The following is a 55,225-nucleotide window of genomic DNA, read 5'->3' as shown; positions in this document are numbered from 1 at the left end:
ATCGGCGGCGTCGCGGTCTCGTTCCACTGCTTGGCCGCGGCCGCCGACTCCTCCGGCCGGATCTCCGTGGTCGGGTGCGCGACCGCCAGGTAGCTGCCGGAGGGCACGGCCGCCATCAGCCGCCGGACGATGCCGATCGCCTCATCGTCGTCGGAGATGAAGTTCAGGATGCCGAGCAGCATCACGGCGACCGGCTGATCGAAGCTCAGCGTGTCCCGCGAGGTCGCCAGGATCACGTCGGTGTCCCGCGCGTCCGCGTCCAGATAGGCGGTGGCGCCTTCGTCACTGCTGGTGAGCAGGGCGCGGGCGTGCGCGAGCACCATCGGGTCGTTGTCGGTGTAGACGATGCGGCAGTCCGGCGCGATCGCCTGCGCGACCTCATGTGTGTTCTGCGCGGTGGGCAGGCCGGTGCCGACATCGAGGAACTGCCGGATGCCGACCTCCGCCACCAGGTAGTTCACCGCTCGGCGCAGGAAGGCACGGTCGGCTCGGGCCGAGGTCACGATGTCCGGCAGGAACTGCTGGACCTGGTCGCCCACCGCGCGGTCGGCGGCGAAGTGGTCCTTCCCGCCCAGCCAGTAGTTCCAGATGCGCGCGGTGTGCGGCACGTGACTGTTGATGGGCGTGTAGGGCTCCGCGTTACTGTCGGTCACGTCGTTCCCCTCGATCGCGGCGGCGGCATGGACGGTAGTCGAAGCGTGCGCGACCGTCCACAACAACCGGAAAGCAGCCTTCCCATCAACCGCATCGCTCCCGGCCCGGCGCGCTGCTGCAGAGCTATGCGGGCGGACTGCTCTCGGTCGGCGACCGGACGAACGTGGCGCTCTCCTTCACGAGTGTCACCACCGGCCTGATCTGCCTGGGCGTGCGGACCCACTAAATCGACTGAAACCCGCGCACGAGCGGACGGCTGCCGTTATCGCGGTGCCCTGTCCGTTGGCTTCTGCCCCCGAAACAGCTGGACTGGTCCGGCAATTCGTGGGTGAGTCGTGCGGAGGCGCGGGGTCGCTGAGGTGATCTCAACGGGGCCGTCGGCGGGCGATTTGAGGGGGGTGTGCACGCCGATGTCGGCGCCGTCGTAGCCGGGGTCGGCCAGGGTCGGCAGCCCTCGCGCAGCTGCGGCGTACAGCGCGCCGAGGGCGTGCTCGCGAGCGACCGTCAGGTCGTGCGCCGAGCCGGGCTCGACCTCAGACACCCAGATCGGCAACCCGTCCGGGCGCATTACCGCCTGGACGTTGCCGCCGAAGTCGTGGGTCTTGCCGGCGTACCAGGCATGGACGACCTTGCCTTTCTTGCGATCTTCGTCTCGGCGCAGCGGTCGGTGTCAAAGACCTTGCCGTCCAGGATCACGAGCGCCCACCCCGTCGGCATGGACAAGCTGCAGCGCCTCGGTCAGGTCCGGTGCCTGGGCGGCCAGCACACCGACAGCCTCGTCGTGGTAGCGGTACGCGGTGGCCCGGCTGATCCCGGACCCGGCGCCCAGCACGGTGATGTCCTCTCGCTTGCGGAACCATGCGAGGGCGAACAATGCCTGCCGCCAGCAGGTCAACGCCCGGCCGCCCCGACGCGTGCGGCGTGCCTGTCGCTCATCGGAAAGTAACCGCGCCACATCGGCGACAGGTCACGCGGGACGTCGAGCATGGCGTGATAGGCAACCATGTACGACAACCTGACGGAGGTCGTACGCCTGCGTCCGGGGGCGGTGGTGGTGCCGAGCGCGGCGGGCGCGGTGCAGGAGACCTACGAGCTTCTGACACACGCCTTGCGCGAGCCGGTCTCCCCGCGACCCGGATCAGCGTGATCGCGAGTGCGGTCGACCCAAGCCTTCGTCGACGAGTGCCTGCGATCGGTGCGGCGCCAGGCCCGCACCGACGTCCGGTACGGACACACCGCCCCTGCCCAACCGGATCACCCCCCATTCCTCGCTGAGACCACTTCGCTGAGTCAGGGCCGAGGTGAGCCTTTGGCGTTATCGAACAATTCCGCCATCGAGCCGACGACCAATTCGCCGTCTTGATGGTCGAAGTCTCTCGTCGTGACCGTCCCGCCGATCACGGAGGTGTCGGTGAAATCCAGCAGTCCGCTCGTCATCGTGGCACCGTTGAAACTTACGGGTCCGCCTTCGATGGCCGCTTCGGTGAACCACACTCGGGCACCGCCGAAAACGACGTGGCTGAAGTAGAAAGTGCCCTCGACGAAACGAGCTCCGTGGAACGAGACCTTGCCGTCCGTGAAGCATGCGCCGGTGAGGTCGCCGCCGTAGAAGATCGCATCCTCGAAGCTGAAGTTCATGCCCTGCCAGGAGACGCGTCCTCGGCCGGAGCGTTCGAGTGGTGCACACCGGTGACGGTCGGTTTTCTGCGGCGTCTCCGGGTGTTGCGGGGCCGATGGTCATGGCGGTAGCGGCGACGAACGCGACTGGGCGGTGCCGCTGACGATGGGGAGCACCCACCGAGCACCCCACCGCCCAGATCGGCGCCAACTTGCCGGATAACCGCAGGTCAACCCGTGGGCCGCCCGGGACTCGAACCCGGAACCTATGGATTAAAAGTCCACAGCTCTGCCATTGAGCTAGCAGCCCGCGGACAACAGGGTACCTGCGGCCCTCCGGCTCGACCTAAGCCATATCGCGAGATGTCCGTCTGCCCAGCTCAACCCCCGTGTCGGCGGACACGGCCAGCGACCCGAAGCCGGCCACCAGCGCCACGTTCACCGCCACCGCCAGCCACCCGATGTTCGCGATGTGGGCGATCGGCCACGCCACCGCCGACACCGCCAGCAGGCCCACGGTCCAGGCCGGCCGGCTGCGACGCAGCGCCACCGCCGCGAGCAGCAGCGACAGCGGGAAACACAGGCCCAGCGGCTTGATCAGGTTGGCCGCGCCGGGCGCGTCCACCAGCGCCACGGACCCCAGGGACACCTGGATCGTGTCGAACCCGTAGGCCACGTTTCCGGCCACGCCGACGACGCCGATGAACAGCAGGGCGGCGGCGAGGAGGCCGTCGGTCCAGGTGACCACGCGCAGCAGCAGGAACGCGTAGCCGATCGAACCGAGGACCTGCAGCACGCCGGCGGTGGGGTCGTCCCAGCCGCGCAGGGCGTACAGGCCGTCGGCCAGCAGGTAGACGATCGGGCCGATGATGAGGGAAGCGGTCAGCAGGCGGTCGATGGGCGACCCCGGGAGAGTTCTCATGCACGTCAACCTTCCGTGCCGCGAGCGCCGGAGCATCCGGGCCGGCCCGGGAGAACTGCAGGGTCAACCCTGGTCCGGACCGGCGGCCGCGCTGGCACGATGACCGCATGAGGTATGCCGCGGGCCTGGTCACGGCGGTGCTGCTGGCCGGCGGCGCCGCGCTCGGCCTGCACGTGGGCAACCTGCACAACGGGCTGATCGCGGCCTCCTTCACCGCGGTGGGTCTGTTCGTGGTGCACCGCCGGCCGGGCAACCGCGAGGGCCTGCTGTTCGTCGCGACCGGAGTCGCGCACGCGGTGATGTTCGCCGGGCGGCAATACGCCCTGCGCCCGGGTCCGCTGCCGGGCGCCTCGTGGGCCGGCTGGCTCGGCGTCTGGCCGTTGCCGCTCGTGTTGGTCCTGCTCAGCGTCACCGTGCTGAGCTTTCCGTCGGGCCGCCTCCCCTCGCGCCGCTGGCGCTTCGGGCTCGGCGCTCTGGCCGTCGTCGGCCTCCTGCTCGCTGCCGTGTCGGCCTTGTGGCCCGTCGAGTACGCCCGGACAGCGCTGCTCGCCCCGCACCCCCTGAACCTCCCCGGCGCGGCGGCCGCGGATGCCTTCTATCGCATCGCCCGCCCGACCGGCTATCTGCTCTTCCAGCTCGCCGGGGCGGCGGGCCTGGTGCTGCGCCTGTGGAGGGCCCGCGGCGACGAGGCCCGCCAGCTGCGGTGGCTGGTGTTCGCCGCGGTGCTGGCCGCCACCGTGATGGTCGTCGGGCTGACCGTCTGGGATTCGCCGCTGCCGGGAACGTTGACCGTGCCGCTCATCCCGATCGCGGCCGGCGCGGCGATCCTGAAATACCGGCTCTACGACATCGACCCGGTGCTCAACAAGTCACTGGTGTTCGGCGCGATGGCCGCGGTGCTGGCGCTGGCCTACGCGGCGGTGGTGACGTCGGTCGGGCGCCTGTTCGGCGGATACGGCACCCTGGTCGCCACGGCGATCGTGGCGGTCGCGTTCGAGCCGCTGCGCCGGCGGGTGCAGCGCTGGGCGGACCGGGTCGTCTACGGACATCGGGCCACCCCCTACGAAGCACTGTCCCGACTGTCCGCGCAGCTCACCGCCCCGGCGGCCGGCCTGCTCGACGGCATCTGCCGAACCGTGGCGGACGGCGTCGGCGGCCGCGAGGTGGTGCTGTGGACCGGCACCGAGGACCGCCTCCAGGCGATGTCCATCTGGCCACCGACCACGCCCCTGCCGCCCGGCCACCAAACGCTCGCCGGCCTGACGGCAGACCCGGCTGTTCCCGTGATGCACGACGGGCGGTTTCGCGGCGCCATCACCGTACGGAAGGGAAGGGGTGAGGTTTTGTCCGGTCTGGAAAGGCGGCTGGTCGGGGACCTTGCTGCTCAGGCGGGACTCGTGCTCGAACTGCGGGCCACCGCGCAACGCCTGGTGAAGGCCGGCGACGCGGCCCGGCGGCGGCTGGAACGTGATCTGCACGACGGCGCGCAGCAGCGGCTGGTGACCGTCGCGCTGGAGCTCGGCGCGGTGGTGCGGCTGGCCGAGGACAGCGGCGGGACGGAGGTGGCGGCGCGCGCCGACGGGGTGCGCACCCAGCTCCTGGAGGCCACCGCCGAGCTGCGCGAGATGGCCCGTGGCCTGCATCCGGCGGTGCTCACCCAGGACGGTCTCGAAGCGGCGATCGGCTTTCTCGCGGATCGATCCGCGGTGCCGGTGCGGCTGACCGTCACGGTCGACCGGCGGCTGCCGCCCGAGGTGGAGGCGACCGCCTACTTCGTGGTGAGCGAGGGTCTCACCAACGCCGCGAAGCACGGCGGCGCGACGCTCGTCTCGGTGCGCGCCGAGCTCACCGGCGACGGCCTGGTCGTCGAGGTGGCCGACGACGGTGGAGGCGGCGCCGCGGTGCGCCCGGGCAGCGGCCTGGAAGGGCTGGCCGACCGGCTCGCGACGCTCGGCGCGCGGCTGCAGGTCGACAGTGGACCGACCGGCACCCGGCTGGCGACGGTGATTCCGTGCGGGTGATGCTGGCCGATGACGCGGTGCTGTTCCGGGAGGGGATGGCCCGGATCCTGACCGACGTCGGGTTCACGGTGACCGGCCAGGCCGGTGACGGCGGCCGGCTGCTCGACCTGGTCCGCGCCGACCCGCCGGAGGTGGCGGTGATCGACCTGCGGATGCCGCCCGGCTTCGCCGCGGAGGGCATCGAGACGGCCGCGGCGGTCCGCGCGATCGCGCCCGGTGTCGGCCTGATGCTGCTGTCGCAGTACGTCGAGGTGCACCACGCGCTGCGGCTGATGACCGAGTTCGAGGGCGGCGTCGGCTACCTGCTGAAGGACCGCGTCTCGGACCTCGGGGCGTTCGGCGCGGACGTGCGCAAGGTGGCCCGCGGCGAGACGGTGATCGACCCCGAGCTGGTCACCCGGCTGGTCGCCCGGCGGCGCGAGCGGGATCCACTGGAGGCGCTCACCGAGCGGGAGCGCGCCGTCCTCGGCCTGATGGCGCAGGGCCTCTCCAACGCCGCGGTCGCGCACGACCTGCACCTGGCGGTCAAGACCGTGGAGGCGCACGTGACATCGATCTTCACGAAGCTCGGTCTGATCCAGGACGACCGCGAGCACCGCCGGGTGCTCGCGGTGCTCAGATTTCTACGAGCTTGAGACCGGGAGGTGGTGCAGGCCGCGGAGCAGGAGGCCGGGCCGCCAGGTCAGGGTCTCTGCCGGCGCGGCGAGCCGCAGCCCCGGGAAGCGTCGCAGGAGTCCGCCGAACGCCACCTGCGCCTCGAGCCGGGCCAGCGGCGCGCCCAGGCAGTAGTGGATGCCGTGCCCGAAGGCCAGGTGCGGGTTGTGGGCCCGGTCCAGCCGCAGCTCGTCCGGCTCCGGGAAACGGTCGTCGCGGTTGGCCGACAGCAGCAGCACCAGCACCGGTTCGCCGGCCGGGATGATCTGGTCGCCGATCGGCACGTCCTCGGTGGCGATCCGGAAGGTGGCGGTCTCGACCGGGCCCTCGTAACGCAGGAACTCCTCGATCGCGGTCGGCAGCAACGCCGGGTCGGCGCGCAGCCTCGCCCAGCGTGAAGGCTCGCTGAGCAGCAGGAACATGCCGTTGCCGATGAGGTTGACGGTGGTCTCGTGGCCGGCGATGAGCAGCAGGAACACCATCGAGGAGAGTTCCGCCTCGGAGAGCCGGTCCTCCTGGTCGCGCACGTGGATCAGGCCGGACAGCAGGTCGTCGCCGGGGTGCACGCGGCGTTCGGCGATCAGCGCGGCGATGTAGCCGACCAGCGCCTGGATCGCGGCCGGCTGGCTGCCCTGGCCGAACGCGCCGGAGACGATGGTGCCGGACCAGTCGCGGAACCGGTCGCGGTCCTCGGCCGGGATGCCGAGCAGCTCGCAGATCACCTGGATGGGCAGCGGGAAGGCGAGCGCGTCGATCAGGTCGACCCGGTCGCGGCCGGCCATCTCGTCCAGCAGGCCCTCGGTGATCTCCTCGATCCGCGGGCGCAGCTCGGCCACCCGGCGGGCGGTGAAGGCGGCCGAGACGAGCCGGCGCAGGCGGGTGTGGTCCGGCGGGTCGGCGGAGAGCAGGTGCCGCCCGATCGCCTCGCCGATCTCGGACGACGGCCGCACCGCCTTGGACAGGCGTGGGTCGGCCAGGGCGCGCTTGGCGTCCTCGTAACGCGTGATCAGCCAGGCCTGCATGCCGTTGGGCAGACGGACCTGTCGGGCCGGCCCCTGCTCGCGCCATTTCGCATAGACCGGGTGCGGATCGGCCAAGAACCGTGGGTCCGAGAGATCGTCGGTCATCGAAGTCCACGCTACTCCCAGAGTCAGGGAACGCGACCCGCTTACGGCGATACATCGCCTCGTCGGCCGCGCGCAGCAACGCATCCGTGCCGATGCCGGCGGCCACCCCGACGCTCGCCCGCGCCAGCAACAGGGTGCCGTCGACCAGCACCGGCTCGTCCAGGCTGGCCAGGAAGTCGTCGGCGACCAGCTGGGCGGCCGAAGCGCCGGCGTCCGGCACGATCACCGCGAACTCGTCGCCACCCAGGCGCGCGGCGGTCGCGTGATCCGGCACGCAGCGGCCCAGCCGTCGGCCACCGCCTGGAGCACCACGTCACCGGCGTGGTGCCCGTACCCGTCGTTGATGCCTTTGAAGCCGTCGAGGTCGACCAGCAACATCGCGGCCGCGCCGGTGGTCGCGCGCAGCAGCTCGTCGAAGAGCGCGCGGTTGGCCGGCCCGGTGAGCGCGTCGTGGGTGGCCTGGTGCCGCAGCTGGTGCAGCAGTTGCGCGTTTTCCTGGAAGGCGAGCACCTGCCGGGCCACTGCCCAGCGCGGTGGTCGCGAACAGGCCGGTGATCACGACCCAGAAGTCGAAGCCCAGCCCGGAGCGCACGGCCACCGGCAGCAGCCCGAAGCTCACCACCAGAGTGCCGTAGGGCAGCAGGCTGTACTGGCGGCGGGGGCGGTCGCGGCTTCTCGCCGGCAGTTCTGAGCAACTCGTCCTTGCCGTTCTCAGCGGACCGAGGACGTCCACGCCGTGAACCGGCCGTCTTCATACTCGACCCTGACATGCTTCGGGTGGAACGTCTGCCGTTTCGGCCCGCCGTGGTAAGCGACCCTCGGCGCAAGGGCCGAAGCCGCCTCCCGACCGCGATGAGCTGCAGGCGGTGCATGCTCTCGTCGGTTGGGGCATGCCGCTGTGGCAGACGCCCACGAGAGACCGATCAGCTGACAGAACGGATCTTGTCGACTCGCCAGATGAGTAGCCTGCGTCGATCCGGTCAACCTGACGCGTGCTCGAGATTTCATCGGCCGTGACCGGGGACCCGGCCAGAGGCCCGGCGCCGGCGGATGACCAGGCCGGCCCAGGAAACTGCAACCGTGAGCGCGGCGAGGGCTTGTATGAGGACGAGGTAACGCTCGGGATAGATCACACCGGTCAGATACGCGTCGATGAATCCGCCGTCGAGGGCCGAGCCGCCGGCCCGTTCACGGGCCCGGTCCTCCACCCAGGTGAGCGGGCAGTGGAACCGGAACAGAGCGATCCCCAGGCCCCAGCCTGCGGCGACCAAGTGCGCGACGATCGCCTTCGGCCAGCGCCAGGCCAGAAACCCGCCGCTCACCACGAAGACGATAAAGGCGAAGTGCAACACCGTCGCCGCGTCGGCCAGGATGCGCCATCCCATGCTGCCAGTCTGCAATACCTAGACAAACCCTGCCGCCCCAGCGTCCAGGGCCTGCGGCCAGGGCTTTGACTCGAGCCGGCTTGATGACAGGGTCAGCGTGTCGTAACGCAAGTTGGAGACCTCTGCTGCCGACGTCTTGACAAAGAGGTGTCCTTTCGGGTATGACCCCCTCGCGGATGGCCCGGGTAGACCTGAACCGTTGATCTGGCGGCGGCGTGCCAGCATTGACGGTCGTGAAGCCCAGCGTGCGGATGTGGTTTGTTGTCGTGGTGACAGCGGGTGTCGCTGCGGCGGCGGTGTTGTTCCACAAACGGCATCCGGGGGTGGTGACAGAGGAGAGCGTCGCGATCGTCGCCGCAGCGATCGCGTTGATCGCTGCGTATGCGACGTGGCAGGCAGCGGTGGCAGCGCAGACCACCGCGGCGGACGCCCGGAAGGCGTTGATGCTGCCGGTCGGGCCGGCCGCGTCGTGGGCGTTACCGCAATCTGAGGCCTTCGAGAATCAGATCGCCCGCCGCGGCAGTGCCCATCTCGGCCCTGGTGTCGATGTCCGCCAGCAACTCGCTGATCTTCCCGTCGAGTAGATCAAACGCCACCTCGGCCGGAACCCTCACACTGAGCATCTGTACAGCGACGAGGTCGTCCGCGGTGATCAGGTCGCGGGTCGGGGCGCGACGTTGCCTGCGTCGAGGTCGTGGCGGACGGGGGTACTGGACGGTTTGGGCGCATCGCACGTGCCGGCAGGCCTCATCCGGGACGATCTCGAACCCGGTCAGCGGCGCGGCCGGGCAGTGAATGCGCCGGCGGTGAATAGGGCGACGGGTACCGTCCGGTGAGTGCCAGGACCGGCCCCCGCGTCACTGCTGTGACCCCCGGGCCGGTCGCGGATCAGGTGTTGTTGGCGAGGGCGACCAGGCGGGAGCGGTCACCGTTGAAGTGGTTTCGGTCGACGGCGCCGCTGATGCCGGCGATCGTGCCGCTGGCGGTGTATTGCCAGAACGTGTAGTAGGGGGCGCCCGCCGGCAGGGTGCCTGGGGTGCTGGCCCAGCGGGCGATCCACAGCGGATGGTTCGCCCAGGGACCGCTCCAGTTCCCGGTGCAGCTCGTCCACCAGCTGGTGGTGGTGTAAATGACGGCGTACCGGCCGGTGCGGCTGCGGTAGGTGGTGAGGAAGTCGGAGATCCACGTGCGCATGGCGGCCTGGCTCAGGCCGTAGCAGGTCGCGCCGTACGGGTTGAATTCGATGTCCAGTGCGGCGGGCAGAGTGCGGCCGTCCGGCGACCAGGCGCCGCCGTTGCCGGCGAGGTAGTTGGCTTGGACGGCGCCACTGGAGCGGTCCGGCAACGCGAAGTGGTACGCGCCGCGGATCACGCCGGCGTTGTAGGCCCCGACGTAGTTGGTGCCGAAGCTGGGATCCTTGTAGCCGGTGCCCTCGGTGGCCTTGATGTAGGCGAACTCGATGCCGGCGTTGCGCACACTCGTCCAGTTGATCGATCCCTGGTAGCGGGACACGTCGATGCCGGCGGTGGTTGCGGCCTGGGCGGGTGACGCTGTGACCGCCAGTGTGGCGGTCACGGTCGCCGTCAGCGTCACGGCTCCGGCGAGCATCTGGCCTACGGAGCGCCAGGAGAAGCGGGATGTGGTCATCGGACCTCTAGGGGTATGAGAGCGGAACGGTGGCAGTCATTCAAGTCAATGAATACCAGGCGAGGAATGCATGTGTCCGCTACCGGCCAACACGACCGGCAGTGAAGGATGAAGTCGATGGCGGCGATCGCGGGGGTGCCGGGCTGCCCAACATGATGCAGCCTGGCAGGCACCCGGGCCCGGCAACGTTCCGCTTTGCCGAGGGGGTCGAGCTGACAGCACCATGGGGGCTGTGTCATCGACTGCGCCGTCCCGTATCGCGCCGTGGGCCGGGGACGGCCTTCGGTATCACCGGCAGACGCCGTTCCCGGCACTTTCGCTTCGTGGCTTCTCTCTCCTGGTAAGAGTGGGGACACCAGATCTGAACACAGGAGTGGGTTTTCTGAGGTTGGTGTCCCGATGTGGCGGTCCGGCGAATTTCGGACCGTGGAGGCATGACATTTCTCAGATGGACCCTCGTTCCGTTGACCGCCGTCGTCGCTCTGGCCATGTCGTCCGGCACAGCTCAGGCTCAAGCCAAGTTGCCCGCCGAGAGTGGGGTGCTACAGCCGACGCCGGTGAACTGCCAGCGCTATGCACAGCAGAGCCGGTGCTGGTTCCCTTCCTGTCCGGCCTCGCTCCCGATGGGCTTCGTCAGGTTCGCGGGCATGGCCACGCCAACGCCGCAACGCCTGGAGGTGGGCAATTCGGGATGCTGGGTTGGTCCCGGCGGTGAGCCCTGGTGTCCATCCACCTTTGCGACGAGCGCGGCACGAGGCAACGTCGGTCTGGTGGTTGCAGGCTCACCGAGTTGAAGCCCTGTCGTGGTATTGGCCCGGCCGAAACAAAGGTCGGGCCTGCTCGCCTGTCCATGCTCGCGCCGAGCCGTATCGTCCGTGGCGTCAGCTGGTCGTGCCTCGGCTCCATGGTCAATAACCAGGGGGCCAAACGATCCGCGACGCGTCCCTCGATGACCATCTCAGTCGTGGGCAGCGGCGTTCTGTCTCCTCGAAGACTTGGCCCTACTGGCCCTCGTGGCTGAGTCGGTGGGCGAGCTGCGCCAATTCCACTCGGTTGTTGGTACCGGTCTTCCGAAGCATGTTGGAGATGTGCACGCCTACGGTCTTTTGGCTGATAAATAGCGTGCCGGCGATCTCGGCGTAGCTGCGGCCGATCATGACGTGGGCGAGGATTTCGCGTTCGCGGGCGGTGAGGCCGGGGAGCAGGTCCTGCCCGCTCGGTGCCGACTCGCCGGTAAGCGGGACGCGGGCACTGACGCTCAGTGTCGAGAGTTCGGTGAGCAGCGGAACCGCCTGAAGTTCAGAAGCCATGCGGTGTGCCTCGCGAAGCGCCACGAGCCCGGCCGGCCGTGTGGCGCGGTCGGCCAGCGCGCCCTGTGCCTCGCGCCACCGGCAGTACGCCTCGTCCCACACAACGCCGGCCACCGAGCACGATTCGGCCGCCCTGTGCCAGGCCGCAGGCTGGTCGGGCAGGTCAAGGCCGCGGGCGGTCTCGGCCTCGGAAAGGTCTTGCATGGCGGCGACGAGCCGCCGGCGCCAGCGGGTCGGGGTGACCGGCTCGGTGGCCACCGTCGGATGCGCTTTCCGCAGATTGCGGAGCCGGGCCACGACAGCCTCCGGATCGGCGCCGCGGTCCCGGCAGGCCGCCGCAGCGTCGGCCAGTGCCCGGGCGGCAAGAGGCAGCAGCCATTCCGAGTCCATGGGCGTCGACACCTGGGCCAGGCCGGCCAGGGCCGCGGCGACGGCCCCCTCAGTGTCTCCGGCCGCGACCGCCAATTCAGCCCTGACGACGTCGAAGTTGAAGGGCAAGAAGCTGGAGTGCTCCTGGAAAAGCTCCTCGGCGCGGGTCAGATGGGACCGGGCTTCGTCATGACGTCCCTGCCGGGCGGCCAGGCAGGCAGCGGTCAGCCGCCCGCGCGTATCGGCCAGCCGGTTGGGCCGGCCACCGAGCGCCATGCGCAGTTCGGCCACGCACCCGCGCCAATCGCCGGCCATCAGCAGGTGGGCCGCCTCCCATGTGCACATCTCAGCGACCTGGCCGTGCGGTGCGTTGATGTCGGTAAGCGCCTGGTGCGCGCGGTGGAACAGCCCGACATAGTCGCCGAGGTCGGTGGCATCAAGACAGTTGCCGGCGACGTAGGCCGCCTCGATGAGCAGATCGGGATCGCGCGTACGCACCGCGAGGTCCCAGGCCTGCATCGCGTCGGAGGTGCCACCCTCCTCCATCAGGTTGACGCGTGCCAGCGCATGCACGACGAGGGCCCACCCCAGCGCTTCATCGGAGTCACCGGCGCGGGCCAGCCGCAGAGCCTCCCGGGCTGGTTCGATGCCCGTCCGATCATTGTGGAACAACCGGACGTAGGCCAGGGCCGCGGTCGCGATCGTGTGTTCCGGGCTGTCCGGGTGTGGCGCGGACAGCCGCACGGCGTCCTCGATCCCGGCCACACCTGCGAACTCGATGCCGAGATTGAATCGCAGGACCATGCGACGAACCAGCAGCGGGACGACCGCGAGTGGTTCACCGCGCGGATCGAGCAGGGTTAGCAGTCTCTCGGTCGCCGCCAGTTCCTCTGCCTCGAGTCCGGCCCGCCGGGCATACCTGCGAAGCCGCTGCAGGTTTGGCACCGTGGGCCGCAGGTCCGCGGCCCGGAGCAGCAGCCGGTGCGCCTCCACCAGAGCGCCCTCCGCCCCGGCCGCCTCGGCGCCGCGCATTGCCCAGAGATAGGCCTGCTCGACGTCGTTCGCGAGGTGATAGTGGTCGGCGACGCCGATGATCTCGATGGTGTCCAGTGAGTCGAGAGCAGCGGCAGCGGCGGCGAAGCGCGCATGCAGAGACCGCCGCTCGTCCGGTAACAGGTTGTCGATCAGGACCTCGGCCAGCAGCGGGTGCGCGAACCAGTACCGATCTTCGGTGTCGATCCGCAGCACGCCCGCCGCGACGGCCTCGCGCAGCAACGGCACCAGTTGCTCGTCAGTGTCCAGAACCTTCGCGAGCCGGCCGGCGAGCACCGGTCGGCCCGCCACCGCGACGACCTGTGCTAGCTGCCTGGCCGGTGCGGACAGCCCGTGCCAGGTCCGCGCCAGTGCGTCACGAAGCTCGGTCGGCAGCTGCCGTGGCAGTTCCCGCGCGTCCGGCGACACCCCTTTCACCAGGAGACTGCTGAGGTACGGGTTGCCGGCGCTTCGCGCGTGCACCTCGTCCACCAGCGACTCGTGCGGCGGGCGCCCGAACAGGACGGTCAGCTGCTCCCGAGTGCCCAGCCGATCGAGCCGTCCCAGAGCCAACTCGCGGACCCCTGGCATCCGGCGAACATCGGCCAGCCACCGGCGCAACCCGTGCCGTTCGGACTCCTCGCCCTCGCGCAAGGTCATCAGCACGCCCAGGCGGCGGTCCGGGCTTCCGGCAAGGACATACATGAGAACGTCGAGCGAGCTCTGGTCGGCCCACTGCAGATCGTCGATCACCAGCAGAGCCGGACGGCCGTCGGTGGTGCGGTCCAGCCACGAGTCGAACTCGATCACCTTGTCAGCGGCCGTCCAGTCCGGCCCGCCGTCCGCCTGGCGAAACGCACTCCGCAATGGCAGCAGTGGCGTGGCCAGGGACGTCAGCGGCAAGCAGGTCGCCCACATGAGGGTGCAGCGGTCGGCGGCATCCGCGCAGATCCGACGTACGAGCAAGGTCTTCCCGACGCCGGCCTCTCCCGACACCAGCAGCGCCGACGCCGAGCCGGACACAACCGCGTCCACCAGCGCCGTCAGGTCCGCGACCTCCGCATCCCGCCCGGCCACCAGTGTCTTCACGCTCGATGCCGCAAGCGCCACACCACGAGTCTCCCACCACGCCCGCCTTACGTCCGTGCCGCACAGCCTTGATCGCGGAAGCCTGGGAATCTCGTGGGAGACGATGTGGAATCTGGCCAGCCAACGCCGTGGCCGGCAAACGCCCGCCTTGACGTGGACGGCGGGTCGACGGGACGCATCATCGGCCTCGACGCATTGAACATCATAAATGGCATTACAATGTAGCCGCGCCGCCCGGGAGCTGGGCCGGTTGAGCCACTCGCTAACCAGATGACCGGCCCGGACCACCGGCAATGCAGCCGTACTGACCGAATGTCCCCCGGACCGCGCATCGCCTGCCCGGACGAACCTAACTTCACTCGCAATAACCATAGATGCGGACTTTTAATCCGCAGATGCCGGGTTCGAATCCTGGGCGTCCCACCGTTCCTACTCCGGGACCGAGGCCCCGGACGCCCCGCGTTTCGTGGGTTGCGCGGTTCACGCCTTCTTCGCGGCGGAGACGTCGACGCAGACGACTCCCTTGTTGCCGTCCTGGTCGGCGATCACCGTCAAGCCGGGCGCGTTGCTGTCGTCGACGACGGTTCCGCCCGCGGCTACGGCGGCGGCGATTCGTTGCTCGGCCACCTCGGGCGCCACATAAACCTCGACGTGGAACCGCTGGCCCGCGGTCTCGTTCTCCGCGGCGTCCCCGAACCACAGGTTCGGCACCCGTCCGGTGGCGTCCCGGATCTCGTCGCTGGGGGAGCCGTGGCCCTGGGCCTCGGCGTTCCCGGTCAGCAGGGCCGCCCACACCGGGGCGATGGTCGCGGAGTGCGCCGTGTCGAGGCCGAGCTCGATCACGCTGACCGAGGCCGGGTCGGCGTCGGCCTTGTGGTCGGCGGCGATCTCGGTGATCCGGCGGGCGAGGTCGACGTCCTGCTGGGTCACCCATTCGATGACGTACTCGGTGCCGTCGTCGTCGCGGTAGACGGCGTCGTCGGTGATCAGCTTGAGGTCGACGTGACCGTTGCCGATCGACACGCGTGGGTGGTGGCCGATCGCGTCGCCCGCCTCGCCCACCGCGGCGACGAACCGTACGGCGGTGCCGAAGTCGGCGACCCGGTAGCGGGCATGCAGGCCCTGGGCCAGCTTGCGCCACTCGGTCAGGCCGGCCTCGGCGATCTTTTCGCCCATCAGCATGTCCATGGACGGGGACCGTATCCCAGATTCAGCCGCACCGCCTGCGCTCAGAAACTGCCGTTCAGGAGCAACAGGAATGCCGGCGCCGGGTCGTGCACGGTGGTCACGTTCGCGACCAGCACCACCGTCGTGAGCAGCGCGGACAACGCGGAGAAGACGCCGAACCAGCCCAGGACCCGCCGGGTCCGCCGGTCGGCCGACTTCGATCGGGCTCGTGACATCACGACGGTGAGGCAGGCGAGCGCGATGACGACGACGGCCGCGCCCACCGCCTGCACCACGTGGTACCGCGTGAACTCGCCGACCATCACCTCCAGGGCGGGCGGGTTGTAGCCGTCGATCCGGTGCGATCCGGCCAGCTGCGCCCTGGCCTGTTCCAGGGTGCCGGCCAGAGCGGGGTCGGGCGGGCCACCGTCTATCAGCAGCGGCAGGAGTGAGGCGAACGGCGTCACCGAGCTGGTGATGTTCAACATCAGGACGGCCAGGGCGCCCAGTGCGAAAGGTGGAAGGGCGATGCCGGCGACCATGAGGGCGATCCCGCGGGCCTTTCCGCTCCGGTCGTTTCGCAGGAAGGCCCGCCAGACCTGGACCGTGAGCGTGACGAGCACGACCAGCAGCAGCGCGGTGATCGCGACCTTGATCAGGTGCCATCGGAACCAGTAGTCGACGAGCCGTTGCACGGCCGTCGGCCAGACCCGGTCGCCCGATTTCCAGTAGTCGACCAGCGCGGTGCGGAACGCCGCTTCGAGCCGGTCCAATTCACCGAGGTCCGCGTCGCCCGCCAGCTTGGGCGGGCCGACCACGAAGGCGATCACGAGGGCCGGCACGAGGCCGGCCAGCGCAAGCCCGCGTACGCGCGGTGAAGCTTCCAGAATGGACAAGACCGACTCCCTGATCTCCTTGGGTGCGGTCACGTTATTCAACGGCGGCCGTGCCGAACCAGGATGCTGGGGCGAGTCCTGAGGTAGGGCCAGGCATACCCCTGACGCCTTCGGTAGGGTCCGCAGGATGCGGCCACGCATCACTGTCTCGATCTGGGACGGGCCTGCGGCACCGGCGCCGGCGATCCTGATCCATGGCACGTTCAGCTGGGCCACGCTGGCGTTCGAACATCAGCGCCCGCTGGCTCGGCAACGGCGGATACTGCTGCCCGATCGGCGCGGCTTCGGGGCCAGCCCCGACCTCGACGACAGTGACGTGACCAGTGACTACGCGGTCGACGCCGAAGACATCGGCGAGTTGATGGCCGGCGGTGCCCACCTGGTCGGCCACTCCTATGGCGGCACGGTCGCGATGCTCGCCGCCGCGGCCCACCCCGAACTGGTCCGCTCGCTGGCGCTCATCGAGCCGTGCGCCCACACCGTCGCGTCCGACGATCCCGTCGTCGCTCGCGCCATCGAGGACGGCCGCCGCTTCATGGCCGGCGCCCGCCGCGGCACGGCCGAGGAATACATCGACCTCGCCTACGGCGACCGGCCACGCCCCGGGCCGGCGGACTGGCTGCACCGCGCGGCCGCGACGGCTCTGCACGAGCGGCCATGCTGGCTGGCCGATCTGGCAATCGAGCCACTGAGCAGCGCAGAGTTTCCCAAGCTGGTGATCGTCGGCGGGTGGGAAACCACTCCGCCCGGCTTTCGGCCCGGCATGGCAACTCTGATGCAGAGGATCTGCGCGCGTGCCGCCGAACGCATCGACGCAAGGCTCGTCCGGGTGCCCGGCGCCGCACACGAGCCCCAACGCGAACAGCCCCGGACGGTCAACGCGCTGCTCACCGAACTATGGTCCACCGCTTAGGCGAACCCGTGGCTGCGAGTCTGATGGGCGGTGAGCTCCGTCGCGAAGGCGGCCCAATCGCCCTGGGTGGCGGTGTCGAGCAGGGCTCGGTGCTCGTTCATGAGCTGCTGCGGGTCGCTGGAGATGCGGCCGGCGCTGCGCAGGGTGGACAGGTATTGCCGGTCCTGCAGCCGGTCGTAGAACGACAGCATGATGCTGTTGCCGGCGAGTTCGACGAACGCGCGGTGGAAACGCATGGCCAGGACCGCGAACTCGTGGATGTCCCCACTCCGCAGTGCTTTCTCCTGCTGTTCCAGGCTTGCGGCCATTCGCGACGCCAGCTGCGCCCGCTGTGACGCCTCGGCGCGCAGCACGCCGGCGGTCTCCAGGGCGTGTCTGGCCTCGGCCGACTCGCGGACCTCGTCGGCGCTCAGCTCCCGGACCAGAGCGCCGCGCTGGGCATAGATGGTCACCCAGCCTTCGTCCTGCAACCGGGTGAGGGCGGCCCGGATCGGCGTGCGACTCATGGCGAGCGCCGCGGCCAGCTCGTTCTCGCTGAGCATGGTGCCCGGCCTGAACTCGCCCTTCATGATCGCGTCCCGGATGTGCGTGTGCGCACGCTCCCCGGCGGAGGCTCCTCGTGGCACAACGCTCATGCAGACCCCTGACGGACTGTCGAAAAGTGGCAGCCCAAATCATACTGACACGCAACTGGGATACAAGTAGGGTACGAGTATGACCGACGTCTTGACGACCGCCGAGGCACGCCAGGCGCTCTATCGCCGCTCGCTGGCGGTGGTCGTCGTCTCGCAGGTCTTCGGTGGCGCGGGCCTCGCGGCGGGCGTGACGGTCGGGGCGCTGCTGGCCCAGGACATGCTCGGCGACGACGGCATCGCGGGCCTTCCGGCCGCGCTGTTCACCCTCGGCTCCGCGCTCGCCGCCTTCCTGGTGGGCCGGTTGTCCCAGCGGGCCGGTCGTCGTCGCGGATTGGCCGCCGGCTTCTTCGCCGGGGCGATCGGCGCGGCCGGGATCGTGGTCGCCGCCGTCGCCGGCAGCGTGCCTCTGCTGTTCCTCGCACTTTTCGTGTACGGGTCGGGCACTGCCACCAATCTGCAGGCCAGATATGCGGGCACCGACCTCGCTCCGGCGGGCGCCCGAGCCACCGCCGTATCGATCGCCATGGTCTCCACGACGGTCGGCGCGGTCGCCGGACCGCTGTCGGTGAATCTGCTGGGCGATGTGGCCTCCTCGCTCGGGCTGCCGGTTCTGACCGGTCCGTTTCTGCTGGCGGCCGTCGCCTACGCGCTCGCCGGGACGGTGCTGTTCCTGATGCTGCGGCCCGATCCCTATCTGGTCGCCCTGCGCCTGGCCCGGCACGAGGAAACGCCCGTCCGCACGCCGTCAACCGGCAGGTCGATGAACCCGGGTGTCACCGTCGGCGCCACCGTCATGGTGCTCACCCAGGTCGCGATGGTCGCCATCATGACCATGACGCCGGTGCACATGCGCCACCATCACCACAGCCTCGGCCAGGTCGGGTTCGTCATCAGCATGCACATCGCCGCGATGTTCCTGCCCTCGCTGCTGACCGGGCGCCTGGTCGATCGTCTGGGCACGCTGCCGATGGCCGCCGCGGCGGCGGTGACGTTGCTGGCCGCCGGGGTGGTCGCCGCGCTGGCGCCCGGCGACTCGATGCCCTGGCTCACCGTCGCCCTCGTGCTGCTCGGACTCGGCTGGAACTTCGGCCTGATCAGCGGCACCACGCTGATCGTCGACTCCACCGCGCCGGAGACCCGCGCCAGGACTCAGGGCTCGATCGACGTGCTGATCGCCATCGCCGGAGCCGGCGGCGGTGCGGCTTCCGGCCTCATCGCTGACACCACCAGCTACGCGACGCTGTCGCTGGGCGGCGGGCTGCTCGCCCTGCTGCTGATCCCCGCTCTGGCCTGGCAGCGCACCAGACAGCCGGCTGCCGAGGGCGGGCGTCAGGGCTTGCGGCCCACCGCGCAGTAGACGTCGAGGGGTTCGGTGTCCGCCCCCGGCTGCGGCCGCCACTGTGACGTGGACACCACGCCGGGCTCGAGCAGCTCCAGGCCCTCGAAGAAGCCGGCGATCTCCTCGACCGTACGCAGGTTGTAAGGGTGTCCGCTCTCCTTGGCGACCCGCTGGCTCTCCACGCTCTCCGCGCTGGTGAGCGTCCCGTCGCTCACTGCCAGATAGCTGCCGGACGGCACAGCGGCGAGCAGCCGCTGCACGATCGAGCGCGCCTCGGCGTAGTCGGCGACGTTCCCCAGAATGCCGATCATGGTCAGCGCCACCGGCTCGCTGAAGTCGAGCGTCCGGCCGGCCTCGCTGAGGATCCGCTCCGGGTCTTCCACGTTGGAGTCGATGTATGCGGTCTCGCCCTCGGACGAACTCGTCAGCAGCGCGCGGGCGTGCACCAGCACGAGCGGATCGTTGTCGACATAGACGACGCGCGAGTCGGGCGCCACCCGCTGCGCGACCTCGTGGGTGTTGTCGGCGGTCGGGAGGCCGGTGCCGATGTCCAGGAACTGCCGGATGCCCGCCTCACCGGCGAAGAGCGTGACCGCCTGGATGAGGAACCTCCGCTGGGCCCGGGCGACGCTCGCGATCGCCGGGTTGGCCGCACGGAGCGCCTCGCCCAACTCCCGATCGACGGCGAAGTTGTCCTTGCCGTCCAGGAGGTAGTTCCACACCCGGGCACTGCTGGGCCGGCTTACGTCGATGATGGGATCGGTCATCGGGAACCCCTTCGATGCAGCGGCCGTCAGGACCACGATCATAGGCAATGCCGCCGGTCGCCCTCCCGCCGGTCGCCGCTGCCCCTGCCGCGGAGGATGGTCATCGAGGCGGATTGGTATTTCGATGGGTTGGGTAACTAGGGGGCGGCGGGAGATGCCTGCCGTTGAAACGGAGCAAAAGTCATGCTGATTCTGGGACTCATCCTCCTGTTGCTGGGCATTTTCCTGAATGTGTCGATCCTCTACACGATCGGCATCATTCTCCTGGTCATCGGTGCGGTGCTCTGGATCCTCGGTGCTGTCGGCCGCCCGGTCGGTGGCCGAAAAGTATGGTTCTAGCCTTCCGCCGGCAAAGCTGAAAAAGGGCGTCCCGCTTTCGAGCGGGCGCCCTTTCGTACGCCCGGAGCGGCGGGTGGCAGGGTTTGACCATGGAGCTGGACGACTATCAGCGTGGTGCCCTGCGCACCGCCGCGCCGCGGGACAAGCGGAACGAGCTGCTGCACCTGGTGCTCGGGCTGGTCGGCGAGTCGGGGGAGATCGCCGAGAAGTTCAAGAAGTGGGTGCGCGATCTGGACAGCGACGAGACCCGGATCGACCGGGCCGACATCGCCAAGGAGCTCGGTGACGTGCTCTGGTACCTGGCGGTGCTCGCCGACTACCTCGACCTGTCGCTGGACGACATCGCGGCGGCCAACCTGGCCAAGCTGGCCGACCGGCAGCGCCGCGGCGTGCTGGGCGGCCGCGGCGACAACCGCTGAAAGGCGCCCGCCGGTCCGAAGTGATCTGGGCGTAGCCTCGCCGGGCGGCCGGTTCACCCCGGCCAGGCCGGGTTTCGGGCCAGAGCCAGGTCCGGCGTGGTGTCGACGCCGCGTTGCTGCGGCGCGGGCCGGCCGTTGCCGATCAGTCGCTGCCGCAGTGCGGAATAGACGTCGGTCAGGCGGAGCAGGCTGCCGAAACCGGCGTCGCCGTTCGCCAGGAGGGCCACCAGTTCGCCGGTGAACGCCGAGTGCCGGGCGCCCTCGTCGGCGTGGGCCGGTCTCGTCCCGGACGTGGACGTGATGACATAGGTGCCCTGCACGTCGATGACTCCGCTGTGGAAGTCGTCCGCGGACAACGTGCCGATCGCCTTGCCGGCATAACAGCAGTCCAGCACCAGGATCTTGTTCTGTGCGGGACTGTTCCTGATCGCCTTACGAAGCTCCTGATAGGGCAGCGCGGTGAAGACGGATCGCCTGCTCACGGTGCCCGGCAGCCCCAGATACAGCTCACCGTCGGAGCCGATCATGCCGTGGCCGGCGAAGTAGACGAAGAGGGTGTCCTCGATGGTCTCGGCGGTCTCGGCGATCCATCCGCCGACGTCCCGGCCGGGGTTCTCGGCCACGTGCAGCCGGGCGAGGTCGAAGCCGCCGTGCCACCGGTGTGCCAGCAGCGAGCCGAGGTCCCGCAGGTTGTTCGTGACGGCCGGGATGTCGGGCAGATCGGGATCGGCGTACCGGGAGGTCCCGATCAGGATCGCCGCCGACCTGGCCCGATCCGGCAGCCGGCCGCCGCGGTCCGGCCGGGTCGGCGGGACGGCGTCCGATCGCAGCCGGCGCAGCAGTTCCGTGGCGACCGCGGACTCCTGCTGCCGGAGCGAGGTGACCCGCGCCACGTCATGCAGCTGCAGCGCGACGTCGATCTGCCGCTTGAACACGGCCAGCCGCGCTTCGAGTTGTTCTACGGTCGAGCCGTCGTATTCGTGGATCGGCGTCTCCGGCACATACGCGATGACGGGCAGGACCGGCGTGACATCGACGTCCGGGCGCCTCCGCGCGAAGGGCCGGCGCGGACGGTGCTGGGTGACCGGCGTGCGGCCGATCGCCCGGAGGAGATCGGCGCGCATCGCACCCGCGCTCTGATAACGGTCCGCCGGAGCCTTCGACAGGGCCTTCAGCACGATCGCGTCGACGTCCCGCCCGACCTCGCGGTTGATCGAGCTGGGCACCGGCGGACGACTGCGCACGTGCTGGTACGCGACCATCACCGGCGTGTCGCCGAGGAACGGCGGCCGTCCGATGAGCAGCTCGAACAGCACGCAGCCGGTGGCGTACAGGTCGGACCGGGCATCGACCGGCTCGGCGCGCGCCTGCTCGGGCGCCAGGTACTGCACGGTGCCGATGACCGCGTTGTGGTCCGTCAGCTCGAGGTCCTGGCCGCTCAGGTCGTAGGAGATGCCGAAGTCCATCACCTTGACCTTGCCGTCCGGGGTGAGCATCACGTTGCCGGGCTTCACATCGCGGTGGATGACGCCGTGCTGGTGACTCACCTCCAGCGCCACGCAGACGTCCGCGATCAGTTCCAGCGCCCGACGCTGGGGGAGGCGATTCTCGGCGGCCAGCACATCCTTGAGGGTCGGGCCGTTGACCAGTTCCATGACGATGTACGACACCCGTTCACCGGTCGGCGTGAACTCGTCGCCGGTGTCGTAGACGGCGACGATGGTCGAGTGGACCAGGTTCGCCGCGTGCTGCGCCTCGCGCCGGAACCGCTCCTGGAAGGCGTCGTCGCCGGTCAGGTCACGGCGCAGAATCTTGATCGCGACGGGCCGGCCGAGCCGGAGATCGCGTCCGCGGTGCACCTCGGCCATGCCGCCGTAGCCGAGCAGATCGCCGACCTCGTACCTGCCGCCGAGCAGCTTGGGCGTCCGTGTCATCACTCAACCAACTGGCCCGGCCGCGATGGGTTTCGGCCTCAGGCGGCCCGGCCGGATGCTGTCGCCGGGCCGTTGGCGGCGCTCGCGCGCCGCACCATCGACAGATGCGTGCAGCGACGCTGGTGCCGGCCTTCGTCGGAGGGCCGCTGCTCGCGGTGGGTGGCGTTTTCGTCTTCCTGGTCGGCGTCACCGAGCAGAGTCACGCCGATGCGGCCTACGAGATCGCCTTCACCCACGCCGGCGCGGAATGCGGAACGACCGGGCTCAGCCTGGACACCGGCACCGGCCGCCGGCTCGTCTGTAAGCAAGACGAACAGGACGAGCAGAGCGCGGATCCGGTCGGTCTGACCGAGACACAGATCGGCGATCTGCTCGCGCTGGCGTCGATGTTCGGCTCCGACGGCCTCGACGACGCCGAACAACTCTTCCTGCAAGCACGCCTCGACCAGTTCGTGGCCACCGTGCCGGAGCGGGAGCGCAAGTTCGCCGGCGAAACGCTCTTCGGCTGGCGGGTCGCCCTGCTCGGCGCCGTCCTGGTGCTGATCGCGGCCGTTCTGATCATCGCCGGTTGGCGTTCTTGAGATGGCGAACTTCTCATTTCACGCGTCGTGCTGACGATGAACGAGGTGACGGAGGGTGGCGCGAGGTGGAGCAGCACGCGGTCGACGCGGATCGGCTCTCCGCTGCCCTGCTGGAGATCGAGGACGGCCTGCTCTGGGACGCCTTCGAGGCCCGCGACAAGGCCGCGGACCTCGAACGGCAGGCGCTGGCCCTCGGCGACGAGCTGCTGGTGCAGCGCGCCCGGCTGTGCGGCGTCACCATGCAGATGCGTACGGGTGAGCCGGCCGCCGCCGCCCGCGAGCTGTGGCCGATCAACCGCTGGGCCGAACAGCACCACGACCAGATGCTGCGGGCCCGGCTGCACATGATCTGGGCCAGCATCCACCAGCTGCTGGGCGACGCCGCGCAATGCCTCGAGCACGCGCTGAGCTCGGTGGAGCTGCTCGACGACACCTCGACGCCCTACATGCACATCTGGCACCGGCTCAAGCTCGCCGACGCTCTGGCCTCGATGGCCTCGATGGAGGACGCTCGCGTCCGGTACGCCCAGACCGAGGAGTTCTGCCGCCGGTTCGACCGCCCCGACCTGCTGCTCTGGGTGCTCAACAACAACGCGTACACCGAGTTCCTGTCCGGTGACGTGGCCCGCGCCGAGGAGGTCATCCGGCGGATGCATCGGGAGGCGGCGGCGCAGGGCGTCGAGCTGCAGCCGACGATGCTGGACACGATCGGATCCATCCAGATCGAGAACGGACTCTTCGCGGAGGCCGAGAAGTCGCTGCTCAAGTGCATCGAGGTCTACGACGACGGCCGGCTGGAGGACGCCGATTCGCTGGCCGAATACCTGCTCACGCTCGCTCAGGCGCAGCGCGGGATGGGCGCCACCGACCGGGCCCAGGCCAGCCTGGACGAGTGCCGGGCGATCTGTGCCGAACGTGAGCTGGCTCCGGTGCTGCTGCGCGTACACCAGGAACAGGCCGAGTTGCACGCGGCCCGCGGCGATTTCGCCGCCGCCTTCGCCACCCACAAGGTCTTCTTCGCGGCGCACACCAGCCTTTACTCGGCTGATCAGGAGGCCCGGGCGCGCACCCGGCAGGCGATGTTCGAGACCGCGGAGGCCCGCGAGGAGGCGGAGCGGTTCCGCGAGCAGGCGCGGCGCGACCCCCTGACCGGCCTGCGCAATCGACGGTACGTGGACGAGCAGCTGCCCGGCCTGATCCAGCGCGACCCACTGCTCACCCTGGCCATCGTCGACCTGGATCACTTCAAGCAGATCAACGACCGCCTCTCCCACGAGGTCGGCGACCAGGTGCTGGTGCGGGTGGCCAAGCTGATGGAGACCGAGCTCGCCGCGATGTGCCCGGACGGCTTCGCCGCGCGGCTGGGCGGCGAGGAGTTCCTGCTGGCGCTGCCCGGCACCGAGCTCGACGCGGCGGTCCGGCTGCTGGACGAGATCCGGGCGACGGTCGGCGCCTATCCGTGGCGCCGGATCACCGCGGGTCTGCCGGTCACGGTCAGCATCGGGGCGGCGACCATCGCCGAGGCTTCGACGCCGACTCAGGCGAGCCTGCTGTCCACAGCGGATCGCAATCTCTATGCGGCCAAGCACGCCGGCCGCGACCGCGTGGTCTCCGCTCTCCACTCTCCGGACTCGCTGGTCACCGCGTCCTGAGCCGTCGCCGGGTCGTTGGACGAGGATGCGACGACGAACCCTGGTGACCGGTGGCGCGGTGGTGGCGGCCGCGGCATTGTCCGGTGCCGTGCTGGGCCGCAAGGGCACGCCGCCGCCGGAACCACCGCCGGTGCCGGCCGGCGACGAGCGGCTGGAGCAGCGATTCTCCGCCGCGAGCGGCCGGCCGGTGGACTTCTACACGGCCGTGCCGGACGGCCACGGCGACGGGCGCGGCCTGCCGGCTCGCCGCGTGGGGCTGGTCGATGGGCGGATCCGGCTCGCTGCTGCTGGCCGAGACGTTCCCCGGCTTCGTGCGCTCGGTGGCCGCGTTCTCCCCGGCGGTCACCCCCGGTGACGCGGTGTTCGCGGGCGTCTCGCGGCTGGCCGGCACCGCGATCGGGCTGTGGTGCGGCCGAGACGACAACCTCTACGACAACGTGCGATCGCTGGCCAAGGCGCTGCCGGCCCTGCCGGCGGCCGGCGACTACGGGCCCGGCAACCACAACTTCGGCTACTGGGCGACCGCGATCCCGGCCGCGTTCGCGTTCGTCGCCGCCGGCCTGGACGCCGCACCTCGCCCGGTCGTCTCGTCCGGCTAGGACGAACGGCGGCGGACTCCGACCGCAGGCACCATTTCGCGCGCTTCGACGACACCGTTGAGGATGTGTGTCATACGACCCGAGCCCGCCGCCACCCGTCGTGGCCGGCCTGCCGACCCAGCCGTACAGCCCGATGCCCGGCGGACACCATCCGCCGCAGCAACCGCCGAAGAAGCGAAAGAAGTGGCCGTGGATCGTCGGTGGGCTGCTGTCGCTGGTGATCCTCGGCTGCGTCGGAGCGATCGCCGTCGTCGGGGCGGGCACCAAGGCGGTGTCCGACGGGCTGCAGGAGATCGACGCCAACGGACAGGGCAAGAACGCCGTCGCCGGAAAGATGGACCGGCCGATCCGGGACGGCAAGTTCGAGTTCACCGTCACCGGGCTGAAGTGCGGCGCGAAGTCGGTGGGGCCGGACGGCTTCGGCCAGAAGGCGCAGGGCGAGTACTGCTTCGTCGAAACCACGATCAAGAACGTCGGCAAGGACGCCGAGATCTTCGTGGACTCGTCGCAGAAGGCCTATGACGCCGCGGGCACCGAATTCTCGGTGGACTCCGGCGCGGCCGTCTTTGCGAACGAGAAGTCGTCGACCTTCCTGGAGCAGATCAACCCGGGCAACAAGGTGACCGGCAAGCTGGTGTTCGACGTGCCGCCGGGCACGAAACTGGCGTCGGTGGTGCTGCACGAGTCGATGTTCTCGACCGGGGTGAAGATCCCGCTGAAGTGACGGTGGGCTGACCGGTTCCACACAGTTGTTCGCGATGCTCGGCCGATGAGAAGACGACTGGGAATCCTTGTGCTGGCCGGGGTGCTGGTGAGCGCCACGGCCTGCTCGGGTGGTGGGGAATCGGATAGCGGCATGCCGCGGGTGGCCACGTTCACCAGCCCGGGTGGCAGCGCGAAACCGTCGGCCGCCGCGCCCGAGCGGCCCCGGGAACGGCTCGACACCACGCCCGAGGAGTACGAGGCGATGCTGCGGCCGTACGAGAAGTGCATGAAGGAGAACGGCGCCAAGCCCAAGAGCGAGTGGGGCGACAAGCGGCCGACCGCGGCCGATCTGGCGAAGATCGACGAGGCGAACCGGGTCTGCGAGCCGCTCTACCTGCCGTTGCCGCCGTGGGAGCGCGATCCGGCGAACCCGAAGTCCCGCGACTTCGCGCTCGCGGTGGTCAACTGCCTGAAGAAGAAGGGCGTCCGGTACGTCGAGGTGGACCCGGACGGCGTCAGCATCGCGCTCGGCGGTGACCAGAACGACCGCCCGTCCATCACCGAGGGCATGGACCTGATGCCCGAGTGCGAACGGGAGTCCGCGGCAGCGGGGAGCTAACCGGTGAGGGCCTCTGTCGGCGTCAGCCGGGAGGCCTGCACCGCCGGATAGAGACCGGCCACCACGCCGACCAGCACCGCGCCACCGGCGCCGGCCGCCGCGGCCGCGCCCGGGATGACGATCGGCAGCTCGTGCCAGGCGGCATAGCCCGCCGTCGCCGCCGCGCCGAGCCCGGTGCCGAGCAGCCCGCCGAGCCCGGCGAGCATCGTGGACTCGGTCAGGAACTGGGCCCGGATCTGGCCTCGATTCGCGCCCAGCGCCCGGCGCAACCCGATCTCCGGGCGCCGTTCCAGCACCGACACCACCATCGTGTTGGCCACCCCGATCCCGCCCACCAGCAGCGCGACCGCCGCCAGCCCGAGGAAGAGGGTGGCGAACGTGTTCTCGGTGGCCCGCTTGGCGGCCAGCGCATCGGACGGGCGGGTCACCACGACCTGGCCCGGCCGTTCCGGGTGGACGGTGGCGGGCAGCACGTCCCGCACCGCCTCGACCTGCGCCTCGTGCATGCGTACGTAAAGGACCGTGGGGTGGCCGTTGAAGTGCAGCTCGCGGCGGGCAGCCGGCCAGCCCACCAGCACCGATCGGTCGATGTCGGGGGAGAGCGGCGTGGCGGCCAGGATGCCGATCACGGTGAACCAGCGGTCGCCGATGACGACCTGCGGCGGCCGGCCGGGGATCAGGTGCGGGAAGCCGAGCCGCTCGGCGGCGATCGAGCCGAGCACGACGGTCGGAAACCCTTCCGTGGCCGGGCTCAGCCACTGTCCATCCCGGACGGACGCGTTCAGCACGTCGAGCAGATCCAGCCGCCCGGCCAGCACGGTGAGTCCGGCGCCGTCCGCGGGATCGGTGCGGTCGTTGCGGCGCACCAGGGTGTGCGTGTTGGCCACCGCGCTCGCCGCGGTGACCGGGCCGACCCGGCGGACCATGCCGACCGACGCCTCCGGCAGCAGCACCGGCGGATCCTCGCCCGGGGCCGGCATCACCTGCAGCAGGTTGGCGCCCAGCGCGGAGAGCTCGCGCGAGAGCCCGGCCTGACTCGACGCCGGGATGCCGGTCACCACGATCATCGTGGCGATGCCGATCGAGATGCCCAGCGCGGAGAGAGCCGCCCGCAGCTTGCGGGTGCGCAGCCCGACAAGGCCGAGGCCGAGCACGTCGACGGGACTGAGGCGGCTCATAGCGAGTCGGGCCGAGTGTCGGAGACGAGGCGGCCGTCGCGGATCTCGAGGCGGCGCGGCAGGGAAGCGGCGATGTCGCGATCGTGCGTGATCAGGGCGATGGTCGTGCCCTCCTCGTGCAGGCGGTGCAACAGATCCAGCACGGCCCGGCCGGTGGCGGTGTCCAGGGCGCCGGTCGGCTCGTCGGCGAGCACCAGTTCCGGCTCGCTGACCAGCGCGCGGGCGATGGCGACACGCTGGCGTTCGCCGCCGGAGAGCTCGCCCGGCCGGTGCCCGGTGCGATGCGCCAGGCCGACCCGGGCCAGCGCCTCCTCGGCCCGCGGCCGGCGGTGGCGCCGGGGTACGCCCGCGTAGAGCAGGCCGGTGGCGACGTTCTCGGTGGCGGTGAGCGCTTCGTTGAGGTGGAACTGCTGGAAGACGAAGCCGAGGCGGCGGGCGCGCAGGGCGGAGAGGCGGCGGTCGCTCAGCCGGGCCACGTCCTGCCCGGCCAGGCGTACGGTGCCCGCGGTCGGCCTGTCCAGGGTGCCCATGATGTGCAGCAGCGTGGACTTGCCGGAACCCGATGGTCCGACGATGCCGAGCAGTTCGCCGCGCTCGATGTCCAGCGAGACGCCGGTCAGCGCGGTGACCCCGCCCGGATAGACCATCGCCGCGTCGCGGACCTCGAGCACCGGGGTCATGACGCGGTGAGCACGCGGGTGTCCTCGTCCAGCCCGTCGCCCCGCACCTCGACCATGCCCTTGGCGAACAGGCCCGTTCGGACCGCGACCAGGCCGCCGTTCTCGATCTGCAGCGCGTACCCGCCCTCGCTGAGCGCGACCAGCGCGGTGACCGGCGCGACCAGCACGTCCTTGCGCACCTCGCCGGCGAAGGCGACCTCGACATCCGCGGCGTCGATCCGGGCGAGTTTCTTCTGGTCCTTGACGGTCACCGTGACCGCGAGCAGCGGCGGCGCGTCACCGGTGCCGCCCTCCTGGGTCTTCAGCCGGGTGCCGACCGCGGTCACCTCGGCGGCGAGCGAGCCGGCGCCGGGTACGTCCACGGTGACCCGATCGCCGCGTTCGACGCCGGCCGCCTGACCGGGCTCGGCCGGCACGGTGATCACCTTGGCGGTCGGGGTGACCGACAGCAGCGGACCCTCCGCGGCCACGCCGGATTCCGCGGTCACCGAGTCGACCCGCACCGCGCCGCGCTGCACCACCACGTCGGCGGGGGTGACGGCGCCGGTCTCGGGCAGCCCGGTGTCCCGTTGCCAGCGCTTGACCGCGGCGATCAGCGAGGCGGTGAGCACGCCGTCGCCGGGCCGGGTGGTCTTCGGGCGGGCGCCGATCGCATATCCGAGGGCCCGCAGGTTGTCGGCCAGCACCCGCACGTCGCGGCCGACCGTGTCGGGGGTCCGCAGCGGGCGGTACATCGGGAGTTTGCCGTAGAAGAGCGGGACCGGGCGGTCGTCCACTCGATAGACCTGCTGTCCCCGCTTCACCACCCGACCGGGCTGCGGCATCCAGGTGACGATGCCCGCGCCGCCGCCGGTGATCGGCCGCGCGGTGCCGTAACCGAGCGTGCCGGGCAGCGACGTCGTGGTGGTCATGTCCTGCCGGGTCAGCTCGGCGGCCGGCGTGCTCGGCGCGACCGGCGCAGCGGACGGAGCCTTGTCCCGATCGGGCAGGAAAGGAAGCGCACCCAGGAGAAGCAGCACCGGCAGTGCGAGGAGAGCTCTGCGCATCCGGTCAGCGTGCCGGGCGATCGTCAGGAACCTGTCAGGGTTGCCGCCGGACCTCCCGGCCGGTGGCTCAGCGTGCCTATAGTCGCCGCGTGTGTGCCCATGTGCTCGTCGCCGAGGATGACGAACGGCAGGCCGAGGTGCTCCGCCGCTATCTGGTGGCGGAGGGCCACACCGCCACGCTGACCCGCGACGGTGTCACCGCCCTCGCCGAGGTCCGCCGGCTGAACCCGGATCTGTTGATCCTGGACGTGATGATGCCCGGCATGGACGGCCGGGAGGCCTGCCGCATCCTGCGCCGCGATTCCGACCTGCTGGTGCTGATGCTGACCGCGCGCTCGACCGAGGAGGATCTGCTCGACGGGCTGGAGCTGGGCGCGGACGACTTCATGACCAAGCCGTACAGCCCGCGGGAGCTGATGGCGCGGATCCGCACGCTGCTGCGCCGGGCCCGGCCGGCGCCCACCCCGGACGGCGTGCTCACCGCCGGCCGGTTGACCGTCGATCCGGCCCGCCACCTGTCCTGGTTGGACGGTGAGCCGATCGACTGCACTCCGGGCGAGTTCGCGATCCTGACCGCGCTGGCCCGGTGGCCCGGCCGGGTCTTCACCCGCGCCCAGCTGCTCGGCTGCACCCGGGGGATCGACCGCAGCTCGACCGAGCGCACGATCGACGTGCACGTGATGAACCTGCGCCGCAAGATCGAGGCCGATTCGCGCCGGCCGGAGCTGCTGATCACCGTCTACGGCGTCGGTTACAAGCTGACCGGCGGTCCGCGGTGAGAACCGGGGTCCCGCTGCACCGCAGCCTGGTGGTCCGGCTGCTGGCCACCTCGCTGACCGTCGCGGTGGTGGCGATCGTGGCCACCGCCTGGCTGGCCACCCAGAGCACCACCCGGGCGATCCGCCAGGAGCAGGGCCGCTCGCTGGCCGAGGACAAGAGCATCTACGACGTGCTGGTGGCCTATGCCGCGACGCACCCGAGCTGGGCCGGCGTCGACGCCGTGGTGGCGAAACAGGCCGCCGCCCTCAAACGCCGGATCACCCTCACCACCGAGGATCGCGAGGTGATCGCGGACTCGGCGCCCGGGCCGTCGCCACTGCAGGCCCGGCCCTCCGCCACGGTCGATCCGCTGCGCCTCGACCTGCGGCTCACCGGCGGCACCGACCGCATCGACCCGCGCGCGGCCGGCCCGTTCAAGCTGCCCGCCGGGGAGCGCCGGCAGCTGCAGTCGATGCTGGGCACGCAGGTGAAGTGCATGCGGGCCGGCGACGTCGAGGGCCGCATCGTGGACGCCCCGAACGGCCGTCCGGTCGTGCAGGCGGTCACCCTCGATCCCAAGAACCTGACCACCTATTGCCGCGATCAGGTCGGCGACGCGCTGATGACCACCGAGAAGGTCGCGCTGGACGAGCTCGCCAAGCTGGTCGGCCGCTGCCTGCGTCTGCGCGACCAGGAGGGCGTCTCGGTCGGCCGCGACTTCGCGGTGCTGCTCAGCTCGGACAGCATCGCCAACCCCTATGGCACGGCCACCGCGGCCAAGGCACGCGATTGCATGCAACAGGCCCGGCAAACCCAATTGCAGGGGTACGTGGCCAAGCCCGCCCTGTTGTTCGTCACCGAGCCCGGCGCCGCCGTGGACGAGCCCACGTTCACCCTGTCCGGCGACAACACGGTGCGGATCGTCTGGGTGACCGCGGCCGTGCTGCTCGCCGCGATCCTGGTCACCACGCTGGCCGGCCGGCGCCTGGTGCGGCCGCTGCGCGCGCTGACCGAGGCGGCGGCACAGCCGATCGGGCAGCGGGAGCGGATGCCGGTGGGCGGCCGGGACGAGATCGGTTACCTGGCCCGGGCCCTGGACGACCTGGCCGAGCGGCGGGAGCGGGCGGAGGAGCAGCGGCGGGCGATGGTCAGCGACGTGGCGCACGAGTTGCGTACGCCGCTGACGAACATCCGCAGCTGGCTGGAGGCGGCCCAGGACGGCCTGACCCCGGCCGGCCCGCAGCTGCTCGATCTGCTGCACGAGGAGGCCCTGCTGCTGCAACACGTCATCGACGACCTGGGTGACCTGGCCGCCGCCGACGCGGGCAACCTGCGCGTGCACCGCGAGCCGGTCTACGTGCGCGACCTGCTCGCCCAGGTGGCGTCGGCGCATCTGGGCGCGGCCCAGGCGGCGGGCGTCGACCTGCGGGTGCGGGTGGATGCCGAGCCGGTCGCCGAGGCGGACCCGGTGCGGTTCCGGCAGATGGTCGGCAACCTGGTCTCCAACGCGATCCGGCACACCCCGCCGGGCGGCGCGGTGACCGTGGCGGCGGCGGCCGCGGACGGCGGGCTGACCGTCACGGTCGCGGACACCGGGGCCGGCATCGCGCCGGACGACCTGCCGCGGATCTTCGACCGCTTCTGGCGCGCGGACGGCTCACGCACCCGCGCCACCGGCGGCAGCGGCCTGGGCCTGCCGATCGCCCGCCAGCTGGCCGAGGCGCACGGCGGCACGATCACGGCGGAGAGCCGTACGGGCGCGGGCACCACCATGACGATCCGGTTCGAGGGTCTGTCTCGTGGATCAGCCAGGGCTGCGGCGGGGCCCAGAGCGTGCCTGCCAGCGGCCGCGAAACACCCGAATACAACACCGGTATTCGGGCGCCCCGCGCCCGATGCCAGCCACACTCTGGACCGCGCCTCGCACATGGCTGATCCACGAGACAGACCCTAACGGGCGCGCATCCGGTTGTTGCGCTTGTCGTGGGTCAGCTCGGCCAGGCCCAGCTCCTCGAGCAGCGGGGGCAGGTACATGCCGAACCGGCCGCGGTAACCCTTGCGGAGGCCGTACCAGCCGCCGGCCGGGTTGTCCGGCGAGCGACCCCAGGCCTCGACCGTGCCGTCGGACGCCGGCTTGTTCTCGTCCGCGGCGCCGAGCGGCACCCAGTCGCCCTGCGCGACCAGCCAGGCGTGCAGATCCTCGATCGCGCCGAGCCGATAGGTGAGCCTGGTCGACCCGACCTGGCAGACGAGCGTGTCCTCGTCGCGGTACATGGTGTATTCCGAGGATCCGGGCGGCGTGCGCAGCACCCAGGGCTCGTCCTTGGTTCCGGCCATGTCCCGACAGTAGCGGGCGGCGAGCCGTGTTATCGCAGGTGAGACCCGTTAGGGAAGGCGCGCCGAGCGAACCGGCTCGTGCTCGGGGCGGCCGACCCGGAAGACCGCCAGGGGAGTGGCTCCGACGCGGGCGGCCAGGCGGGCCGCGGTCGCCGGGCAGTCGATGAGCTGGCTCAGCGGGTGCACCGCGAGGCCGTGCCGGGCCAGCGTCAGCCAGGTGCGGAACAGCCGCCGGCCCTCGTCGTGCAGGTCGTCGCCGCGGGCGGTGAGGACCAGCACGCTGCCGTCGTAGCGCAGCAGGCCGTTTCCGCTCGCGGCGAGCAGCCGGGGGAGGCCGATCCGGCGGGTGACCGGGTAGCCGCGCAGGGCGGCGCCCAGCATCCGAGCTTCGAGGCGGCTCAGGCCGAGAGCGCGATCGGTCAGCCCGTCCCGGCGATAGCGCGGGTCGCGCGGGTCCAGCCGCAGCCAGGCACGCAGCTCGCGGGCCACCTTCGGGGCGCCGAACATCCATCGGTCGGCGATCGTCAGGTCGCGCGCGAGCTCGCGGCTCGGCACGTGCGCGATGCCGGGCTCGAGTTCGTCCAGCACCGGCCCGACGACGCCGGGCACATAGCGGCCGCGGGCGACGCGCCGGGCCTCGATGTCCGCGGCGGTGAACGGGGTGCGGTAGCGGGTCGTCGCCGGGACCAGCCGCATTCCGTCGCGGGCCACGGCCAGGCCGGCGCCGGCCGCGACGATCAGGCAGGTCTCGATGAACGCGCCCAGGCCGAGTGCCAGGTCGCGGCCGGTCGGGTCCGAGTCGGGCAGGGCCCGCGCCGGGTCGACCCCGATGACGATGTCGTCGGCGCGGTAGTCGAGCGTCCACGGCTGGGTGTTGTGTGCGCTGGGCGCCCGCCGGTAGACCGCTTCGTGCGCCCGCAAGTCGTCGACCCACGTCATGCGGCGGCCCGCTCGTAGAACGTATAGCCGTGCAGCGGTCGCCCGCCGGCCCGGCGATAGGACGCGGCCGAAGCCTTGTTGTCGCGTTCCACGAAGGTGCTGCGCAGCGCCCGATAACCGCCGGCCTCCAGGTTGCGGTGCACCTCACGGGTCAGCAGGGTGATGTAGCCGTGCCCCTGCTCGGCGGGCACGCATCCCTTGATCACCAGCACCGCGTCGCGCCGGTACCGCGACCGGGTGGCCAGCAGGCGCATCTGCTCGATCGGGCCCAGCCGCCCGCCGGTCGCCATCAGGAACTCCGAGATGTCCGGCACGGCCACCACGAACGCGACCGGGCGGCCGGCCTTCTCCAGCCACACCAGCAGGCCCTCGTCCAGCAGGAACGCCAGCCCGTCGGTCTGCTCGGCCAGCTGGGCGGCGGAGATCTCGGTGTAGTAGCCGAGCCCGGCGAAGCTCGCGTTCAGCATCTCCCGCAGGATCGGCAGCTGGGCGCCCAGCCGGCGGCGGCTGCCGTGCCGGATCTCCAGGCGCTCGGCGGCGATCCGGGAGTCGTCGAAGGCGAACGTCGCCGCCGAGCCGGGCACGTCCACGATCCAGGTGTCCGCCTCGAAGCGCCGGGTGAAGCCGTGCCGCTCGTACATCTCGGGGTAGTAGGCGGGGTTCCAGGCCGAGTCGACGAAACCACGCTCGGCGAAGCCGTCGGTGATCACGCCGCCGGTCTGGTTGGGCAGCAACGCGACCGGGCCGAACAACGCCCGCCCGCCGGCCGCGGCGGTGGCGGCGCCGATCAGCGCGCGGAACACCGCCTCGTCGTCGACGAACTCGGTGTGCCCGAACAACTGACGCGGTCCGGTCTTCGCGTCGAAGGAGGCGTCGCGGTGCACGCTGGTCCGGCCGACGACCCGGCCACGGTGGTCGCGGACCAGGAACATCTCGGTCACCCGGCGATGAGCCGCGAGCACCGGCGCGGGCAGCGGCACGTACCGGTCTCGGGGGTGCAGCCGCACCGGGAACTCGCGGAAGTCGCGGAAATCGGCCCGGGTGACCACCTTGGTCGCGATCACGAGCGGTGCACCGCGGGGCCGGCGTCCTCGGTGGACAGCGGGGTGAAGTGCGGCGTGTGCGCCATCTCGCCGCCCTCGGCCCGCCAGACGCCGTTGCTGTAGCCGTGCGGCTCGGCCGAGTAGAGCCGGATGAAACCGCCGGTGGCGTTGCGGGTGCCGTGGTCGGTGACCCAGCACATCAGGTCGCGGTGGTGCTTGCTGCGGGCGAACTTCAGCATCGCGTCGCGGTCGGCGAAGAACGCGATGGTGCCGAGGGTGAACGGGAACTTGTAGTAGACGGTGTGCCAGCGATAGCCGGACATCCGCTTCATCTGCCGGATCATCGGTCCCCAGGTGCGGATCGTGTGCAGCATCGAGCGCGGCCCGGAATAGCGGGTGGCGCCGACGAACATGGCGGTCGCCTGGCCGGCCGGCGGCGCGGCGGAGAAGTCGGTGGTCCTCATGCGGCGGCGTCCTTCACCAGGTAGGTGTTCTTGATCTTCGAGGCGGCGCCGGCGAACGGCCCGGCGCCGAAGTCGTGCACCCGCACCCGCAGGTCGGCGGCGGACGGGTCCTCCTCGATGGAGGCGGCGAAGTCCCGGCTCACCGCGGCGAGGTGCCGCAGGATGCCGTCCCGGCAGGTGTCCGCGAGCGCCGTCCGCTCGGCCGGGCCGAGTGCCGCGTCCGCCCGCAGTTGCAGGTTGACCACCGGGCGGGATTCGAGGTCGGCCTGTTCCTGCACCTCGAGGCAGAAACTTTCCAGCAGGTGGGCGTACGGGTTGCCGGCGTAGAGGCCGTACTCGACGTCCTGTGGGTAGAGGTGCGCGCCCATGTACGAGATCGTGCTGTCCTTGCGCCCGAACAGGAACAGCAGCGGCAGCCGCATCCCGTCGGCCCGGTGCGCGGCCTCCGCCTCGGCGCGCGCATCCGGATCGGTGATCGCGGCGAGCACCTCGGGAAAGGTGGCCAGCCGGCCCTCGTCGCCGATGTTGTAGCGCACCTTCGGGTTGCGCACGGCCATCGAGTTGATCGTGCAGAGCAGCTCCGACCCGGCCGTCGTCTCCAGATAGGTCTCCAGCGGGTTGTACTGGAACACCATCGGCAGCCGGTGCTCGCCGGTCCCGAGCAGGGCGGTGCGGAAAGCGGCGTCGGTGCGCATCCGGCGGCGCACCCAGACACTGAAGTCGGTCTCGCCGGCCATGCCGATGGTCAGGTCGCTGGCGCCGTAGCCGGACCGGACCTTGTGGAACCGCTCCTCCAGATAGTCGCGCAGCGCCTCGGTCATGCCCTCGCCGCCGACCAGGCCGGAGATGCGATAGTCCGCCCACGGGAAACCCTCGGCGTCGAGCTCGTCGCGCAGGTGCTTCAGGAACGGGGGGTACGCGGTGACGATGTACTCGAACCCGGGCCCGAAGTGCCGCAGCGTGTCGATGATCTTCGGCAGGTCCGGCCCGGTGTTCTTCACCATGGCGATCCGGGACATCGCGATGCCGGTGTTGGTGCCGGTCGCCCAGGCGCCCATCGAATAGGCGTTGATCACGAACCGCCGCTTGGACGGGAACATCATGGTCGTGTAGCCGGCCAGGTTCCGGTGCACCGACCGCAGTTCACCCCGGCTGCGCACCCAGTTGTAGGGCCGCCCGGACGACCCGGACGACTCGTCCACGACGCTGCCCACGATGTCGATCTCGCCACCGCGGCTGCGCAGGTGTTCCGGGTACGCCGCGACGTAACCCTGCTTGTCGGTCGGCGGGTAGCTGGTCAGATCGAACCACCGGAACTCGAACCCGTGCGCGGCCAAATGCTGGACATACGCGGGTACCGCGAGCGCAGCGGCCTGGCAGGTCATCCACGCGTGCAGGCGGGCGAAGCGGCCCATGAACGGGCGGTAGTTGCGGGCCATCAGCCGCCACACCGCCGGGTGGGCGCGATAGAGCGAATAGAGCCCGCTGAGTGCGAGGGTGGCGATCCGCAGTGCCGAGCGGCGCAGGAAGGTCATCACCCACTGAAGGTATGAATCGGCGGGGTGCCCGCGCGTCCGAGCCGCTACTCAACCCTGGTGAGTACGCGACCTCAGCGGTGAGCAGCAGGTCGGCCGCCCGGGTCAGCACGCCGGCACGGGTGCGGGCACACGCACTCCGCGAATGAGCAGGTAACCGATCATCCAGAACTCGCCGGCCGAGGCCGGCACCACCAGCACGTCGGCGAGCAGGGCGGCATCGGGCACGGCGAACACGAGGAAGGTGCTCGCCACGTAACCGGCGCCGCCCCCGATCAGGGTCCAGCCGAGCGCACGTGGCATCGAGCCGGCCCGCAGCACGCACCAGCCCATCGGGACCAGCCACAACCCGAAGAACAGGCCGCCGACCTCCCAGAGGTTGCCGCTGATCAGGAACATCAGCTGCACGTCATCGGCGGTCAGCAGGACGGTCTGCAGCGCGGTGCCGAGCAGTGCCGCGCTGACCAGCACGGCGATCGCATTGATCAGGCCGAAGGCCGCGATGCCGGCGGCGGCCGTCGGGTCCACCGGCCGGAAGAGGCGGTAGAACCAGGCCGCCGCCAGCGTATGGGTCAGCACCACCAGCAGCTCGAACACCACCAGCAGCCGGGCCGCCGGCGGGTTCTCGAGCAGGTTGGCGACGGTGGCCGCGGCGTCACCCGCGACGAAGAGGCGGGGGCGGAGGAAGAGAAAGCCGGCCGCGCCGGCCAGTGCCAGACCGAGATAGAAGAGCCCGGCGGTGCGTGCGGTCTTACGTTGTAAGGCAGCCATACGTTGTAAGGTAGCGGCATCGCACAAGGAAGAGAACCCCTGAGCCGCGAGCGGGCGCTGGCCGCGGCGGTCGCCCTGGTCGACGCGGACGGCATCCGGGCTCTGACGATGCGCCGCCTCGCCGCCGACCTGGGCGTCGAGGCGATGTCGCTCTATCACCACGTGCCCGGCAAGGAAGGTTTGCTGGACGGGCTGGCCGACACCGTCATCGCGGAGATCACGGCGGCGGTGGCGCGTACCCGGAAAGAGGGTGACTGGCGCAGCAGCCTGAAGCACCGATGTCTCGCGGCACGCGAGGTCATGCTCCGGCATCCGTGGGCGCCCGCGCTGCTCTCCACGCGACCGGCGATCCCGGCCGGCGTCTTCGCCCACTACGACGAGATTTTGGCCACGCTGGTCGGCGGCGGCTTCTCCTATCGCATCGCGCACCGGGCGATCCACTCCTTCGGCACCCTGGCGCTGGGCTTCGCGACCGAGGTCTTCAATCCGGCCGCGGCCGGCGGGAGCAATGACGTCGAGGCGGACCTCGCCGCGATGGCCGAGACGCTGCCGCACATCGTCGCGATGGTGGCCGCCGAGACGCACAGTGCCGACGACCCCACGCTCGGCTGGTGTGACAGTCAGGTCGAGTTCGAGTTCACCCTCGACCTGCTGCTGGACGGTCTCGAGAAGCACCTCTGAAACACCGGCCAGCTGTTTCCGGAGCGTGACGGTGTCGTGGATGAGACGCACGCTGGACATTCATCGTCGTGCACCCGGATGCTCAGCGATCGAAACGCCTCAAGAACGATGTCGGAAGGCCGCGCCATGTGTTCCCACACGAGATCGACCACGCCGGGGTGAGCGAAGGCTGGTGGTTCGCCGTCCTCGGCCCCGTCCGGGCCGGGCATGGCGAGACAGAACTCAATCTCGGGGCGCCGCAGCAGAAGTCGGTTCTCGCCGCCCTGCTCCTGCACGCCGGCCAGCACGTCTCGGTGCACGAGATGGTCGACTGGCTGTGGGGTGAGGACCCGCCGCGCTCGGCCGAGCAGGTGGTCCGCACCTATGTGTACCGGCTGCGCCGGGTGCTCGACGGCTCCCGGATCCGCTCGGTCGGCACCGGCTACGTCCTCGATCTGGAACCGGGCGAGTTCGACCTGGCCACCTTCCGCCGGCTCACCGCCGACGCGGAGAAGGCGCGGGCCTGCGCCGACCTGGTCACCGCGCGCACGACGGTCGCCGAGGCGCTCGACCTGTGCACCGGCGAACCGCTCGCCGACCTGCCCGGCGAGCCCGCCGCCCGGGCCCGGTCCGGCCTCACCAAGCTGCGGCTCAATGCGCTGGAGACGGCGCTCGAACTGGACATCGAACTGGGCCGGCACAACGAGGCGGCACACGAGCTGGCCGGGCTGGTCGCCGCGCACCCGCTGGACGAGCGGTTCCGCCGCCTGCTGATGCTCGCCCTGCACCGCTCCGGGCAGCGGGCCGAGGCGCTGGCCGTCTATTCGCAGACCCGCGCGCTGCTCGCCGACGAGCTGGGCATCGGCCCCGGCCCGGCGCTGCAGTCCTTGCACCTGGAGATTCTGCGAGCCGAGACCGTGCCCGCGGCGCCCGCGCCGGCGCCCGACCCGGCCCCGGCGACACCCGCCCAGCTGCCCGCCGACCTGCACGGGTTCACCGGCCGGGCGCGCGAGCTGAACCGGCTCGACGAGCTGGTCCCGGACGACCTGACCAGCATGCGGGTGGTCTGCGTGCACGGCATGGCCGGCACCGGCAAGACCTCGCTCGCGGTGCACTGGGCGCACTCGGCGGCGAGCCGCTTCCCGGACGGCCAGGTCTTCCTCAACCTGCGCGGCTTCGAACCGTCCGGCGACGTGATGCAGCCGGACGAGGCGCTGCACGCCCTGCTGGAATCGTTCGGCGTGCCGGTCGGCCAGATCCCGCAGGGCCGCACCGCCCGCACCGCGCTGCTGCGCACCGCGCTGCGCGACCGGCGGGTGCTGTTCGTGCTGGACAACGTGCGGTCCCCGGAGCAGGTGCGACCGCTTCTTCCGGGTACGCCGGGCTGTGCCGTGCTGATCACCAGCCGCGACCAGCTGCCCGGCATGGTGGCCATCGAACACGCCCAGCCGGTGCGCCTCGACGTGCTGTCCGATGCGGAGGCTCGAGCCTTCCTGTCGCACCGGATCGGCGCCGACCGGGCCCGCGGCGAGCAGGCCGAGATCGCCGCGATCGCGAACTTCTGCGGCGGCCTGCCGCTCGCGCTGACCATCGTCGCGGCCCGGGCCGTGCTGCGCAGCGACGTCCCGCTGGCCACCTTCCTGGAGGAGTTGCGCTTGCACCACGGCACGCTCGGCGCGTTCCGGGACAGCGACACCGCGATCGACGCGCGGGCCGTCTTCTCCTGGTCCTACCGCGCTCTGACGCCGGCCGCGGCACGGCTGTTCCGGCTGCTCGCGGTGCATCCGGGCGACGATCTGAGCCTCTCCGCGGCGGCCAGCATCGGCGGGCTCGAAGTGGCCGCGGCGCGCGGACCGCTCGGCGAGCTCACCCGGGCCAACCTGCTGCGCGAGCACGTGCCGGGGCGCTATCTGCGGCACGATCTGCTGCGGGCGTACGGTCGGGAGCTGCTCGCCGAGACCGAGCCGGAAGCCGAACGCCGGGGCGCGTTGCACCGGATGTTCGACTACTACCTGCACACCGCGCGACCGACCGTGCGCCTGCTGCGGCAGCACTGGAAGCTGCCCGAGGTGGCCGGCCCGCTGCCCGAGGTGACTCCCGAGCCGATCGCCGACGAGCAGGCCGCGGACGCCTGGCTGGCCATCGAGTTCCACGCCCTGGTGGCGTGTGTGCGGCTGGCCGGCGAGGAGCGCTTCGACGAGTACGCGTGGCACGTGCCGATCGCGGTGGCCTATCTCTTCCAGCGTCGCGGGCACTGGCCGGAACAGGCCGCCATCCTGCTGATCGCGCTGGAGGCGGCGCTGCGGATGGGTGACCTGCGGGCCGAGGGCATGGCCCGGCGCAGCATCGGCGCGGCCTATGCCCGGCTCAACCGGGTGGCGGACGCCGAGGCGCATCTGCGGCAGGCCCTGGCGCTCTTCGAGCAGACCGGCGACCTCTACAACAAGGCCCGCGCGCACAGCGTGCTGTCGTTCGTGCACAACCAGGTGGGCGATCACGCGCAGGCGCTGGCGGACAGCCAGGCGGCATACGAGATCCTCCGGGCGGACGGCGACGAGTACGGCATCGCGACCTCCCTGAACGACGTCGGCTGGGCCTATGCGCTGCTCGGCCGGTACGGCGCCGCGGTCGCGCACTGCCGGGAGTCGATCGCGCTGTTCGAGTCGATGGGCATGAGCGACGGGCAGGCGTCGGCGCTGGACAGCCTGGCCTATGCGTATGCCGGGCTGGGCCTGCACGACGAGGCGATCGAGCACTACACCGAGGCGATCGACCTGTTCGAGAAGCTCGGCGACCCGCTGATGAAGGCCGAGGTGCAGATCCACGTCGGCGACAGCCGGCACGCGCTGGGCGAGATCGCCCCGGCCCGCGAACTGTGGGAACAGGCCGCCGCGGCGCTGGACGACCTGCGCCACCCGCTGGCCGGAAAGGCCCGCGAACGGCTGGCGCGCCTCGACTGACTATCCACCCTCGATCGAACGTATACGTCCGTGCACTGGGATCCGGGGATGTCCTCCCGGTTCGACTTCCTCGTCGTCGGCGCCGGCACCGCGGGTGCGGTGCTGGCGGCCCGGCTCTCCGCGGATCCGGACGTCCGCGTGCTGCTGATCGAGGCGGGCGCCGGGCGGGACTTCGAGACGGTGCCACAGCGCCGGCTCCGGGGCGGGGTGCTGCGCTGGTCGCGCGCCGGCAACGGGCTGACGCACATCCGCGCCGACCGGGCGAGCTACGACGACTGGGCGCTGGTGGGCTGGGGTTACACCGATCTGCTGCCGTTCCTCAAGCGGAGCGAGACCGCCGCGCACGGCGATCCGGTCTTCCGGGGTACGCACGGACCGATGCACGTGTCGGTGCCGGACGGGACCGAGCCGCTGTGGGAATCGTGCTTCGAGGCGGCCGTGGACGCGGGGCATGCGGCCAACCCCGACGGCAACGGCGCCGAAGCCGATGGCACGTCCTGGAACGAGCTGACCGTGGTCCGCGGGCGGCGGCAGAGCGCGGCGGACGCGTACCTGATGCCGGTCCTCGACCGCCCCAACCTGACCGTTCGCACCGGCCTGCGGATCGACCGCCTGATCTTCGACGGCGACGCGTGCCGTGGCGTGGCCGTCGCGGACGACCTGATCCACGCGGACCGCGAGGTCGTGCTGGCCGTGGGCCCGATCGGCAGCCCGCACCTGCTGCAGCTCTCCGGCGTCGGCCCGGCCCGCCACCTGCGCGCGCTCGGCATCGGCGTGGTCACGGATCTGCCCGGCGTCGGCGCCAACCTGCACGACCACCCGAGGGCCGAGATCGCCTATCGGACCCCGATGCCGGTGCGGGCCCGGCGTCTCGCCCGCGAGCCGCACGTCCTGCTCCGCAGCGGCTTCTGGACCCGGCCCGACCTGCAGCTGACCTTCCTGGACGAGGTGCTGCACCCGCGCGCGGCGCCCGGCCCGGAGGACGGCTTCTCGGTGCGGTTCAGCCTGATGACCCCGGGCAGCCGCGGCACCGTGCGGCTGGCCGGCCCGGACCCGCGGGCGCAGCCGCTGATCGACCCCAACTACCTCTCCGACGAGAGCGACGTGCGGCGGATGGTGACCGGCTTCCGGATGGCCCGCGAGGTCGGCATGGGCAAGGCACTGGCGCACCTCGGCGGCGTCGAGACGAACCCCGGCCCGGATACGTTCACCGACGACGAACTGATCGCCCACCTGCGGCGGAGCATGTCGACCCACGATCACCCGGGCGGCACCTGCCGGATCGGCATCGACCCGCTCGCGGTGGTCGATCCGAGCCTGCGGGTGCGCGGCGTGACCGGCCTGCGGGTGGCCGACGCGTCGGTGATGCCGAGCCCGATCGCCGGCCACGCCAACGCGACGGTGCTGGGCATCGCCGAGCGGGCGGCCAGTCTGCTGACCGGTGAAACAACCTGATCCCGCTCTGGTGCACACAGTGGACGCGGGGGGAGGATGTCCGCGTGCGGGAGAAGCCGTCAGCCGAGGATGTGCATGCCGGGCAGGCCGTCTATTCGCGGCCCGTGCTGTCGGCCTACGACCTGTTCGTGCTGGGGTTCTCCTGCCGGTTCATCTGGCGCTGCCCCAAAAAGCTGATGCTGGACAACTACAACCGGTCGATCGGTGAGCGGCACGCCGAGTTCGGCGTCGGCACGGGTTATCTGCTCGATCACTGCAAGATGGCGGTCACCGACCCGCAGATCACCCTGGTCGACCTCAACCAGAACTCGCTGGACGCCGCGGCCGCCCGGATCAAGCGCTACCAGCCCAGAACAGTCCGGGCGAATGTACTCGAACCGATCCCGGGGCTGGCCGAAAGGTCGTTCGACTCGATCGGGATGAACTTCCTGCTGCACTGCGTGCCCGGCACCTGGGAGCAGAAGGGCGCGATCCTCGCCAACGCCGCCCGGCTGCTCAAGCCCGGCGGCAAGATCTTCGGCTCCACGATTCTGTCCAGCGGACTCGAGACCAGCTGGCCCGCGCCCGCGCTGATGGGCCTCTACAACAGAAAAGGGATCTTCCATAACGAGCAGGACGACAAGTGGGGGTTCATGGACGAGCTCGTGCGGCACTTCGACGAGGCCGAGGTCACCGAGCGTGGCTGCGTGATGCTGTTCGAGGCAGGCGCACCCAAGGGGTGATTCCGGGACCGGCGGGCCGTTCGGCTGGATGTGAAAGCCGTTCGGATGAGGTGGACGCCGGTGGGACGGCGGCGTATCGACGTCTCCCTCTATGCTTCCCTCTCCCGCTTGATCCTGAAAGGACACCACGATGGCGCAAACCCCGGTTCGGCGCGCGTTCGCCGGGCTCGCGGTCACGGTCGCCGCGCTGGCCACGAGCGCCACGCCGGCGTTCGCCGCCCCGGCCACCGCCGACATCACGATGTTCGTGCCGGACGTGACCGTGCCGATCGGCACCGACGGCGCCGTGGTGTCCCCGGTCTGGTGGAGCGACGTGGAGATCTCCGTCGCCGAGCCCAAGCTGGTCTTCCGGCTCGACGAGGCGCTGCCCGGGGTCTCCCTGTCGGCGGCCGAGGGCTCGGCCGACTGCAAGAGCGTGTCGGCGCGCGAGCTGGTCTGCACCGACTCGTTCGAGCTGGGCATCGGCCCGGATGGCATCACCGGCGCGTTCCGGCTGCTGGTCACCGCGGCCGACGGCGCCACGGTGCCGGGCGAGCCGACCCAGCTCACCTCCACCTTCTCCGGCAAGGGTGTCGAAGAGGTCGTCGCCTATTCCAGGGTGATGCCGGCCACCGCCGTCGACCTCACCGCGGGCGCACCGGTCGAGGCGAGCGCGGCGCCCGGTGGCAAGTTCACCGCCGCGATGACCGTGCGAAACTCCGGCGACGTCCCGGTCGTCGAGTCGGCCCTGGTGTTCTACAACGACTATGCGATCAAGCCGGGTGAGACCTTCAGCAACTGCCTCTACACCGACGGCCTGCTGCGCTCGTGCTCCTTCGACGACCGCATCGAGATCGGCGGCACATACGCGGCCGAGCTGCCCTATCAGCTGCGGGCCGACACGCTGGCCCCGGGCAACGAGTACGGCGAGGTCCGCTGGATGACCGCGGCGGAGCTCGAGGACTACCAGAACTTCCTGGAGCTGCACGGCATCGAGCGCGGCAAGCCGGGCACCGGCGACGTGCTGCACCTCGAGGACCGCTCGGCCGCCAAGCGCGGTCTGCTGGGGCCGTACGCGGACGCCAACCCCGACGACAACTCGAGCTACCTCGAGGTCAAGGTCACCGGCAAGAACGGCGCCGACCTGGCCGCGTTCGGCAGCGAGGCGACCGGCAAGCTCGGCGCCGACGTGACCGTGAAGGCCGGCGTGCGCAACGTGGGCAAGGCCGCCATCGACTACGGCCGCCTCGGCTCGTCGCCCGCGGTCACCGCGGTCTACGCCCCGACCGGCACCAGCTTCAAGGCGATCCCCGAGGTCTGCGAGCAGGTCGAGGGCCGGGACGACAAGGTCGAGTGCTACTTCTCCGACTACCTGATCGTGCCGGGCGACGAGGAGACGTACGAGTTCACGCTGCACATCGACAAGGTCGTCAAGAACGCCAAGGGCAACGTGGTGGTCAACGAGCCCTGCGATTGCGAGCGCTTCCTGCAGGACATCAACCTGGCCAACAACAAGGCCGTCGTCCTGCTCAACAAGCCGGCTCCGCCCGCCGGCTCCGGCGGTGGCACGGGCAGTGGCTCCGGCAACCGCCCGAGCCTGCCGGTGACCGGCCCGGCCGGCTCGGTGGCGGCGATGATCGGCCTCGGCATGATGCTGCTCGGCGCGGCCATGTTGGTGCTGACCCGGCGCCGGCCGACCACCACCCTCGAGAACTGACTCTCCCCTCGAAGCATCACCCCTGAAAGGACAACAGAAACAATGCTGTACACCCCTGCCCGGCGCGCGTTCGCCGGGCTCGCGGTCGCGGCTGCCGTGCTCGGCACGAGCGCCGCTCCGGCGCTGGCCGCCCCGGCCGGCACCGACATCTCGATCTACCTGCCGGACGTCACGACGCCCGTGGGCGGGGGCGGCGCGGTGGCGTCCCCGACCATGTGGAACGACGACGAGATCGCCGTCACCGAGCCCAAGATGGTCTTCAAGCTCGAAGGCGACGTGACCGGCCTCTCGCTGTCCAACATCGAGGACTCGACCTCGTGCGAGTCGGTCTCGGCCATCGAGCTGGTCTGCTCGGACTGGTTCGAGGTCTACATCGGCCCGTGGGGCGCGAACCCGTTCGAGGCGGTCGTCAAGGCGGACAAGTCCGCGCAGGCGGGTGACGTGGCCAACCTCGTCACCACCTTCTCCGGCCAGGGCGTCGACGAGATCGTCGCCACCTCCAAGGTGCGCGTCGCCGAGTCGGTCGACCTGACCGCCGGCGGCCCGGTGGAGGTCAGTGCCGCGCCGGGCGGGAAGTTCACCGCTCCGATGTCGGTGCACAACTCCGGCGACAAGGCGGTCACCGAGACCGCCGTGATCTTCTACAACGACTACGCGATCCAGTCGCCGGAGCAGTTCAGCAACTGCCGATACAGCGAGGGCTGGCTGCGCTCCTGCGTCTTCGACGAGACCGTCGAGGTGGGCGGCACGTACACGGCGAACCTGCCGTACCGGCTGGGTGCCGACACGCTGGCGCCGGGCGGGGAGTTCGGCGAGGTCTCCTGGCTGACCGGGGCCGAGCTGGAGGACTGGAACGGCTTCCTGGAGGCCAACGGCATCGAGCTCGGCACGCCGGGCGACGGTGACGAGCTCTCGCTGCAGGAGGTCTCGCAGCGCAAGGCGAAGGCCGCGCCGCCGCAGGCCGACGCCAACCCGGGCGACAACTGGAGCCACCTCGAGGTCAAGGTCACCGGCAAGAACGGCGCCGACCTGGCCGCGTTCGGCAGCGAGGCGACCGGCGAGGCCGGCGACGACGTGACCGTGACCGCGGGTGTCCGCAACGTGGGCAAGGCCGCGATCGACCTGAGCCGGGTGGGCTCCTCGCCGGCGGTCACCGCGGTGTACGCCCCCGAGGGCACCAGCTTCAAGCTGATCCCGGAGACCTGCTCGCCGGCCGAGGGCCGGGACGACAAGGTCGAGTGCTGGTTCGACGACTACCTGATGGTCCCGGGCGACGAGGAGACGTACGAGTTCAAGCTGCACCTCGACGAGGCTGTCGCGAACGCCAAGGGCGACGTGGTGGTCAACGAGCCGTGTGAGTGCGAGCGCTTCCTGCAGGACGTCAACCTGGCCAACAACAAGGCCGTCATCCTGCTCAACAAGGGCGACACGGGCGGCGCCGGTGGCGGCGGCAGCCTGCCGGTGACCGGTCCGGCCGGGATGGCCGCCGGGATCGGCGGCCTGGCGCTGCTGGTGCTCGGCACCGTGGGCTTCGTGCTGGCGCGCCGGCGCCGGCTGACCTTCACGAGCTGATCCAGGCCGGGCTCCCCGGAAGGCGGATCGAGAACTTCGCTCCGCCTTCCGGGGACTCGCCCACGTCGACCCGGCCGCCGTGCGTGGCGGTCACGTCGGCGACGATCGCCAGACCCAGGCCGCTGCCGGACATCGCCCGGGCCGTCGGCGACCGCCAAAATCTCTGAAACACCTGCGGGCGCTCGAAATCCGGGATGCCCGGCCCCTGGTCGGACACCGTCACCACGCCGTCCCGCAGGGTCACCGTCACGGTCGACCCGCCCGGCGCGAACTTGATCGCGTTGTCCAGCAGGTTGAGCACCGCCCGTTCGAGGGCGCTCGCCTCGCCCACCAGCACCCACGGCTGCAGGTCCACCACGATGGTGTGCCGCCCGCGCCGGGACGCCCGCCCCACCGCCCGCTGGACCACCTCGTCCAGCCGCAGCGGCGCCGGGGCCGCGGCCGGCTCCTCGTGGGCCAGCAGACTCAGCTCGCCGGCCAGCCGGCTCAGCTCCGACAGCTGCGCGGAGAGACTGTGCAGCAGGTCCCGGCGGTCCACCGGGGACAGTGCCCGGCCCGATTCCTCGCTGCGCACCAGCAGCTCGACGTTGGTGCGCAGGCTGGTCAGCGGCGTACGCAGCTCGTGCCCGGCGTCCGCGATCACCTGCTGATGACGCTGCCGGGCGGCCTCCAGCGCCGTGGTCATCTTGTTGAACGCGCCACCCAGCCGCGCCACCTCGTCGGTGCCGGACACCGCGATCGGCACGTTCAGATCCTGCGTCGCCGCCACGTGCTCGGCGGCCATCGTCAGGCCGTCCAGCGGCCGCAGCCCGGTCCGCGCGACCGCCCAGCCGGCGATCAGCGCCCCGAGCGCACCCAGCCCACCGGCCAGCAGCAGCGCGAAGGCCAGCGTGCGCAACGTGTTGTCCATCTCGGTGAGATCGCGCCACACCGTCAGCGCGTAGCCCGGCCCGACCGGCATGGTGGAGGCACGCACGTGCATGCCGTCGCTGGTGGTGGCATCGCGCGGCGCGGTCGCGGTGGCCCCGTTGGCGACCGCGATGTCGGCCGCGGTGACGGGCAGCCGGGGCGACTGGTCGAAGGTGCAGGACGTGCCGTCCGCGCGGACCACCTGGATCGAGCCCAGCCCTTCCGCCAGCACCGGCGGCAGTGCCCCGGCCCGGCAGATCCACTCGGGCTCGATGAACCTCTCCAGGCGTGTGCTGAGCGGGCTGCCCCGCAGCGTGTTGTCGACCTGCGCCTGCATCACCTGCGACGTCGTCCACCAGGCGAGTGCCGCGACCGCGGCGATGGCCACCGCGACCGCCGCGGCACTCATCAGGGCGAGGCGGGCACGCAGCCCGGGGCGCCGGCTCATTGCGGCGTACGCAGGGTGTAGCCGACGCCGCGCACGTTGTGCACCAGGCGCACCGGATTGTGCTCCTCGGTCTTGCGCCGGAGATATCCGATGTAGACGTCCAGCGTGTTGGAGCCCGGATCGAAGTCGTAGCGCCACACCTCGGCCAGGATCTGCCGCCGGGTGAGCACCTGCCGTGGATGACGCATGAGCAGCTCCAACAGGTCGTACTCGGTGCGGGTGAGCACGATCGGCCGACCGGCCCGGACCGCCTCGCGGGTGCTGGTGTCCAGCTCGAGGTCGTCGAAGCGCAGCACCCGCGGCGTCTCGGTGGTGGCCGACCGGCGCAACAGCGCGCGCAGACGGGCGAAGAGCTCCTCCAGCGCGAACGGCTTCGGCAGATAGTCGTCGGCGCCCGCGTCCAGCCCGGTGACCCGGTCGCGGGTGCCGTCCCGGGCGGTCAGCATCAGCACCGGCACGTCGTCGCCCTGGGTGCGCAGGCGCCGGCATGTCTCCAGCCCGTCGAGGCCGGGCATCTGCAGGTCCAGCACGACCACGTCGGGGCGTTCGGCGCCGATCGACGCCAGCGCTCGCCGGCCGTCCGGCGCGGTGGTCACCTGGTACCCCTCGAAGGTGAGGCTGCGGCGCAGGCTGTCCCGCACGTCGGCGTCGTCGTCCACCACGAGAACACGCATCGTCACATGATGGCTCGCATTGCTTCTCCGGCGAGCGGGCCGCAGCCGAATCTCATCCAGTTCTCAGACTCGGCTCACCCGGCCCTTAATGCCGGGCCCGAGCGTCTTCCACATGACCACACCACATCGCCTTCTGGCCCTGCCATTGCTGGCGCTCGCCGCGGTGCTGAACGTCGGCGCCTGCAGCGGCGGCAACGACGACTCGGGCGGCGTCGCCACCCTCGACCAGGGCCCGGCTCCCTCCGCGTCCGCCTCCGGCGACCTGGAGAAGCAGCTCAACGACTATGTGACCTGTCTGCGGGACAACGGCGCGAACGTGCCCGACCCGACCGTGGACGACGAGGGCCGGGTCTCCTTCGGCGGCGGCGCCGGGAGCTGGCAGTCCATCGATCGCGACAAGTTGCGGGCCGCGCAGGAGAAATGCGGAGAGCCTCCGGAGGGTCTGACCGCCGGATTCCGGGCGGACGATCCCGCCCTGCAGGACGCGGCGCTGAAGTTCGCCGAGTGCATGCGAAAGGAGGGCGTCGACCTGCCCGATCCGGACTTCTCCAAGGCCGGCCAGGGCGATGGATCCGGACCGTTCGGGAAGATCGACACCGATGACCCGAAGGTGGCGGCCGCGTTCGAGGTCTGCCAGAAGGTGTTCGCCGACGCCGGCATCCTCCCGCGCGGCGGAGGCAATTGATGCGGGCACGGACCTTCGCGATCCTCTCGGCCGTGGTCGTGCTCGCCGCGGCCGGGGTGATCGTCCGGCAGCTGGGCGTCGGCGCCGAGACCACCGGCGGTCCGGCCACCGCGACCGGCACCGCCAAGGTGGTGCGCCGCGACCTGGCGGTGACCGAGAACGTCGACGGCGAGCTCGGGTTCGCCGGCGAACGTGACCTCGGCGCACACCGTTCCGGCGTGATGACCTCGCTGGCCGCCGCTGGCCGCACCGTCAAGCAGGGCGGAGCACTCTTCGCCGTGAACGTCGAGCCGACCGTCCTGCTCACCGGCAAGGTGCCGGCCTATCGCGAGCTGAACACCGGCTCGTCCGACGGCGACGACATCGAACAGCTCGAAAAGGCCCTCAAAGCCCTCGGGTACGGCGATGACCTGACCGTGGACGAGAACTTCACCCGGGCCACCGCGGACGCCGTCGAGGACTGGGAGGACGACCTCGGCCGGGCGGACCCGGACGGCACGGTCGAGCTCGGCGACGTGGTGTTCGCGCCCGGTGACCTGCGGGTGGTCAGCCAGCCGGTCTCGGTCGGCGCCGGGGTGCAGGCCGGCACGCCGGTGCTGACCGTCAGCTCGACCGGCAAGGTGGTCAACGTCGACCTCGAACTGGACAAGGCCGATCTGGTCGCACCCGGCGACGTGGTGACCGTGAGCCTGCCGGACGGCCGGGACACCCCGGCCAAGGTCACCGACGTCGGCGCCGACCCGCAGGCCAACGCGGCCGATCCGAACGCCGACCCCACCGTCGAGATGGTGGTGACCCTGACCAGGGCGGCCGACGCCGCGGACTTCGACAGCGGCTCGGTCACCGTGACCATCGAGCAGTCCCGGGACGAGGACGTGCTCGCCCTGCCGGTCACCGCGCTGCTCGCGCTGGCCGAGGGCGGCTATGCGATCCAGGTGGTCGACCCGGCCCAGCCCGGCGGATATCGGCTGGTCGGCGTGGAGACCGGCACGATCACCGACTCGTTCGCCGGGATCACCGGGACCGGTGTGCGCGAGGGCCTGGAAGTGGTGGTGCCGGGATGACCCCCGACGTGGTCCTGGAACTGCGGGACGTGATCAAGGAATATCCGACCGACCCGCCGACCCGGGTGCTGCACGGCGTCGACCTGACCGTCTGCCGCGGCGAGCTGCTCGCCATCGTGGGCCCGTCCGGCTCCGGCAAGACGACCCTGATGAACATCATCGGCACCCTCGACCGCCCGACGTCCGGTCTGGTGCGGGTGGCCGGGCACGACGCGGCGACGCTGTCCGACCGCGACCTGTCGGCGTTGCGTGGCAAGGCGATCGGCTTCGTCTTCCAGCAGTTCTTCCTGCTCTCCGGGATGACCTCGCTGGACAACGTGGCGGACGGCCTGCTCTATCACGGCGTCTCCCGCGGCGAGCGGCGCAGGCGGGCCACCGAGGCGCTGCACCGGGTCGGGCTCGGCCACCGGCTCGACCACAACCCGGAGAAGCTCTCCGGCGGCGAACGGCAGCGGGTGGCGATCGCCCGCGCGCTGATCGGCCGGCCCGCGGTGGTGCTCGCCGACGAGCCCACCGGCAACCTCGACTCGGTGTCCAGCGCGTCCATCCTGGAGCTGCTGCACGAACTGCACGCCACCGGCTCGACCATCGTGGTGATCACGCACGATCGGGAGATCGCGGCGCATCTGCCGCGCCGGGTCGCGATGCGCGACGGACGGATCGAGCACGACTCGGGCCACCCGCTGGTGGGGAGTGCGGCATGACCGTCGTTCTGGAGCGCAGCTCGCTGCACGCCGGCGACCTGCTCCGGGTCGGCTCGATCGGGCTGCGCACCCGGCGGATGCGGGCCGCGCTGTCCGCGCTGGGCATCGCCATCGGCATCGCCGCGATGGTGGCGGTGCTGGGCATCTCCGACTCGTCGAAGGCCGACCTGCTCGCCTCGCTCGACCGGCTCGGCACCAATCTGCTGACCGTGCAGGCCGGCGGCGGCATCGGGGCGGGCGCCGACCCGGTGCTGCCGACCACCGCCGAGCGGATGCTGACCCGGATCGGGCCGGTCGAGCAGGTCAGCTCGGTCACCCCGGTGGACGGCACGGTGTTGCGGACCGACCTGATCCCGCGGACGCGCACCGGCGGAATCACCATCAAGGCCGCCGACCCGGAACTGCTCGGCACGCTGGGGGCGACCATGCGGGACGGCGTCTGGCTGGACTCCAGCCGCGGCTCGCTGCCGGTGGTGGTGCTCGGCTCGGTGGCCGCGGACCGTCTCGGCATCACCTCGGTCGGCGACGGCGCCCGCATCTATGTGGACGGGCAGTGGTTCAGCGTGATCGGCATCCTGAACTCGATCGAGCTGGCCCAGGACCTCGATCGGACCGTGCTGATCGGCCGCCAGATCGCGATCGACCGGCTCGACGCCGACGAGGCGCCCGGCACGGTCTATGTCCGCAGCGATCCGGACGCGATCGACGACGTGCGCCAGGTGGTCGCCGCGACCGCCAACCCAGCCGATCCCGACCAGGTGTCGGTGTCCCGCCCGTCCGACGCGATCGCCGCCAAGGCCGACGCGAGCAGCGCCTTCACCGACCTGTTCCTGGCCCTCGGCGCGGTGGCGCTGCTGGTCGGCGGCGTCGGCATCGCCAACGTCATGGTGATCTCGGTGCTCGAGCGGCGTTCCGAGATCGGCCTGCGGCGTGCGCTGGGCGCGACCCGGCGGCACGTCAGCCTGCAGTTCGTGGCCGAGGCGCTGGTGCTCTCCGCGATCGGCGGGGTGGGCGGCGCGCTGCTCGGCGCGATCGTCACCGGCGCCTATGACGTGATCCGCGGCTGGGGGCTGCTCATCCCGTGGACCGGCATGGTCGGCGGGGTCATCGCGGCCGTGGTGATCGGCGCGGTGGCGGGTCTCTATCCGGCGATGCGGGCGGCGCGGTTGTCACCCACCGAAGCCCTCCGGACGGTGTGATCAGCGCGGGTGGGGGCCCAGAGGGCCCGAGTGTTTCGGTCTCTTGACAAGAGTGTGTCGGTCGAGGCTTACTAACGTACTAGTTCGTACATCGATTGTGGTGATCGCGGGTGCGATGTCGGTATGGCTTGATCGGCTCGGGGATCGGGTCCTCGCTGTCCCCGGCGCTGCACGAGGCCGAGGGTCGCGCACACGGGCTCGACCTCGATTACACCCTGTTCGACACCGGCCTGCCCGAGACCGGCGCCGACCTGGCCACGCTGCTGGCCGGCGCGGAGGCCGAGGGCTTCGCCGGGGTGAACGTCACGCATCCGTTCAAGCAGCGGGCCGTCGGCCTGCTCGACGAGCTGTCCCCGCTGGCCCGGGACATCGGCGCGGTCAACACCGTGGTGTTCCGCCACGGCCGGCGGATCGGCTACAACACGGACGCCTTCGGTTTCGCCGAGGCGTTCCGGCGCGGGCTGCCAGGTGCATTGGTGGACCGCGTAGTCCAGCTGGGCGCGGGTGGCGCGGGCGCCGCGTGTGCCTTCGCCCAGTTGGGCGCCGGGGTCCGCCATCTCACCGTGGTGGACCCGGACGCCGACCGGCGGGGGCTGCTCGCCGAGGCGCTCAGCACCCGTTTCGAAGTGGACCGGATCGCGGTCGCCGCGCCGGCCGAGATGCCGGCCGCCCTCGAGGCCGCGGACGGCCTGGTGAACGCCAGCCCGGTCGGAATGCGGACCAACCCGGGGCCACCGCTCCCGGTCGGCCTGCTGGACCCGCGGATGTGGGTCGTCGACATCGTCTACATGCCGGTCGAGACCGAGCTCCTGCGCAGCGCGCGGGCACTGGGTCTGCGCGCACTCGGCGGCACGGCGATGTGCGTCTTTCAAGCCGCCGCGGCGTTCGAGCTGTTCACCGGTCGCCGCCCGGACACCGCGCGCATGCTCTCCCACCTCAACCTGCTGCTCCAGGGAGAAACCGATGAGCCGTCCCCTATCGCAAGCAATCGACAGCGAAACCCGTGACCTGCCCGAACCGATGTCCCTGCGCCGCATGGTCGGCCCGGGAGTGGTCGCGGTCGGCATCGGCCTCGCGGCCGGCGAGATCATCCTGTGGCCCTACCTGACCACGATCGGCGGCCTCGGCCTGCTCTGGCTGGCGATCACCACACTGCTCGTCCAGTTCGTCATCAACATGGAGATCGAGCGCTACACGCTGGCCACCGGCCAGACCGCGGTGGCCGGGTTCTCCCGCTGGTGGAAGGGCTGGGGCATCATCATCTGCCTGGCCGGCGCCTTCCAGTACGTGTGGCCGGGCTGGGCGACCAGCGGCTCGACGGTGTTCACCTATCTGGTCGGCGGCGGCGATCCGGTCTGGATCACGGTGGTCGCCCTGGTCGTGATCGGCGTGCTGCTCTCCGCCTCGAAGGTCATCTACAAAACCGTCGAGCGGGTCGAGATCGTCAAGGTCGGGCTCACGCTGTTCTTCCTGGCCGTGGTCGTGATCTTCGTGATCTCGGCGGCCACCTGGGGCGAGGGCGCCAAGGAGTCGGTGGTCGGCTTCGGCCAGATCCCGGAGGGCATCACGTTCACCCTGATCCTCAGCGCGATCGGTGCGGCCGGCGCCGGCGGTGTGCACAACCTGGTGCTGAGCAACTGGATCCGGGACAAGCGCTACGGCATGGGCGCGCACGTGCCGCGGCTGATCTCGCCGATCACCGGGCAGGAGGAGGCGGCCGGCGCGGGGCGCTACACGTTCCCGCAGGACGAAGTGAACCTGGCCCGGTGGCAGGTGTGGTGGAAGCGGGCCAACACCGAGCACGCCTTCGCGTTCCTGCTGGTCTGCTTCCTGACCATCACGATCATGAGCCTGCTCGCGTACGAGACGCTCTTCGGCCGGGACGACGTCAAGAACGACCCGTCGTTCCTGCGGATCGAGGGCGAGGTGCTGGCCGCGGAGGTCGGCACCTGGCTGAAGCTGCTGTTCTTCGCGATCGCCGCGGTGTCGCTGTGGGCCGCCGCGATGGGCCTGCTCGACGTGATCGGCCGGGTGGCGAGCGACTTCGTGCGGCGCAACTACCTCGCCGATTCCGTGCGCTGGACCGAATCCCGGCTCTATCTCACCGTGGTGTGGGCGGAGATCGTGCTCGGATCGGCCATCCTGCTGGCCGGCTTCACCCAGCCGCTCGGCCTGCTGATCGTGTCGACCTGCGCGGCCTCGGTGGTCACGCTGCTCTACTCGTGTCTGCTGGTCCGCCTGAACACCCGGGATCTGCCGGAAGCGATCCGGTTGCGCGGCTGGCGGCTCGGCGGGCTGGTGCTGTCGATCGGCTTCTACGGCTTCTTCGCGATCGCCATGGTGGTCACTCAGCTGCAGAAGCTCTAGCCAGCCGCAGGTGCCGGTGCGCGGCCATGCGCACCGGCGCGTTGGCCTCCCCGAAGCCGTCGTATCCGGCCCGCCGCTGCACGATCTCGAAGAACACCCGCCCGCCGTAGACCGGCGTGTAGAGGTGCAGCAGCTCGCCGCCGTCGCTGCCGCCGTCGTAGAGAATCCCGTGCCGCCGCAGCGAATCTACTGTGGACGCGGAGAGTGCGAACCGCGCCTGCAGGTCGGCGTAGTAATTGTCCGGCACCGGAAGTGTTGCCCCGCCGAGCTTCTCGATCGCGGCGGCGGTCGCGAAGATGTCGGCGGTGGTGAAGGCGACGTGCTGCGGGTCGGCCACGGCCGGGGCCCATTCGCCCCGGCGCAACAACGCGACGGTCAAGGCGAGACGGACGGTCCGGCTCTCGTTCGCGTACGCCCGGGAGCGCATCAACCCGAACGGCGCCGCATACTCCTCAGTGGACAGCCGATCGAGCCCGAGCACCGCCTCGTAGAAGAGACCGGCCTCGTCGAAGTTGTCGAACGGCTGCGCGAGTCCAAGATGGTCGGTCGCGAGCAGGCCGGCAGAAGAACGAGCGGACTCGCCGGTGTCGAGGAAATCGGCCAGCGAGAGGCTGAAGAACAGCGAGGTGCCGTCGGGTGCGCCGATCGCCACCAGGTCCGCCTCGCGTGGCCCGCGCGCCCGCGGCAGGGGTGGGGCGAGCAGGGCTTCCGCGCGTACCCGGGAATGGTCTGGATTGTCACTCGTCAAGGCGAACGCGCTGAGCGCGGCGGTGCCCGGCGACTGCGGACGGGTGACGGCGCTGTTCAGGATCACTCGGCAGGCGCCCTGCTCCCACAACTCGACGGGCTTGGATCGGTGCTGTCCGGTGTGCGTGAAACCGAGACCTCGCAACGCGTTCTGCAGTGCCGGCCCGGACTCGCCGTCGACCGCGAACTCGCTGAACCCGTGTTCGATCAGGGTCGGCG

54 protein-coding genes, 1 tRNA gene and 1 pseudogene (2 of these 56 cut by a window edge) are annotated in these 55,225 nt (G+C 70.8%); 27 read left to right on the top strand and 29 right to left on the bottom strand.

What is annotated here, in order from left to right; translation table 11 throughout:
• The 3 genes from ACZ6TI_RS18600 to ACZ6TI_RS18590 form a co-directional block, all read right to left on the bottom strand.
• Nucleotides 1–653 carry the 5' portion of an SAM-dependent methyltransferase gene (locus ACZ6TI_RS18600; RefSeq protein ID WP_465346292.1) on the bottom strand. 157 nt of this gene lie to the left of the window's left edge, so 653 of the gene's 810 nt are visible here — the first part of the coding sequence; its start codon is at nt 651–653; its stop codon lies beyond the left edge, outside the window.
• Nucleotides 654–916: 263 nt separating this feature from the next.
• Nucleotides 917–1,222 carry a transposase family protein gene (locus ACZ6TI_RS18595; protein WP_465346291.1) on the bottom strand — a complete coding sequence of 102 codons (306 nt, stop codon included), beginning with the start codon at nt 1,220–1,222 and terminating at the stop codon, nt 917–919.
• A 102-nt stretch (nt 1,223–1,324) separates the two neighbouring features.
• Nucleotides 1,325–1,549: a hypothetical protein gene (locus tag ACZ6TI_RS18590; protein ID WP_465346290.1), complete on the bottom strand. Its 225-nt coding sequence runs from the start codon at nt 1,547–1,549 to the stop codon at nt 1,325–1,327.
• Nucleotides 1,550–1,657: 108 nt separating this feature from the next.
• On the opposite strand from ACZ6TI_RS18590, the gene ACZ6TI_RS18585 reads away from it, so the two are divergent.
• A complete protein-coding gene (locus tag ACZ6TI_RS18585) occupies nt 1,658–1,801 on the top strand; it encodes a hypothetical protein (protein WP_465346289.1) in 144 nt (47 codons plus the stop codon).
• A gap of 143 nt (nt 1,802–1,944) precedes the next feature.
• Here ACZ6TI_RS18585 and ACZ6TI_RS18580 read toward each other — a convergent pair whose 3' ends face one another.
• From ACZ6TI_RS18580 to ACZ6TI_RS18570, 3 genes are all read right to left on the bottom strand, one after another.
• Nucleotides 1,945–2,292, bottom strand: coding sequence for a pentapeptide repeat-containing protein (locus tag ACZ6TI_RS18580; RefSeq protein ID WP_465346288.1), 348 nt, complete (start codon nt 2,290–2,292; stop codon nt 1,945–1,947).
• 217 nt (nt 2,293–2,509) lie between these two features.
• A tRNA-Lys gene (locus ACZ6TI_RS18575) sits at nt 2,510–2,581 on the bottom strand.
• 36 nt (nt 2,582–2,617) lie between these two features.
• The gene (locus ACZ6TI_RS18570; protein ID WP_465346287.1) at nt 2,618–3,193 is read right to left on the bottom strand and encodes a hypothetical protein; all 576 of its coding nucleotides are present in this window, start codon (nt 3,191–3,193) and stop codon (nt 2,618–2,620) included.
• A gap of 107 nt (nt 3,194–3,300) precedes the next feature.
• Between ACZ6TI_RS18570 and ACZ6TI_RS18565 the strand changes: the two genes are divergently transcribed.
• Nucleotides 3,301–5,214: a sensor histidine kinase gene (locus ACZ6TI_RS18565; protein WP_465346286.1), complete on the top strand. Its 1,914-nt coding sequence runs from the start codon at nt 3,301–3,303 to the stop codon at nt 5,212–5,214.
• On the top strand, nt 5,205–5,849 hold the full coding sequence (locus ACZ6TI_RS18560) for a response regulator transcription factor (RefSeq protein WP_465346285.1): 645 nt from the start codon (nt 5,205–5,207) through the stop codon (nt 5,847–5,849). Before ACZ6TI_RS18565 ends, ACZ6TI_RS18560 begins: the two co-directional genes overlap by 10 nt.
• On the opposite strand, the gene ACZ6TI_RS18555 is transcribed toward ACZ6TI_RS18560, so the two are convergent.
• The 8 genes and pseudogenes from ACZ6TI_RS18555 to ACZ6TI_RS18520 form a co-directional block, all read right to left on the bottom strand.
• Nucleotides 5,838–6,995, bottom strand: a complete 1,158-nt coding sequence (locus ACZ6TI_RS18555; protein ID WP_465346284.1) for a cytochrome P450 family protein — start codon at nt 6,993–6,995, stop codon at nt 5,838–5,840. The two genes, ACZ6TI_RS18560 and ACZ6TI_RS18555, sit on opposite strands and share 12 nt — an antisense overlap.
• A 97-nt stretch (nt 6,996–7,092) precedes the next feature.
• Nucleotides 7,093–7,505 (bottom strand): annotated as a pseudogene (locus tag ACZ6TI_RS18550) (diguanylate cyclase domain-containing protein); the annotation flags it as partial.
• A gap of 494 nt (nt 7,506–7,999) precedes the next feature.
• Nucleotides 8,000–8,380 (bottom strand): DUF2784 domain-containing protein, encoded by a 381-nt coding sequence (locus ACZ6TI_RS18545; RefSeq protein ID WP_465346283.1) that lies wholly within the window; start codon nt 8,378–8,380, stop codon nt 8,000–8,002.
• 476 nt (nt 8,381–8,856) lie between these two features.
• On the bottom strand, nt 8,857–9,003 hold the full coding sequence (locus ACZ6TI_RS18540; RefSeq protein WP_465346282.1) for a hypothetical protein: 147 nt from the start codon (nt 9,001–9,003) through the stop codon (nt 8,857–8,859).
• Between the two features lie 265 nt (nt 9,004–9,268).
• Nucleotides 9,269–10,027, bottom strand: a complete 759-nt coding sequence (locus tag ACZ6TI_RS18535) for a GH25 family lysozyme (protein WP_465346281.1) — start codon at nt 10,025–10,027, stop codon at nt 9,269–9,271.
• A 1,001-nt stretch (nt 10,028–11,028) separates the two neighbouring features.
• A complete protein-coding gene (locus ACZ6TI_RS18530) occupies nt 11,029–13,827 on the bottom strand; it encodes a helix-turn-helix transcriptional regulator (protein WP_465346280.1) in 2,799 nt (932 codons plus the stop codon).
• 480 nt (nt 13,828–14,307) lie between these two features.
• Entirely contained in the window at nt 14,308–15,015 is a 708-nt protein-coding gene (locus ACZ6TI_RS18525) for a 4a-hydroxytetrahydrobiopterin dehydratase (protein WP_465346279.1), read from the bottom strand.
• A 41-nt stretch (nt 15,016–15,056) separates the two neighbouring features.
• On the bottom strand, nt 15,057–15,890 hold the full coding sequence (locus ACZ6TI_RS18520; RefSeq protein ID WP_465346278.1) for a hypothetical protein: 834 nt from the start codon (nt 15,888–15,890) through the stop codon (nt 15,057–15,059).
• Nucleotides 15,891–16,017: 127 nt separating this feature from the next.
• Between ACZ6TI_RS18520 and ACZ6TI_RS18515 the strand changes: the two genes are divergently transcribed.
• On the top strand, nt 16,018–16,803 hold the full coding sequence (locus ACZ6TI_RS18515; protein ID WP_465346277.1) for an alpha/beta fold hydrolase: 786 nt from the start codon (nt 16,018–16,020) through the stop codon (nt 16,801–16,803).
• Here ACZ6TI_RS18515 and ACZ6TI_RS18510 read toward each other — a convergent pair.
• Nucleotides 16,800–17,438, bottom strand: a complete 639-nt coding sequence (locus tag ACZ6TI_RS18510; protein ID WP_465346276.1) for a GntR family transcriptional regulator — start codon at nt 17,436–17,438, stop codon at nt 16,800–16,802. The genes ACZ6TI_RS18515 and ACZ6TI_RS18510 overlap by 4 nt on opposite strands.
• 79 nt (nt 17,439–17,517) lie before the next feature.
• Between ACZ6TI_RS18510 and ACZ6TI_RS18505 the strand changes: the two genes are divergently transcribed.
• Nucleotides 17,518–18,795, top strand: a complete 1,278-nt coding sequence (locus tag ACZ6TI_RS18505; RefSeq protein WP_465346275.1) for an MFS transporter — start codon at nt 17,518–17,520, stop codon at nt 18,793–18,795.
• Here the strand turns inward: ACZ6TI_RS18505 and ACZ6TI_RS18500 are convergent.
• Nucleotides 18,768–19,544, bottom strand: a complete 777-nt coding sequence (locus ACZ6TI_RS18500; RefSeq protein WP_465346274.1) for an SAM-dependent methyltransferase — start codon at nt 19,542–19,544, stop codon at nt 18,768–18,770. The two genes, ACZ6TI_RS18505 and ACZ6TI_RS18500, sit on opposite strands and share 28 nt — an antisense overlap.
• Before the next feature lie 183 nt (nt 19,545–19,727).
• On the opposite strand from ACZ6TI_RS18500, the gene ACZ6TI_RS18495 reads away from it, so the two are divergent.
• Together ACZ6TI_RS18495 and ACZ6TI_RS18490 are read left to right on the top strand one after the other, a co-directional pair.
• Entirely contained in the window at nt 19,728–19,883 is a 156-nt protein-coding gene (locus tag ACZ6TI_RS18495; protein WP_360207379.1) for a hypothetical protein, read from the top strand.
• An 89-nt stretch (nt 19,884–19,972) separates the two neighbouring features.
• Complete coding sequence (locus ACZ6TI_RS18490; protein WP_465346273.1) at nt 19,973–20,302, top strand: nucleoside triphosphate pyrophosphohydrolase family protein; 330 nt, start codon at nt 19,973–19,975, stop codon at nt 20,300–20,302.
• A gap of 53 nt (nt 20,303–20,355) precedes the next feature.
• On the opposite strand, the gene ACZ6TI_RS18485 is transcribed toward ACZ6TI_RS18490, so the two are convergent.
• Complete coding sequence (locus ACZ6TI_RS18485) at nt 20,356–22,236, bottom strand: caspase, EACC1-associated type (protein ID WP_465346272.1); 1,881 nt, start codon at nt 22,234–22,236, stop codon at nt 20,356–20,358.
• 104 nt (nt 22,237–22,340) lie between these two features.
• Here ACZ6TI_RS18485 and ACZ6TI_RS18480 point away from each other — a divergent pair, with 104 nt between their 5' ends.
• The 6 genes from ACZ6TI_RS18480 to ACZ6TI_RS18455 all read left to right on the top strand — a co-directional run bounded on the left by ACZ6TI_RS18480 (nt 22,341) and on the right by ACZ6TI_RS18455 (nt 26,392).
• Complete coding sequence (locus tag ACZ6TI_RS18480) at nt 22,341–22,817, top strand: hypothetical protein (RefSeq protein ID WP_465346271.1); 477 nt, start codon at nt 22,341–22,343, stop codon at nt 22,815–22,817.
• Nucleotides 22,818–22,882: 65 nt separating this feature from the next.
• Nucleotides 22,883–24,469 carry a GGDEF domain-containing protein gene (locus ACZ6TI_RS18475; protein ID WP_465346270.1) on the top strand — a complete coding sequence of 529 codons (1,587 nt, stop codon included), beginning with the start codon at nt 22,883–22,885 and terminating at the stop codon, nt 24,467–24,469.
• A 25-nt stretch (nt 24,470–24,494) separates the two neighbouring features.
• A complete protein-coding gene (locus tag ACZ6TI_RS18470) occupies nt 24,495–24,824 on the top strand; it encodes a hypothetical protein (protein ID WP_465346269.1) in 330 nt (109 codons plus the stop codon).
• On the top strand, nt 24,733–25,068 hold the full coding sequence (locus ACZ6TI_RS18465; protein WP_465346268.1) for an alpha/beta hydrolase: 336 nt from the start codon (nt 24,733–24,735) through the stop codon (nt 25,066–25,068). Before ACZ6TI_RS18470 ends, ACZ6TI_RS18465 begins: the two co-directional genes overlap by 92 nt.
• Nucleotides 25,069–25,135: 67 nt before the next feature.
• Nucleotides 25,136–25,792, top strand: coding sequence for a DUF4352 domain-containing protein (locus ACZ6TI_RS18460; RefSeq protein WP_465346267.1), 657 nt, complete (start codon nt 25,136–25,138; stop codon nt 25,790–25,792).
• A gap of 45 nt (nt 25,793–25,837) precedes the next feature.
• Nucleotides 25,838–26,392 (top strand): hypothetical protein, encoded by a 555-nt coding sequence (locus tag ACZ6TI_RS18455; protein WP_465346266.1) that lies wholly within the window; start codon nt 25,838–25,840, stop codon nt 26,390–26,392.
• Here the strand turns inward: ACZ6TI_RS18455 and ACZ6TI_RS18450 are convergent.
• Genes ACZ6TI_RS18450 through ACZ6TI_RS18440 form a run of 3 tightly spaced genes read right to left on the bottom strand, consistent with a single transcriptional unit; the run spans nt 26,389 to nt 29,296 of the window.
• Nucleotides 26,389–27,570, bottom strand: coding sequence for an ABC transporter permease (locus tag ACZ6TI_RS18450; protein ID WP_465346265.1), 1,182 nt, complete (start codon nt 27,568–27,570; stop codon nt 26,389–26,391). The genes ACZ6TI_RS18455 and ACZ6TI_RS18450 overlap by 4 nt on opposite strands.
• Entirely contained in the window at nt 27,567–28,250 is a 684-nt protein-coding gene (locus ACZ6TI_RS18445) for an ABC transporter ATP-binding protein (protein WP_465346264.1), read from the bottom strand. Before ACZ6TI_RS18445 ends, ACZ6TI_RS18450 begins: the two co-directional genes overlap by 4 nt.
• Nucleotides 28,247–29,296 (bottom strand): peptidoglycan-binding protein, encoded by a 1,050-nt coding sequence (locus tag ACZ6TI_RS18440; RefSeq protein WP_465346263.1) that lies wholly within the window; start codon nt 29,294–29,296, stop codon nt 28,247–28,249. Before ACZ6TI_RS18440 ends, ACZ6TI_RS18445 begins: the two co-directional genes overlap by 4 nt.
• 89 nt (nt 29,297–29,385) lie before the next feature.
• On the opposite strand from ACZ6TI_RS18440, the gene ACZ6TI_RS18435 reads away from it, so the two are divergent.
• Both ACZ6TI_RS18435 and ACZ6TI_RS18430 read left to right on the top strand, forming a co-directional pair.
• Nucleotides 29,386–30,075 carry a response regulator transcription factor gene (locus ACZ6TI_RS18435; RefSeq protein WP_465346262.1) on the top strand — a complete coding sequence of 230 codons (690 nt, stop codon included), beginning with the start codon at nt 29,386–29,388 and terminating at the stop codon, nt 30,073–30,075.
• A complete protein-coding gene (locus ACZ6TI_RS18430; protein WP_465346261.1) occupies nt 30,072–32,009 on the top strand; it encodes a HAMP domain-containing sensor histidine kinase in 1,938 nt (645 codons plus the stop codon). The genes ACZ6TI_RS18435 and ACZ6TI_RS18430 overlap by 4 nt, the downstream gene beginning before the upstream one ends.
• Here ACZ6TI_RS18430 and ACZ6TI_RS18425 read toward each other — a convergent pair.
• From ACZ6TI_RS18425 to ACZ6TI_RS18400, 6 genes are all read right to left on the bottom strand, one after another.
• Nucleotides 32,006–32,392 (bottom strand): DUF6855 family protein, encoded by a 387-nt coding sequence (locus ACZ6TI_RS18425; protein ID WP_465346260.1) that lies wholly within the window; start codon nt 32,390–32,392, stop codon nt 32,006–32,008. The genes ACZ6TI_RS18430 and ACZ6TI_RS18425 overlap by 4 nt on opposite strands.
• 48 nt (nt 32,393–32,440) lie before the next feature.
• Complete coding sequence (locus ACZ6TI_RS18420; protein ID WP_465346259.1) at nt 32,441–33,331, bottom strand: hypothetical protein; 891 nt, start codon at nt 33,329–33,331, stop codon at nt 32,441–32,443.
• On the bottom strand, nt 33,328–34,395 hold the full coding sequence (locus ACZ6TI_RS18415) for a hypothetical protein (RefSeq protein WP_465346258.1): 1,068 nt from the start codon (nt 34,393–34,395) through the stop codon (nt 33,328–33,330). The genes ACZ6TI_RS18420 and ACZ6TI_RS18415 overlap by 4 nt, the downstream gene beginning before the upstream one ends.
• A complete protein-coding gene (locus tag ACZ6TI_RS18410; protein WP_465346257.1) occupies nt 34,392–34,838 on the bottom strand; it encodes a DUF4188 domain-containing protein in 447 nt (148 codons plus the stop codon). Before ACZ6TI_RS18410 ends, ACZ6TI_RS18415 begins: the two co-directional genes overlap by 4 nt.
• A complete protein-coding gene (locus tag ACZ6TI_RS18405; protein ID WP_465346335.1) occupies nt 34,835–36,373 on the bottom strand; it encodes a phenylacetate--CoA ligase family protein in 1,539 nt (512 codons plus the stop codon). Before ACZ6TI_RS18405 ends, ACZ6TI_RS18410 begins: the two co-directional genes overlap by 4 nt.
• Nucleotides 36,374–36,478: 105 nt before the next feature.
• Entirely contained in the window at nt 36,479–37,144 is a 666-nt protein-coding gene (locus tag ACZ6TI_RS18400; protein ID WP_465346256.1) for a DUF4386 domain-containing protein, read from the bottom strand.
• 18 nt (nt 37,145–37,162) lie between these two features.
• Here ACZ6TI_RS18400 and ACZ6TI_RS18395 point away from each other — a divergent pair, with 18 nt between their 5' ends.
• The 6 genes from ACZ6TI_RS18395 to ACZ6TI_RS18370 all read left to right on the top strand — a co-directional run bounded on the left by ACZ6TI_RS18395 (nt 37,163) and on the right by ACZ6TI_RS18370 (nt 46,209).
• On the top strand, nt 37,163–37,825 hold the full coding sequence (locus ACZ6TI_RS18395; RefSeq protein WP_465346334.1) for a TetR/AcrR family transcriptional regulator C-terminal domain-containing protein: 663 nt from the start codon (nt 37,163–37,165) through the stop codon (nt 37,823–37,825).
• 128 nt (nt 37,826–37,953) lie between these two features.
• Entirely contained in the window at nt 37,954–40,764 is a 2,811-nt protein-coding gene (locus tag ACZ6TI_RS18390; protein ID WP_465346255.1) for an AfsR/SARP family transcriptional regulator, read from the top strand.
• Nucleotides 40,765–40,812: 48 nt separating this feature from the next.
• Nucleotides 40,813–42,219 (top strand): GMC family oxidoreductase, encoded by a 1,407-nt coding sequence (locus ACZ6TI_RS18385; RefSeq protein WP_465346254.1) that lies wholly within the window; start codon nt 40,813–40,815, stop codon nt 42,217–42,219.
• Between the two features lie 44 nt (nt 42,220–42,263).
• A complete protein-coding gene (locus ACZ6TI_RS18380) occupies nt 42,264–42,941 on the top strand; it encodes a class I SAM-dependent methyltransferase (protein WP_465346253.1) in 678 nt (225 codons plus the stop codon).
• Nucleotides 42,942–43,071: 130 nt separating this feature from the next.
• Nucleotides 43,072–44,637: an LPXTG cell wall anchor domain-containing protein gene (locus ACZ6TI_RS18375; RefSeq protein WP_465346252.1), complete on the top strand. Its 1,566-nt coding sequence runs from the start codon at nt 43,072–43,074 to the stop codon at nt 44,635–44,637.
• 42 nt (nt 44,638–44,679) lie between these two features.
• Nucleotides 44,680–46,209 (top strand): hypothetical protein, encoded by a 1,530-nt coding sequence (locus ACZ6TI_RS18370; protein ID WP_465346251.1) that lies wholly within the window; start codon nt 44,680–44,682, stop codon nt 46,207–46,209.
• Here the strand turns inward: ACZ6TI_RS18370 and ACZ6TI_RS18365 are convergent.
• Nucleotides 46,199–47,566 (bottom strand): HAMP domain-containing sensor histidine kinase, encoded by a 1,368-nt coding sequence (locus ACZ6TI_RS18365; protein WP_465346250.1) that lies wholly within the window; start codon nt 47,564–47,566, stop codon nt 46,199–46,201. The genes ACZ6TI_RS18370 and ACZ6TI_RS18365 overlap by 11 nt on opposite strands.
• Nucleotides 47,563–48,240: a response regulator transcription factor gene (locus ACZ6TI_RS18360; protein WP_465346249.1), complete on the bottom strand. Its 678-nt coding sequence runs from the start codon at nt 48,238–48,240 to the stop codon at nt 47,563–47,565. The genes ACZ6TI_RS18365 and ACZ6TI_RS18360 overlap by 4 nt, the downstream gene beginning before the upstream one ends.
• Before the next feature lie 112 nt (nt 48,241–48,352).
• On the opposite strand from ACZ6TI_RS18360, the gene ACZ6TI_RS18355 reads away from it, so the two are divergent.
• From ACZ6TI_RS18355 to ACZ6TI_RS18330, 6 genes are all read left to right on the top strand, one after another.
• On the top strand, nt 48,353–48,925 hold the full coding sequence (locus tag ACZ6TI_RS18355; RefSeq protein WP_465346248.1) for a hypothetical protein: 573 nt from the start codon (nt 48,353–48,355) through the stop codon (nt 48,923–48,925).
• A complete protein-coding gene (locus ACZ6TI_RS18350; protein WP_465346247.1) occupies nt 48,925–49,989 on the top strand; it encodes a peptidoglycan-binding protein in 1,065 nt (354 codons plus the stop codon). Before ACZ6TI_RS18355 ends, ACZ6TI_RS18350 begins: the two co-directional genes overlap by 1 nt.
• Nucleotides 49,986–50,693 (top strand): ABC transporter ATP-binding protein, encoded by a 708-nt coding sequence (locus ACZ6TI_RS18345; RefSeq protein ID WP_465346246.1) that lies wholly within the window; start codon nt 49,986–49,988, stop codon nt 50,691–50,693. Before ACZ6TI_RS18350 ends, ACZ6TI_RS18345 begins: the two co-directional genes overlap by 4 nt.
• Nucleotides 50,690–51,892: an ABC transporter permease gene (locus ACZ6TI_RS18340; RefSeq protein WP_465346245.1), complete on the top strand. Its 1,203-nt coding sequence runs from the start codon at nt 50,690–50,692 to the stop codon at nt 51,890–51,892. The genes ACZ6TI_RS18345 and ACZ6TI_RS18340 overlap by 4 nt, the downstream gene beginning before the upstream one ends.
• A gap of 110 nt (nt 51,893–52,002) precedes the next feature.
• Complete coding sequence (locus ACZ6TI_RS18335; RefSeq protein WP_465346244.1) at nt 52,003–52,899, top strand: shikimate dehydrogenase; 897 nt, start codon at nt 52,003–52,005, stop codon at nt 52,897–52,899.
• A complete protein-coding gene (locus ACZ6TI_RS18330; RefSeq protein WP_465346243.1) occupies nt 52,856–54,259 on the top strand; it encodes an Nramp family divalent metal transporter in 1,404 nt (467 codons plus the stop codon). The genes ACZ6TI_RS18335 and ACZ6TI_RS18330 overlap by 44 nt, the downstream gene beginning before the upstream one ends.
• Here the strand turns inward: ACZ6TI_RS18330 and ACZ6TI_RS18325 are convergent.
• Nucleotides 54,237–55,225, bottom strand: the 3' portion of a protein-coding gene (locus ACZ6TI_RS18325) for a bifunctional sugar phosphate isomerase/epimerase/4-hydroxyphenylpyruvate dioxygenase family protein (protein WP_465346242.1). Its footprint extends 799 nt past the window's final position; the window shows 989 of its 1,788 coding nt (coding positions 800–1,788); the start codon falls outside the window, past its right edge; its stop codon occupies nt 54,237–54,239. The two genes, ACZ6TI_RS18330 and ACZ6TI_RS18325, sit on opposite strands and share 23 nt — an antisense overlap.

It is taken from the genome of Actinoplanes sp. NPDC051388 (assembly GCF_055586225.1).
Note: the sequence above shows the minus strand (reverse complement) of the source record. Positions and strands in the feature narration are given on the sequence as shown.

Excerpts from the sequence above, each read along its gene's own strand:
- ACZ6TI_RS18595 (WP_465346291.1), bottom strand. The coding sequence starts at position 1,222 with ATGCGCCCGGACGGGTTGCCGATCTGGGTGTCTGAGGTCGAGCCCGGC.
- ACZ6TI_RS18585 (WP_465346289.1), top strand. The coding sequence starts at position 1,658 with ATGTACGACAACCTGACGGAGGTCGTACGCCTGCGTCCGGGGGCGGTG.
- ACZ6TI_RS18580 (WP_465346288.1), bottom strand. The coding sequence starts at position 2,292 with ATGAACTTCAGCTTCGAGGATGCGATCTTCTACGGCGGCGACCTCACC.
- ACZ6TI_RS18570 (WP_465346287.1), bottom strand. The coding sequence starts at position 3,193 with ATGAGAACTCTCCCGGGGTCGCCCATCGACCGCCTGCTGACCGCTTCC.
- ACZ6TI_RS18565 (WP_465346286.1), top strand. The coding sequence starts at position 3,301 with ATGAGGTATGCCGCGGGCCTGGTCACGGCGGTGCTGCTGGCCGGCGGC.
- ACZ6TI_RS18555 (WP_465346284.1), bottom strand. The coding sequence starts at position 6,995 with ATGACCGACGATCTCTCGGACCCACGGTTCTTGGCCGATCCGCACCCG.
- ACZ6TI_RS18545 (WP_465346283.1), bottom strand. The coding sequence starts at position 8,380 with ATGGGATGGCGCATCCTGGCCGACGCGGCGACGGTGTTGCACTTCGCC.
- ACZ6TI_RS18540 (WP_465346282.1), bottom strand. The coding sequence starts at position 9,003 with ATGCTCAGTGTGAGGGTTCCGGCCGAGGTGGCGTTTGATCTACTCGAC.
- ACZ6TI_RS18535 (WP_465346281.1), bottom strand. The coding sequence starts at position 10,027 with ATGACCACATCCCGCTTCTCCTGGCGCTCCGTAGGCCAGATGCTCGCC.
- ACZ6TI_RS18525 (WP_465346279.1), bottom strand. The coding sequence starts at position 15,015 with ATGGACATGCTGATGGGCGAAAAGATCGCCGAGGCCGGCCTGACCGAG.
- ACZ6TI_RS18515 (WP_465346277.1), top strand. The coding sequence starts at position 16,018 with ATGCGGCCACGCATCACTGTCTCGATCTGGGACGGGCCTGCGGCACCG.
- ACZ6TI_RS18510 (WP_465346276.1), bottom strand. The coding sequence starts at position 17,438 with ATGAGCGTTGTGCCACGAGGAGCCTCCGCCGGGGAGCGTGCGCACACG.
- ACZ6TI_RS18505 (WP_465346275.1), top strand. The coding sequence starts at position 17,518 with ATGACCGACGTCTTGACGACCGCCGAGGCACGCCAGGCGCTCTATCGC.
- ACZ6TI_RS18500 (WP_465346274.1), bottom strand. The coding sequence starts at position 19,544 with ATGACCGATCCCATCATCGACGTAAGCCGGCCCAGCAGTGCCCGGGTG.
- ACZ6TI_RS18495 (WP_360207379.1), top strand. The coding sequence starts at position 19,728 with ATGCTGATTCTGGGACTCATCCTCCTGTTGCTGGGCATTTTCCTGAAT.
- ACZ6TI_RS18490 (WP_465346273.1), top strand. The coding sequence starts at position 19,973 with ATGGAGCTGGACGACTATCAGCGTGGTGCCCTGCGCACCGCCGCGCCG.
- ACZ6TI_RS18485 (WP_465346272.1), bottom strand. The coding sequence starts at position 22,236 with ATGACACGGACGCCCAAGCTGCTCGGCGGCAGGTACGAGGTCGGCGAT.
- ACZ6TI_RS18480 (WP_465346271.1), top strand. The coding sequence starts at position 22,341 with ATGCGTGCAGCGACGCTGGTGCCGGCCTTCGTCGGAGGGCCGCTGCTC.
- ACZ6TI_RS18470 (WP_465346269.1), top strand. The coding sequence starts at position 24,495 with ATGCGACGACGAACCCTGGTGACCGGTGGCGCGGTGGTGGCGGCCGCG.
- ACZ6TI_RS18465 (WP_465346268.1), top strand. The coding sequence starts at position 24,733 with ATGGGCGGATCCGGCTCGCTGCTGCTGGCCGAGACGTTCCCCGGCTTC.
- ACZ6TI_RS18455 (WP_465346266.1), top strand. The coding sequence starts at position 25,838 with ATGAGAAGACGACTGGGAATCCTTGTGCTGGCCGGGGTGCTGGTGAGC.
- ACZ6TI_RS18450 (WP_465346265.1), bottom strand. The coding sequence starts at position 27,570 with ATGAGCCGCCTCAGTCCCGTCGACGTGCTCGGCCTCGGCCTTGTCGGG.
- ACZ6TI_RS18445 (WP_465346264.1), bottom strand. The coding sequence starts at position 28,250 with ATGACCCCGGTGCTCGAGGTCCGCGACGCGGCGATGGTCTATCCGGGC.
- ACZ6TI_RS18440 (WP_465346263.1), bottom strand. The coding sequence starts at position 29,296 with ATGCGCAGAGCTCTCCTCGCACTGCCGGTGCTGCTTCTCCTGGGTGCG.
- ACZ6TI_RS18425 (WP_465346260.1), bottom strand. The coding sequence starts at position 32,392 with ATGGCCGGAACCAAGGACGAGCCCTGGGTGCTGCGCACGCCGCCCGGA.
- ACZ6TI_RS18420 (WP_465346259.1), bottom strand. The coding sequence starts at position 33,331 with ATGACGTGGGTCGACGACTTGCGGGCGCACGAAGCGGTCTACCGGCGG.
- ACZ6TI_RS18410 (WP_465346257.1), bottom strand. The coding sequence starts at position 34,838 with ATGAGGACCACCGACTTCTCCGCCGCGCCGCCGGCCGGCCAGGCGACC.
- ACZ6TI_RS18405 (WP_465346335.1), bottom strand. The coding sequence starts at position 36,373 with ATGACCTTCCTGCGCCGCTCGGCACTGCGGATCGCCACCCTCGCACTC.
- ACZ6TI_RS18400 (WP_465346256.1), bottom strand. The coding sequence starts at position 37,144 with ATGGCTGCCTTACAACGTAAGACCGCACGCACCGCCGGGCTCTTCTAT.
- ACZ6TI_RS18385 (WP_465346254.1), top strand. The coding sequence starts at position 40,813 with ATGTCCTCCCGGTTCGACTTCCTCGTCGTCGGCGCCGGCACCGCGGGT.
- ACZ6TI_RS18375 (WP_465346252.1), top strand. The coding sequence starts at position 43,072 with ATGGCGCAAACCCCGGTTCGGCGCGCGTTCGCCGGGCTCGCGGTCACG.
- ACZ6TI_RS18370 (WP_465346251.1), top strand. The coding sequence starts at position 44,680 with ATGCTGTACACCCCTGCCCGGCGCGCGTTCGCCGGGCTCGCGGTCGCG.
- ACZ6TI_RS18365 (WP_465346250.1), bottom strand. The coding sequence starts at position 47,566 with ATGAGCCGGCGCCCCGGGCTGCGTGCCCGCCTCGCCCTGATGAGTGCC.
- ACZ6TI_RS18360 (WP_465346249.1), bottom strand. The coding sequence starts at position 48,240 with ATGCGTGTTCTCGTGGTGGACGACGACGCCGACGTGCGGGACAGCCTG.
- ACZ6TI_RS18355 (WP_465346248.1), top strand. The coding sequence starts at position 48,353 with ATGACCACACCACATCGCCTTCTGGCCCTGCCATTGCTGGCGCTCGCC.
- ACZ6TI_RS18350 (WP_465346247.1), top strand. The coding sequence starts at position 48,925 with ATGCGGGCACGGACCTTCGCGATCCTCTCGGCCGTGGTCGTGCTCGCC.
- ACZ6TI_RS18345 (WP_465346246.1), top strand. The coding sequence starts at position 49,986 with ATGACCCCCGACGTGGTCCTGGAACTGCGGGACGTGATCAAGGAATAT.
- ACZ6TI_RS18340 (WP_465346245.1), top strand. The coding sequence starts at position 50,690 with ATGACCGTCGTTCTGGAGCGCAGCTCGCTGCACGCCGGCGACCTGCTC.
- ACZ6TI_RS18330 (WP_465346243.1), top strand. The coding sequence starts at position 52,856 with ATGAGCCGTCCCCTATCGCAAGCAATCGACAGCGAAACCCGTGACCTG.